This window comes from Candidatus Merdisoma sp. JLR.KK006 (assembly GCF_036941035.1).
Lineage (GTDB): Bacteria > Bacillota > Clostridia > Lachnospirales > Lachnospiraceae > Laedolimicola.
This window is the reverse complement of record NZ_JAYMNS010000028.1, coordinates 1-56,572: the sequence shown is the minus strand read 5'-3', so window position 1 is coordinate 56,572 and position 56,572 is coordinate 1. Positions and strand designations below refer to the sequence as shown.

Here is a 56,572-nt window from a genome sequence, read left to right as displayed (position 1 = left end):
GTATGGCATCTGCCTGCTCTGTGAGCGCAGACGCAACCTCTTGGGGTGTCTCTAAGGAACTTAGGCGCTGTTTTATATCGTCCAGCGAAAAGCCCAGTGATTTTAAGGACAGAATCTGGTGGAGCATAATTAAATCCCTGTCCGTATAAAGCCTGCGCCCGCCCTCGCTCTCTGCGGACGGGGAGAGCAGACCCTCTTTATCGTAGTACTGGAGCGTGCGGACGGTAACGCCCATTTTCTTTGCTATCTCTCCAACTGTCATAAATCCCGGCGGTATTGCCCTGTATTTTACCATAATCCTTTTACCTCCTATCTTAAGTTGCTACGCAGCGGTACTAAAGGTAAAGTCACTTCGGCACACCTGTAATGAGAGAAACTTTCATTCGAAAGGGCACTCATGAAAGCTCCTCTCGTGTGCCTTTGCGACTTTACCGTCCAGCAGAAAATATTTCTTAAAACATTTGACATTTCTTAGCCGGACTACTGATATGGAATTGAAACACTTTGTTTATCCTGTCATAAAGTATTATAAATTATTACGCAGCGTCACGAGCAATACCTTTTTGAAAATAATCTTTTCGTCCTATCCCTCCTTCATAGCTTTCAAATTTATACAATGCCATTAAGTTAAGCTTCAAAAAATGCCCGAAGCCTTCATAAGCCTTTTGGTGCTTAACTTAATGACATTGCCAAATTTACATGTACATTTTCAGCAATCCCATCGATACTTTTTCATATCCACATGGGTATCATCCTTAAATTCCACTTGTTCCTCAAGCAGCAGATTTTTCTGCTCATAAAAATGAGGCGCTATTCTTCCTGCATGATTTACAACACGGTGGCAAGGATACCTGCCGTAATATTCGGACATGCTTAAAACCTTTCCCACAAGCCTTGCATTTTTTTCCCGGCCAATGAGCCTGGCAATCTGTCCGTAGGAGGCAACCTTTCCCTCTGGTATTTCTTCTACGACAGATAGTATCTCGTATATCAAATCTTCTGTGAGAACTGCAGACATTTTATTTTCTCCTTAAACCTGCCATGACATAACATATTCCCGCTGGCCCGTGTCCTCATCTACGCTTTGAGATTGGACAAAGAATCCCTCTCTTTGATAGAACTTTACTGCCCGCTGATTCCTTTCATAGACCTTTAAGGTCAGATTTCCTTTGATTGCCTTCACGTAGTCCAGCAACTGCTTTCCGATTCCCTGTGATCGGGCATTCTCTCTTACAAAAAATCCGGCAATATAGCTGCCGGACAGGCCGATAAAGCCATCAAAAGTGGCTGTATTGTCATTTTCATATACATAGAGCTCTGCTTTTGGCAGCATTTCTTTTACCTCATCAAAATGCTGTTTCCAATATTCCTTCGATATAAAATCATGGGCTTCTGTGTTTCCATGGAGCCACAGATCCATAGCAGCTTCCAGATCGGATGGCTGAAACTTTCTTATCATACATGGTTCCTCTTTCATTTTGTCATTTAAATTTTATCTTTACTGCCCTGTTTTTATTGGATTTTTATCAGCTTTTCCAATGTATTTTCTTCCCAAATTATCCTTTCAATCCTCGTGTCTGCCTGTCCATGTCCTCCACTACGATATCATAGATCTCCCCCAGGGAAGCGCAGTATTCAAGGACTTTCCATGGTTCATTTGTATGGAAATGAATCTTTATCAGCTCTTCATCCCCAACAGCCAGCAGGCAGTCTCCTTTAAAATGACTTACAAAATATTCATTGATTGCGTCCTCGTCCAAATCGGTCCCCTCAATTAGCAGCTGCGTATCATATCGAAATTCCAGCATATTTTTCTTCCACCTTTCCCTTTTTAAGATTGTACATCTCTTTGATTTATAAATCCAGTCTCATGTAGATAGACGAATTCATTGGACTGTCGTTGTAGCTTTCTGTCTCATAAAATCCATATTTCTGATACATATGGATGGCGCTTTTCAGGAATGGAAGCGTGTCAAGAAACATATGGGAATATCCGATTTTTTTTGCGTCCTCTATGATTCTTTGGACCAGTTGATTTCCTATCTTCTTTCCCCGAAACTGCGGCCTTACATACAGGCGTTTCATCTCACAATTCCGGTCGTCTATCTTCCTTAAACCAATGCAGCCTGCCGCTTCTCCTTTTAAGTAAGCCAAATATAATCTGCCGTAAGGAAGTCCGTACTTTTTATCCAGCTCCTTTAATTCATCCTCATAATGCTGAATATCAAGATATTTCTGGAATGAGCTGTCTCCTGCAATCAGCATATTGGTATATTCGGAAAATAAGCCCGCTATCTCCTCCGGGTGATCGTATGCAGGGACTATTTCTATTTCTATCTCCATTGCCGCTTCCTCCTTAACAATAAGATCCCCTTACTGATGGTTTATCAAAAACATCTGAAAGGCATTTTTAAAGCTGATTCTCATGATATCTTCTTTCTCCCGGCTCTCTTCATGGTTGAGAGTAAACCGCATTTTAAATTCTTCCCGGCTGATAAAAAGGGGCGAATAGTTTCCTCCGCCGCACAGTATTTGTCCGCAAGACAGACAATCCAGGCTTCCTTATATCGTGGAAAAATCGGATTGAGAGGAAACATATGTCTGGCTATGATATTTTCCTCCAGCTTATTCAAATGAAAGTCTTTTTTCGCATTTTTCAGTGCGGTGCCTGCATGATATAATCCGTGGAGACGATGGCTTCGATCCTTTTCATGCCAGTCATACAAAAAATAATCATGGAGCAGAGCACCTCGAAGCAGAGACTTTCTATTTACTCTCAAATGCAGCTTTTTGGCAAGCTTAAGGCTCAGACTGGCTACACGTACGCTATGTGCAAAAACAGTCGTTGTCCCATGCTGTATGTAATTCTTTTCCTCTCCAAGACGGCCCTGCTGCTCCAGATGACGAATCATGGACTTCAGCAGCTTCGGGCCCTTAGCTTGGGAGCTTTTTTTCTTTTTCATAGCTTTATCCTTACTTAATCCATACAAAACTTTCGCCACTGATCCTCATTTCCATAAAATACATTCAAATCAATAAACTCCTCTTCCCCCGAAAATCCTTTCATCCTTCCCCGATTGGTATACTGCCAAAATGTCCAGCCCTGTCCCACTCCATCCTCCGAATCGGATTCTAAGACCGGCTCTTTCCAAATATCACGAATCCACAGGGGGTATTCGTCAAATCTTCCTTTGATGTATAATTCCCAGGCTTCCAATGTGGCATAAATCACTGGTTTTCTGTCATAAGCCTGCTCTACCCGCTTAAGGTATTCCAAAAGTTCCGTCTCTACCTTATCCGCATCTGGCGGGTGCTCCTTTTTATCTCCGTAAAATTCCACGTCTACTACTGACGGCAGCATTCCCTCAAAAGCTTCCACCGTACGGATAAAGTGCTCTGCCTGAGAACTTCCCGGACTGTCAAAGCTGAAAAAATGATATGCACCTACTTTTAGTTCTGTTTTTCTGGCCTGTGCATAATTATCAGCAAATGCATCATCCACATAAGAGCTGCCCTCCGTGGCCTTGATATAGGCAAACCGAATATTCTGATCAGACAATACTTTCCAATCAATCTCTCCCTGATAATGAGATACATCAACACCCTTTATGGGATATTTTTCCGACGCTCTTCCATTCACATGAAAATACCCATTGTAAACGGCAAATGCCGTTCCAAGTCCCAGGAGCAGTAAAGCAGATAGCAGCGCCCCTGCTGCAACTCTTTTTTTCATGAAAGGCTCTCCTTTAACTCACTTTAACGCTTCCTAGTACAACGAAAATCAAGTTTTGGATAGTTTGACGCAGAATATTTTTCTGAGAGTGCTGCTTCACAAACGCAGTCGCAGCGGTGGCTACAGCGAGGCTTGGGGAGTAGTGCTATCAGGAAAATAGGCAAGTCAAACTGCCAATAACTTAATATTCGTTGTACTAGTGTCTATGGATGATTCCCCGTCTCATAGCACCATGCTGCAATCTCTCCAATCAATTCCAGGGGAAGCGGCTTGTTATAGGGAAGCTGTATTGTTCCTTTGCTGGTCTTGTACGCTTTCAGCTGTTCGGCAAATTCCAGGACAGCCTCCGATCCCGGATACAGGCCAATGTGCTTTTTAAATCCTGCGAACTGGATAATGTTATGCTTCTTCCAAAAAGTCGGCATACTCCAGGAAATCCGTTCTTCTGCTTCCGGCAATGCGGCATGCAGCACATTTCTTACTTCTTTTAGATACTGCCGTATCTCTTCCGGCTGTGCGGCAATGTATTCATCGATTGTCTCTGGCGCTTTTCCGCAGTAATGACCCTGATTTTGCTTTTTAAAGGTACGCCCGCATTTAGGACATGTCCACATCGTTGTTATTACCATCCTTTTCTGTCAATCCATAAAGTTCATATAGTGAGAGCATATTTTCCTCTTTTACTCCCGTTCCCTGACTGTTACCAATACCGTATCTCCCGGCTGTTTTCCTATTCGGGTGCGGATGTCCTTTCGCATTCCTAAGATATAGCAGATACTTCCGTCTACATTTTTAACTCCCATATTTACAATGCTGCCATCATAGGCTACTCCGTCAAATACGACATGCACTTTCACTCTGCCTCGTCCAAATTCCTTGCGGATATCATAGGGGAAAATAGCATACGCTCCGCCGGTTGCGCCTGCACTATGAATTATGGATTCGTATTCATATATTTTTTTGTTCACTGTCTGCGTCTTCTCTCCTTATATTGATCGGCACCTGCTCGCTCAATCATACCAGAGGCTTTTAATTCTTTGCACTTGCCTTTCTGAAATTTCAAGCTCTAATCATAGAGATAACAGGTCACCGCCTGGTTCTGGCCAATCTTGTGGGTCAAGCGGTCTTTCAGGTCATATTGATAACTGCTTCTAAGCTCTTCTCCCTTTTCTGTTCTTTTTACAGTGACAGACAGAAGGTTTCCTGCTGTATTATAGGTATGGCTGGTCCTCCGGTCAATCCCGTTTTGTTTATCCAGGACCCGTTCTTGTATAAGGCGGTCGTCCCCATCATAATTTCTGAGGATCTCAAAGCCCTTCGGTGTCTTAATCCAGTCCGTCTCCCTGGTAGGCATTTGGAGCATTTTATTTGCTCATGAATAATTCGGGTTTAAGCATTTTTACAGACTTATAAATTTTGAAAGTCTTCTATTACTTCTCTCACCTCCTCATTTTCTGACTGCATACCTAATTGAAAAATTTCTTGTTTTAATTCTGGGACTATAAGTATTGTCAACTCGACTAAGCGCCTATATTCCCATTCATCAGAACAATTAGTGCATGTACTTGCAACCTCAACAAAATACTGCTTCAACCAAGTTCGATCAATTTCCTTAATTTTTCTACGACTGATTTCTATTGGCCCCAAATTTTGTCCTAAACATGCATTTTGGATTAAAATTTTTAAAACTTGCTTGGAAACCTCTAATGGATATTCATCCATCAATTATATATCTTTTTGTATCTATTTTATTTAAGTCGAACAATAACATATCTGAATCAAATAAATTTGTCATAAATATTAACCATTCTTCCTTTAAATCATACCCCAGTTCTTTCATTTCTTCTGTAAAGCGAATCGCTTCTTGAATCGAAAGTAATTGATATCCTGAGTCTTCCTCTGTATTATATAAAATTGCTCCATTAGCCATCAATAAAAAATCCATATACTCTTTTGGCAGTTTTAGATTTTTATCAAAAATTATTTTTTCCAATTCTTCTACTTCTATTGGCATATTCCAATCAAATGTACATTGAATTGTATTTCCAAGAAAATCTGTACACACTAAGGTTTTGCTTTCTTTTGATTTTACATATAATTCTTCTAATGCTTGAGAGTTGAAAGTTTTCAATAAAAGAATAACTCTTTTGTATGTTTTATGGTATCCTTATAGTCACCACAACAAAAGGATAAAAACCACCCAAAAGAGTTATTCGTGTATAAGTTTACCATACCTTTCGGTGGTTGACTATATGATTATGCTAAATTTTATTGAAAATATTTTGTTCCACTTTGAATCCTGTTTTTCCCGCAAAGCTGCCTTCCGTTGGTTTGTGGCCATCAACATAGGGCTTATGCTCCGCTCTGATAAACTTGGTGTCACTTCCATAATACGTGACCTTGCTCTTAACCCGGGCTGTTATGATTCCCTGCTTCATTTTTTTAGGGCCTCATCCTGGTCATTAGAGGATATCCGTAGGCGCTGGTTCTCCGCTGTCAGGCAGTATGCACCTTTATATAAAGAAGAAAGCCTCCATGTCCTTGTAGGTGACAATGCAATTTTATTATCTATATCTGTAGGGCTACCACCAAACTTAACTGAATGCATTTCATGAATTTGAGTCCCCTTCAAATCAGGTCTATTACGATGTATATCTGCATTTGTTTTATTTGCAAAATCTCTAGCTTTATTATATCCATCACCCTCTAACAATCTAAACGGTCCTTCTGGTTTAGGCGCATCCGGATATCCTGTCCAATCATCTATAAAAAATTCGCCTGGAGCAAGTTCTTTCTTATCTAAACTACCAACCTCATCCCCACTGCCATCACCTAATTTTCCCTATGGCGGGCAATCATCTCCCATTTTTTATATCCACTCGGATCATAATACATTATCGGATTATTCCCACAGTATGCATACAGGTTCAGCCCGTCTCCCTGGTAGACATCCTCATGCAGAAATCTTCCCAGTGCCGGGGTATAATACCTTGCCCGCAAGTAATGTAATACTGCTCTATCGCCTGGTCATACTGCTGGCCTGCATAACGGATTCGGTTGGGTAGTTTCTCTGTGTCTTCCAACAGGTTTCCAAATGCATCATAACGATAATGATTTTGGATTTCCCCATTTTGAGCAGTCATAAACGCTGTGTTTAGCTGCTCATCCCTATGGTAATAATGGATGCTCTGATTCCTCTGGACTGCTTCAATTCCTAACCCCAGATGATAGCTGCTTTCTTCCTCATCCCCTCCTTCATATCTCTCATGCAGAAGCTCCCCGTTATGGTACACGAACCTGAAAAGCTTCCCGTTCTCTTTCATTTCATGCCGCAGGCCCTCCCCGTTTTCATCCGCAGCCTTCTCATATACAAGACTTCCAAACACGTTATAGGTACGGGTGACCTGTCTTCCGTCCCGGTCGGTATGCAGGGACAGATTGCCTTCTTCATCATACTGGAAAGTTTCTTTATCTCCCGACTGTTCGATGCGTTCGCATACTTTTTCGAGACTGTTGTAGCGGTATTGAATAGAATTACCCTTCCCATCAACAGCCCTGCTTACCTGCCCGACAGGCATGTATTCGTAGCTTTCCGACACGCCGTCCGGAATATAGGCAAAAGCGGTCCGGTTTCTATAGCCGTCCCTGAATTAACTGATCGTTCTTATCACATTGTGCCTAGTGATAACACCTATGTGAATGTATCTGTTTCCATACTTAGCATCAACTACACTTCTTACCCTTGAAACTGTTTGCCGGTTAGCATTTAAAAAATATATCCCTTTAAAAACTTCCTTATGTGCATTTCATGCTCCTATAAACACTATGTAAAGGGATTCTCAATGTAAATCTTGCTTTTTATATTTTTAGCTGCTATATAAACTCCAGATTCCACAAAATCATCCATATAGATTTTAAATAAAATACTTCCTTCCTCAATTTGATAATTTTTATTGATTTCTGTAAATTCTTTCACGCTTGCTAATTCAATAAATTTTTTTGAACAATCTAAATTCCAATATAACGGACCTTGTATAAAAGTTGGCCGTTCAAAAATCACTGATATGGCATATTCATTTACAGATGAATCTATTCTTCCTGCAACCTCTACTCTAATAAAACTCATTTGACAAATTTCAAAATCCATCCATAAGCATTTCTCTAAATATTCATTAATTCTTGATATTTCTATTTCTATATTTTTATTATTCATAACTCCACTTTACAACTTTTGATTAAAAAGTGCCTTATGAGACACTTTGGTGTATAAAAGCAACTTCTTTTGCTGAGGTAGCATCCATACGATACAGGTCGTAATAATGCCTGGAATACCGCTGTGACATTTCCAAATGTTCCGGCCTGTTGGACTCATGATGCAAAATCGTGGCTTTTTCCCAAAAAGTTCGCTCTGGCGCAACCGTCAGAACATCCGTATCTCTTTCTCATAACCCAAAACACCCCAATCCAAAATCAGATCAATATCTTCTGAAAATCAGTTAATCAAATTGTAGGCTTTGGATAAACTGGTGCCACCCTTAAACGTGACTGAATCTTTCCAGGGCGAACGGTGGAATAAATAATCCAGCGTAAAACAGACCCAGAAATCCTTTTCCACAATGGCATCACTCAGCCCCATCTCGTCCACTGTGTTACGGAACAGTATTTGCTTGTCATTGTCTGATAACCGTGCGGCATTTTTCATTTCTCCTGTACCTCCCCAGCAATCTGTCGTATTATATCGTAAACCCAATCCGTAGACTGTGCCGTCTCTTTTAACATAGCAATTTTATCTCCCTCATCCAGCCGAGATTGCATCATTTGAACTGTTTTGGACGTAACATTTGTCTTTCTCAGTGTTTTCAATGCCTGAATTACAAGAATTGTCATCTAGGAAAGTCCCAACAGGTTCAGAGCCGTATCTCCGCATGGAGCAATCGTCCAGCGATAATTTCGTGCCAATGCCTTAGCAACGGCACGTGGATCTGCTGCCACTACTATTCGTTCTTGAATCTGCCTGGAATATCCGTTTGCCACTTTATTCACCGCCTTTTGTCCCGAATATTATATAGTATTCGGGACATTTTTTTCAATATACTGCAAGGAAATTACTTATATTTTTTCACCTGTTTTCCACACAGCGCAAATTTCATGCAAACATTCTAAAATTCCAATTTTTTATTTGTGCCAAAAAGGACATCCACCCAAATAAAAGATGAAATGTCCTTTGGCATATACACTATTCAATTTTATGTACAAAGCAGTTTGCCGCTGTTACGCCGCTTTCTTCTGGTGTCTCTGTGTTACATTCCTATCAGCAAAAGGATGAATAAACTCAAATTCATAATGAAAAATGCAGGATTTAATCAATGGGTGAAGCTTCGATTCTTTTTAATGACAAATAATTCCTGTATCAAATTCGGAACATAGGACTGGCTGGCCAAACCGCTTGCACAGCCCCTGATCACGCACCTTTGTCTTTTTCAGAAATTTATCAACTCCATCAACAACCTCTTTCAAATCCCGAATTCTGCATACAATTCCGTACTCTGCGGCTTCACTGTAGACTTTTTCCCTTATGCTTTGATTGTGGGGGTCCAAAGTTGATACATAGATACGCCTCTCCTCCCCATGAAATATTTTCTTATTCTGTGAGCATGTATCTTTTCATTTTCGTTGCTCCCGTTGCTAAAACTTCACCTTCAGCAATCAACAGTTTTAACAATGTCTGGGTTCTTGTTCTTCCAACACCCAACCATTCTGCCACTTCTGCTACTTTATATTCATTCCCTGGCTGCATCCTGTCCAAAATCAAAAACATCTGCTCTTTTGTTTTTTCTGCCACTTTTTTTCTGCCACTTTTTTCTGCCACTTTTTTTCTGCCACTTTTTTCTGTCACTTTTTCCGGCTCTTCTGGAACAAAGGACAATTTCAAAATGGTTCTATCCGGAGCATATTCTTCTATCACCTGAGGCTCTACCCATCCCTGGCTCTTCCAGACAGAATAAATATCCGGCACACCGCTGCCTGCACGTTCGCCAATACCAATCATATTGAACATCTTCATAAGAGCCTTATTCCTTGGATCCGAAATACCGCCTTTCAGCATCTGGCTCCTCCCGGTACGGATGTTTCCTGGATTTTCCATAATAATGCCATCCTGTTCTTTTTTAATAACGATGCCTCTTGGCAAATAGAAATCCGTATTCACAAGACAGTTGGCAAGAGCCTCTCTAATTGCTTTATGCACAGGCGTATCATCAATTCTCACAGCACCCTCCAGCTTAAAGGGTATTTTAACATCCTTAACCAGCTTACCATAGACCCGAAAAAAGAAATCAAACAAATTGCCTGTCCAGTCCCCTGAACTGGATTGCAAACGATCCGTCCATCTGATTGTCGGATCCAGCAATTCCCTGAAATCAAGAAAGTACTCCGGATATTCATACAGTATTTTATATTCATCCCCAAACATCAATAAGCCTGCAGCTGTTGGATGCAGCTTATTATCCATACGGAGTACCCTGGCCGCACCAATTCTTTCCAAATATGCTTCATCTCCCAGCTGCTCCCAAACATGTTCCCGGCGATATGCTATATGACGATTACGGTATGCATGTACCGTTTCCATATTGAATACATCCATCTGCATATCTTCCAGAATCTTCATGTCCATCGTATCCTCTGTTTGGTCACGAAGCATAGCCCTAACCTCGCTGGACGTACAGTGGTAATCTCCCTCCCAGTTACGCCGATATGTTCCTTTGAACATATCCTCTCCAATATATACGGGCTTCTGTTCCCTCTTTGCCTTTGGGACATGAATAACCATGATAGAATTATTTTCTATTTGATATATTTGTATATCTTTATCTGATAACAAATTTATATTTACCTTTTGCTGATTGTTGATGGTATTCCAAAAATCTTTCCGCAGCTTATCCGCATCCTGCAATCCGGTCGTCTGCCAGCTTCCATCCTTATCCTCTTTAACACCAAGAATAATCACCCCGCCATAACAGTTTGCAAATGCTGAATATGTGCTCCACAAAGAATCCGGCAAACCGCCTTTGGCTCTCTTAACTTCTCTCCGATTGTCTTCTCTATATTTGTCAAATTGAGATAAATCGAACATTAAATACCTCCAAAATTAACTTTTTTACAATTTATCCAGCTCTCTCCTTTACCATCCGATAATTCGTTAAATATACCCCATTTCTCATAACCTGCTGCTCTTTCACTGCTTTGTACCCTCTGTGCTCAAAAAGTTCTTTGCCGTAATCGAAGCATGTGTAACAAGCTTCTTTCCATCAACAGCCTTCTCTAATGCATCGCAAATGACAGAAGCGATTCCCTGATTTTGAAAATCACTGTGCACATACAGCCGGTCAAGATAACCGGAATTATCAATATCTCCAAATCCGACAATCCTGTCCTGCTCCACCGCAACAACCGTAAAATGCTCCAAAAAAGACTGATTCCATTCCTCCAAATCCACATCCCCGGCTACCCATGCGTCCAACTGCTCTTTGGTATAATCCCCTGCGTTTACCACATGAACCGTCTGGTAAAACAGCTCTGCTATCTCTTCACAGTCAGAGGGATGATATCTTCTGATAATCATTATCGAATTGTCACAAGCTCATACTTACGGCTGCCAAGGCCAATCCGTTCCCCATGAGCCAGACAGGTTTTGTATTCCGCATTCACCGTAGTGTTCTCAAAAGGATCATGATGATCGCAGAAATCCTCCCTTCTCATATTCTCACCCAGCACACTGTTGGGCAAAGGCTCCTGCTGCTGGCAAAGATCCGCACACGCCTGATCAAGTGCAATCGGGTCAAAAGCCGCCAGCATTCCTACATTGGGCAGGATCGGCGCATCATTTTCGCCATGGCAGTCACAGTATGGGGATACATCCACAATCAAAGACACATGGAAATTGGGACGTCCGTCCACCACAGCCTTGGCATACTCCGCCATCCGCTCATTCAGCTCTTTGGTAGCCAAATCATTTGCAAATGCAATGGCATCAAAGTTGCATGCCCCCAGGCAGCGGCCGCATCCCACGCAGTTGTCCGTATTAATCCGCATCTTCCTTGCCGCCTCATCATATACAAGACCCTGATTTGCACACTCACGCATGCATTGCTTACAGCCTCTGCACAGCGCTTTATTGATATTGGGCTTTCCGGTACTGTGCTGCTCCTTTTTTCCTGCCCGGGAGCCGCAGCCCATTCCGATATTTTTGACGGCTCCGCCAAAGCCTGCCATCTCATGGCCTTTAAAGTGGGTCAGGCTGATAAAAACATCCGCATCCATAATGGCCCTCCCGATCTTGGCTTCTTTCACATGCACGCCGCCCTCTACCGGAACCGCAACGTCATCCATTCCTTTCAAGCCGTCACCGATAATCACCGGACATCCCACAGTCATAGGCGTGAAGCCGTTTTCCCAGGCACAGTACATATGCTCAATGGCATTCTTTCTGCTTCCCGGATACAGGGTATTGCAGTCTGTCAAAAAGGGAATTCCTCCCGCCTCCTTAACCAAATCCGCCACTGCCTTTGCATAATTGGGCCGCAGATAGCTGATATTGCCCAGCTCTCCAAAATGCATTTTAATTGCCACAAACTTTCCGTCCATGTCAATACTGCCGATGCCGGCCTCTTTCATCAGACGCTTTAATTTCAGAGGCATTGCCTCCCCGTTACGGGCACGAAAATCCGCAAAATACACCTTTGATTTTTCCATTACCTTTTCTCCTCTCTAACCATTCGTAGTCCATTACATCCGGCTCCCAATCAAGCGTGGTGAAACACTTCATCTTCCGTGCCGGACAATAAGTAAAGTTTAACACTACCAGCCCTCTTCGTGCAAGCCTCATACGGCAAAATCAGTGCATTTCTAAACATACCTTTGTCCCGCATAAGAAAATGGAGCATAGAAAATCTTATGAAAAATCGGGATTATGAAGACAACTCCGGCTAATACTTCACCATTCGAATTGTTTCCATAACCCCGTACATATTTATTGCGTATAAAGATATCTTTGTGATAAATACTATTTTAAATACAATAAGACAGATGCAGAATATACTCCCCACTCTCAATGCCTTTTGTGTTCCTTATTCCAGGTCATGAAATCAATCTGATCCAACAGCTTCTGCAATTTGTGGATTTACTCCAAAAGCTCATCTCTTTGCCTGCGGAGCATCCGGATCTGTACTCCTCCCATATCCGGATCTTTTTCAAGCTCTAAATATCTTTTTGCATCCTCATGCCCAAAACCTGCTTTCAGCAATATACCGATCAGCCCTGTCTGTTCGGCATCATCCTGGTCATAGTCTTCCTGGCCTTCCGGTGTTTTTGTCACCCGAATATAGCGAATACTTATATTCTATATCTATCTATGCTTGACAGTTATATTAGTTCGATGATATACTTTTCCCCAGTCAAGGAGGGACATTTCATGGAACTTAGAGTCTTTCAATATTTTTTGGCAGTCACACGGGAACAGAGCATTTTAGGCGCCGCAGAATCGCTGCGTCTTTCACAGCCCACCCTTTCCATGAAAATCACCTGCCGGATCTCTCTTTCAGCTGTCTCTTTATTTCTTTTTTCAGCACAATGCACTGGTGTAAGCATCATCATCCACCGGCTCCAGCCACTCGTTGGCGCCTTCCTCTGCGGGCACCTCAACTGCCAGATGGGAGAACCAGCTGTCAGGGGCCGCTCCATGCCAGTGCTTTACACCTGACGGAATATTCACCACATGGCCGGGGAACAGTTCCTGAGCCTTTTTCCCCCACTCCTGATAATAGCCCCGGCCGCCGACACAGATCAGAATCTGTCCGCCGCCTCTCTTTGCATGATGGATATGCCAGTTGTTGCGGCAGCCCGGCTCAAAGGTTACGTTAAAGATCCCTACCTGTTCCACAGAAACGGGCGCAAGATAACTCCGACCGATAAAATATTGCGCAAACGCTTCATTGGGCTGTCCTACGGGGAACAGCATGGAGGCTGCATGGGCAGATTTTGCGTCGGATTCGAAAAGTTCCTCTGTCCAGACTTCCTTTGCCATGCGGAAAGCCTCCCATGCCTTGGGCCACCCGGCATAGAACGCTGCATGGGTCAGGATTTCTGCAATCTCCGTCCTGGTGATCCCGTTCTTTTTCGCACTCATCAGATGGAACCGGAAGGAAGAATCCACAAGTCCCTGAGCCATCAGGGAGACGACCGTTACCAGCGAACGGTCCCTCAGAGAGAGTTTATCCTCCCTGCTCCACACTTCTCCAAATAATACATCATCATTCAACTGTGCAAATTTCGGGGCAAATTCGCCCAAAGCATCTCTGCCTGCGGTCTGTTTTACTGCCATTTTCTTTTCCTCCTTGGAATGACCTTTTTATATGGTCTGATACATTTTTTGGATATCATTTATTTTTATTATAGGTCGCATAGATAAATATATCAAATGCTTATATTACATATTGTTCCATAGCTTAAGAGCATCATTCATTTATGGCATTGAACCCAATCCACAGCAGTCCGAAAAATTTCGGATAAAATGCATAAAAGCCAGGTACTCGCCCTGGCTTTTGCGCTGCATTCCTCTTATTTTTCTCTGATTTCAGTATTAGTCTGTTTCAAACATTTACTCAGTCACCGCCGACTCTGTTTCAACCGAGTTGCATTAGCATTCACCTTTTTCCTTCTAATTCAATGTCTTTCGCAGTTCCTTTATTCCAGCTTCTCAATTCCCGCCTGCCGCAGCCAACCCTGCAGCCTTTTGACGGGAAATCCGGTAACGGTAAACTTTTCTCCCATCCTGCTATGTATCGTTACTTTGGTGAAAAACAAATGCCTCCCCACGGTAAAGCCTTTGATTTTTGGCAATTTAAGCTCAAATTCCATATGGATGGTCATAGAAATGCGAAAGCATACCCTTTGGTTTGTGACAAAGATTGTGCCACGCCATACATCACATGCGTTTCCCAACACAGGTTCCCAGTAAGCCATCATTCCCTGTCCAATCAAGGTTTCACCCGTTTCAAGTTTGATTTCTGCCATAAGCAATACCTCCCATCATCATACCGCAGGGTATAAAATCAAAGAATATAGCCTCATAGAAAGGAGGTCGTCAAGACATCAGAAAAGCCGCCTTATTTCCCGATTTCCCTTAAGCCCCTTTTACGTCTGCCTCTAATATTTATGCGGACAAGCTCAAAGCTCCTCCAACATTTTCTGGGGATCTTCCGCTGCTTTCACCTTGTCATTTGCCTTTATGATAATCCCATCCTCATCAATCAGATAAGTGGTGCGTACTACTCCCATTGACACCTTTCCATAATTCTTCTTTTCTTTCCACACATCATAAGCCTCAATGACCTTGCGTTCCGGATCGGAAAGAATCGTAAACCCGAGATTCTGTTTTTCCTCAAAACGCTTGTGGGACGCCACCGTATCCTTGCTGACACCGAGAACCACCGCACCTTTCTCCTGAAACTTAAGATACCTCTCGGAATATCCGCATGCCTGCTTTGTACAGCCTGGTGTATTATCCTTGGGATAGAAATACAGAATAACTTTCTTCCCTTTATACTCGTTCAATGTGTGCATCTTTCCATTTTGATCCGGCAATTGAAAATCCGGCGCCTTGGTTCCTATTTCCAGCATTTCCCATCCTCCTGTACTATCGTTTTTTTAGTTGCTGCGCAACGGTACTAAAAAGTAAAGTTACTTCAGCGCACACCTATGAGAGAAACTTTCATTGGAAAGTGCACTCATGAAAGTTCCTCTCGTGCGCTTTCGTAACTTTACCGTCCAGCAGAAAATATTTCTAATAAACACTTGACATTTCTTAGCCGGACTTTTATACTTTGTGTCTGCATTTGTGTTTTCTATTATAGCCAATTGTCCCGCTTAATACAATATTAGACACAAAAAAGACGCATGGTTTACATTATTGTCCATACGCCTTTATACTGTTATATTCATATTAAATTGTTCTGATAATTATGCTAACTGCATAATCCCCCGTCAAAGCGCCCTGCCAACCAACAGCAAAATAAGCCGGCAGACTTAGTCTATATCCTCCTAGTTCTGAATCGTCTCCCCCTGCAGCCGATCCATCTCCTCCAAACACTCCTCCACCGAAGCCCCATCAAGCATCTCCCTCACCACCAAACACGTATTCCCCCACTGCTCCAACTTCATCCCGGCATTCGATCCCAACACAAAAATTCCCTCATTTACCAACTCATTCACCGGCTTCAACGCATCAATGCAATCCACCTCCACATTCTTCGAGGGCGAGATCACCCGATTCGTCTCCGTATAAACCTGAAGCGCCTCATCCGAAAGCATAATATCCAGCACAGCAAGAGTATCCTCCAAATGCTCCGCATTCACGCAAACCCCATATCCCGACATAGACGCCACCGGCATCTGCCCCCGGTGGGTAGGAAAGCCAATCACCTTAAGATTAAAATCCGGCTTCCCATAAGCCGTCTCCGCATTGGCCGCCCCCCAGTAAGCCATAACAATAGGCGTCTTCTGAGCCATAAAATCCGGCCCCTCTCCCTCAATGGCCTCATACGTAAAGGCTTTCTCGGCATCCACATACCCCAAATCAATCAGTGTTTTCACAAACTCAAAGCCCTCACGCATATAATCACTGTACTTGGCCTCCCCGCTGTTAAGAGCCGCAATCTCCGCTTCCGTATTACCCCCATTATACAGATCCGCATAAGCCAAAGCAAACACAAAATTCTCCAGCCACCAGCGGTTGGCCCCTACCGGCGTCTCAACTCCATTTTCCTTAAAAACCCGGCAACACTCCAAAAACTCCTCCGGCGTATTGGGAAGCTCAAGCTCATATTGATCAAACATATCCTGATTCACAAAAAGCCCGTAAACCACAACCTCCTGGGGAATCGCCACCAGCTTTCCGTCTACCGTATTGGACACCTTCACCACCTCACGCAGATTGGCAGCACTCTCAAGGCAGGACAGATCCACAAGCTTCCCCTCCCCGCCGAGAATCTGAATCGTATCCGGATTCAGAAGATACATATCATCCATATCACTGCGGGCCCGGGCAAGGGTCACATCATCATAGGTCTTATCCTGGTAATTCTCCGCCGTATAAGTCCGGTACTCCACCGTAAGCCCCAGCTCCTCCTCCGCCATCATCACCGTCAGATCATGGGCGCTTCTGGCAATATTGTCCGCATCCGGATTGGACTTTTCCATGGGACCAAAAAGGTTCACCACCTTTTTATCCTCTTCCGCATTCTCAGCCAGATTCACCATATCATTCCCTTTGCTTTTGCAGGACGTTCCCCCCGCAAGGAGAGCTCCTGCCATGAAAATGACGAAACCCTTTTTTAAATACCCTCTCATAACACTAGCCTCTTCTCTTCAACTCTTTGATTGTTCTCTTTAACACTTCCATATCCACCGGCTTCGCCACATGAGCGTTCATACCGGCAGTCATAGCCTCTTTTACATCCTCCGCAAAAGCATTGGCAGTCATGGCAATAATGGAAATCGTCGCCGCATCCTCCCGGTCAAGAGCACGGATGCGCCGTGTAGCCTCATAGCCATTCATCACCGGCATCTGCACATCCATAAGAATGGCATCAAACTCACCGGGCTTCGCCCTGGCAAACCGCTCCACCACAAGCTCCCCATTTTCCATAATCTCACAGTCAGCTCCCTCAATGTCCAGAAGCTCTTCTAAGATCTCCGCATTGATCTCATTGTCCTCCGCTACCAGGAAATGCGCTCCCTCCAGGCCGGAAGCCGCATCCTCCGCCTGGATCCTCTGTGCTTCTCTTGCCGTAAACTCCAGAATCTTTTCCTTAAGAGCAGACACAAAGAACGGTTTGGGAAGAAATCCGTCAACTCCCGCCTCCTGTGCCTCCGTCTCAATCTCATCCCAGTCATAGGCAGTCAACAACAATATAGGAATATCCTCCCGGACCTCCTTTCGAATCCGTCTGGCCGTCTCAATCCCGTTGATACCCGGCATCTTCCAGTCCAGAAGAATCATATGGTAGGGCTTCTGTTCCTCACAGGATCTCCTGACAATCTCCGCAGCCGCCTCGCCGTTCTCCAGAACATCCGTCCTGACACCTGTATCCTCCATAAGCACCTGAATGCTTTCACGCACATCCCCGTCATCATCCACCACCAGAATCCGGGTTACTCCATGGTTCTCCCAGAACAGGGGATCATCCTCCTGCTCTGCAATGCGAAGCTCAAGCTCCACCGTAAAGATGGTCCCCTTATCCACCTCACTGGTTACCTCAATGGTTCCGCCCATAAGCTCCACAATATTCTTCGTAATGGCCATTCCAAGACCCGTACCCTGAACCTTGTTGGTCGTACTGTTTTCCGCCCTGGTAAATGCGTCAAAAAGTATCTGCAGATACTCCTGGGTCATGCCGTAGCCATTATCTTCCACCTCAATGCGGATATGCTCATACTGATTGGAACGCTGCTCCAGGCCGATAATGCGGAACCAGATGCTGCCGCCCTCCTGAGTATACTTCACCGCATTGGAAAGGAGATTAATCAGGATTTGATTCAGCCTTGTCTCATCGCCTGCCAGGTATTCATGGCGTATTCCCGTTACCTGAATGTCAAAGCTCTGACCTTTGTTCTTTGCGGCCGGCCGGATAATGGCATCCACAGAGGAAATCACATCATTTAACCTGAACTCTCCGATGGTGAGCACTGCCTTTCCGCTCTCAATCTTGGACACGTCAAGAACATCATTAATTAAGCTCAAAAGATGCTGTCCCGAGGCCGTCAGCTTCCTGGTATACTCCCGTACCTTGACCGGATTGTCCGCATCCTTGGCAAGCAGGGTGGTAAAGCCTAAAATGGCATTCATAGGCGTACGGATATCGTGGGACATATTGGAGAGAAATGTCGTTTTGGAGTTGTTGGCTGCCTGAGCCGCCTGAAGCGCCTGCCCCATCTGCTGATTGTGAAGCTCTCTCTCCTCCTCCCGCTCCCTGCGGAACTTATTCTGCTGCCGTTCATAGAGGAAAAATACAATACAGCAGGTGAAAAAGGTTGCCAGCATAAATATAACCACCATCAGAATATTCTGATTTACGGCATCGCCCTCTCTCTGAATGGCCTCCACCGGAACATAGCCGATAAGGTACACGGAGCCGCCGTTTACGGCCCACATGTAAATCAGGGAATCCTTGTTCCGGATTTTGTGGTAGAACATCATATTGCCGTTATTGGCTATGCTCTCGGCCACATTTTGCTGAATGCTCTCTTCCAGGATATCATTGGCCCGGTAAAAATCCTGCAGATTCAGATGGCCCGCATCACGCTCTCCCACGCCCTTTGGCTTTAAAAGAAACCGTTCGGTCTGCCGGTCCATAATATAGAGGGTAGCGCTCCCGTTGTACAGCCGGTCCGGGAGAGCCTCTTCAAAAGAATCATAGATATATTCCACATAGAGATCGGCAATCTCCCGGTCATCCCTGATGACCGGACATTTCATGGTATAAGCCCAGGTTCCCATATCATTGATATAGGAGACGGAAACAGGCAGATCCTCTATGGTCTCCTGGTTGGAAAAATCCAGTTCCTCCGGATAAAAGACCTCTCCAGTATTGGAAATGCCCTCTGTTTCTCCACGAAATACAACGGACATCTTGACCAGGGTACTGTTCCGATCATAGGATTGGATAAATTCTTCCGGATCTTCCATAATGGAAAGCTCCTTTGCCATCAGCTTCTGATACTGGGCCTCTCTCTGAAACAGCACTTCAATGGTGCCCTTTAAAAGCTCAAGGCTCTCACTTAAGTTCCCGATGGCGGACTGGGACATTTCCTGTGATATTCTTGCAGCTATAAAAAATACAAAGCTGCCCGGAATTATAAATATTGTCAAAATCAGGGCTATTAAAACTTTCCTGCCGATTTTTTTCTCTTTATTCTCTTTTTTATCCATATTTTATCATTGACCTTTATTCAAAACTTTATTTTGAAACCTTGAAACGAGTAATGTCCTTTCCTTGCAACAGTTTGCTTTTACTCTGAAAGATCCTTTTCTGCGCAGCAGAAAACTAAGTTCAGGGATGCACCATGCACCACTACCGACTTTCATTTATGGTGGTGTGCCATTTCAATTTTGATTTATGGTGTGTACCAATGGTGTCCATGAGGGTTTGCTATGGAAAGAACTGTTATTACTATTATAGCAGTCTTATAGAGTTAGGTCAAAATGTTTATTTGCAAAGAGAGTTTGAGAATATATTTATAAAACCAACAGGAATGCCGCAAAAAGGGGCTGTCGCAAATCTCCATCACTAGCAGACCGTATTTGAAGTTCCTGTGCAATCGGAAAAATAGACCGAAATATTTGCACAAGAGTTTTCGATACGGATTATTACCATGACACATATCTCAATTTATAAGTCCGTCTTTTGCGCCTTTCTTTCCCGCCTTATGCTCCGAAAGGAATAATCCTGCCAAAGTCAGAATTGTTCCTGTTCCTGTAAGGAGAGTCAGCGGTTCACTTAAAATCAACGCAGACGTAAGGACTGTTATCACAGGAACCATATAAATATATGCGCTCGTCTTTACCGGCCCCAATTCCTTTACCGCAAAATTCCATGTAACAAAGCAAAGTGCGGATGCCCCCAATCCCAGATAGAAAATATTAAACAGATACGTCATATTGGCAAACCGTGAGAAATCCGGCCGAAAATCAAAGAAAAATAAGGCGGGTATCATAAACAGAATTCCGTAAAAGAATGTCCTGCGGGTGGCGGGAATCACGGGATAGCCAAAGCTGCTGATTTTCTTTGTCAATATGGAATAGCAGGCCCACACAAGAGCAGCGGCAGCGGCAAGTAGATCTCCCCCAGGGTTAAGCTCCAATTTGGAACCGTTAAAGCTGATTAAGCTTATTCCGGCCATTGCAACGGCAAATCCAACAAAGAACTGCACCCCCAGTTTTTCTTCCGGCTTCATAAACAGACGGACCAATACGGCCGTAAAGAACGGGGCAACGGATATAATCACGCCCACATTGGAGGCCAGGGTAAAGGTCAAAGCAATATTTTCCAGCAGGTAATACAGGCATATTCCGCACAGCCCTGCAGCAGCAAAGGTCAGCTCCTGCCCGGAATCCTTGGTCTTTAATTTTTTCGGACACGCCATAAGCAGGGTCAGAAATCCCATCACAAAACGGTAAAACAAAATTTCCACAGGCTGAAAATCCGCTAACAGGATTTTGGTGGAGATAAATGTGGTTCCCCATATCACAATCGTTAATACCGCCGCCAAACGCCCAATAAAGCGGGGCGCACCATGTCCTGCTGTCTGTTTTTGTTCCACGGCACCCTTCGCCGCACCTGATTCTTTCTTCATGTATCTTTGCTCCTATTATTAAGCTGCTACCGGGCAGTACTAAAGAGTAAAGTCACTTCAGCGCACACCTATGAGAGAAACTTTCATTCAAAAGTGCACTCATGAAAGTTCCTCTCGTGCGCTTTCGTAACTTTACCGTCCAGCAGAAAATATTTCGAATAAACGCCTGACATTTCTTAGCCGGACTTTTTACACTCATTGTACTGCCGAAGCAGGGGAAAGTCTTGTAAAATATCTTCATTTTTTTCGATGGTTCTTTTCGCAAATGTCGGCACGGACAGAAAAATACAACAAACATTAACAAACACGGCTTTTTTCCGATATGCATATAAACATAATAAAAAGCGGGCTGACAGCATGGAAAAAGAAACTGCTCCCAGTCAGAGCGAGTGGCTGATTATGGAAGGTGTCCCATTAAACCGTTTGTGGCAAAAAGGCGTATTCTCCATTACAGCAGAATCACGCCTTTTTCAAATTCCATTTGTTCTTAGAGGCTTTTATTTGAACACTCCCATTTTATAGGACTATTCGCTCTCCACTTCCCGCATCAGCCACCGCATCCCATAAGCCGGAAGCACCACATTCCGGGCCTCCATCCGCTCTCCGGTCAGAAGCTCCGCATACATCCCCTCCTCCTGAATCCAGGCAGTACGTTCCTCTCCGCTGAAATTAAAGAGCGCCGTCAGCTTCTCGTCCTCAAAGGCCCTGTTCACGCAAAGCACCGCCGAATCATGGGTATCCACGGTCCAGACTGCCGCCTGATTCAAAAATACCCGATGGGCCGCCCGCAAGTCCTCCATCTTCCGAATGCAGTCAAAAATCTCTTTTTGGTAGCTTCCCTCCACTTTCCGAAGTCCTGCTTTCTCCCAGGAAAAGCTTCCTCGGTGAAGATAACGGGAATCCTCCGCTTTCTTTGGATCCTTATGGTATTCATTGTCATTAAACTGCCCAATCTCATCCCCGCTGTAAATCACAGGAATTCCCGACTGCACCAGCATATACCCATGAAGCATCTCAATAAAACACAAGGCATTTTCTCTATCCTTCTCATCTCCATCCTCAACGGCTTTCTCCAGGCCGCACAGAGAAGCCGTAGTTCCGCAGAGACGTGCGTCTCCGGAGGTGGGATCATCATTATAAAGCTCGCCCTTAGCCATGGATCCCGGCCATTTTCCCGTTAGATAATCATTGAGGTACTTCTTATGGGGAACCTCCTCCATTTCCTTCGCTTCTTTCAGCCAGTCATAATCCAGCCCCCAGCCAATATCATCATGACACCGGAGATAATTCAGGAACACATATTCCTTGGGCAGAGTGTTCACAATATCCATCTGCCGCTTTAAGAGAGCCACATCCCCCGTAGCCACCGTATGCCAGGTGGTTGCCATGGTCGTCACATTGTAGAGCATATGACACTCCGGCTTCTCCACCGTACCGAAATAGGGTACCACTTTCACCGGCTCCATAACCACCTCGCCCAGAAGCAGCACGCTCGGGCAGACAATCTCGCAGATCATCCGCAGCATCCGCACAATATTATGCACCTGGGGAAGATTCCGGCAGGTAGTTCCAAGCTCTTTCCAGATGTAAGGAACCGCATCAATCCGGATAATGTCCACTCCCTGATTGGTCAGATTTAAAAGGCAGTCCGTCATATCATGAAATACAACGGGATTTCTGTAATTCAAATCCCACTGGTAAGGATAAAATGTGGTCATCACGTACTTCTTCGCATCCTCAAGCCAGGTAAAATTCCCCGGCGCCGTTGTGGGAAATACCTGGGGGCAGGTCTTTTCGTACTGTCCCGGAATCTCAAAGCTGTCAAAGAAGAAATACCGATCCTGATATTCCTGCTCTCCTGCCCTGGCCCGCTTTGCCCACTCATGCTCCTCCGAGGTATGGTTCATAACAAAATCAAGGCATACGCTTAAGCCTTTCTTATGGCAGGTGTCCGTAAGCTTTGCCAGATCCTCCATAGTTCCCAAATCCGGACGCACCTTTGCAAAATCTGACACCGCATAGCCGCCGTCGCTCTTTCCCTCCGGAGAATCCAGAAGCGGCATCAGATGAAGATAATTCACTCCGCATTCCTGGATATATGGCAGCTTCTTTTTCACGCCTTTCAGATCTCCCGCAAAGGCATCCGTATACATCATCATTCCTGCCATATCGTTGCGTTTATACCAGTCCGGATCTGCTTCACGAACCCGATCCAGCTTTTTTAGAGCATCCTTGCGTTCTTTATAACGCTCTTCCAATCTGCTGCATAAATATGAGAATCCGTCCTCCGGGTACAACTCACAGTACAGCCATTTCAATTCTTCATAATGCCGTTCTTTCCGCTTCTGAAATTCCACCATATCTTTCATTGTCGTTCTCCTACTTCCCATTCAAATAAATTTCAGTTTTATTTAACAATAAATCTTTCCATGTGTCAATCCTGTTGAAACGAACAAGGCAGGTGACCACAGCCGCTCTGCCTGAAGCCGAACGCTGCACCATGGCCGCCTGCCTTTGGAGCAATCATTCTTTATGCTAAATCGCCCTCTCGCACCTCATATGGAACAACTGTTGAACGTGCTATTTCGTGTGCCTAATTTTTCATTTTTGTTGTTCCGGTAAAATTCTTAATGAGCAATCGCTTTCTCTGTCTCTTTGTCAAATACGTGAATCTTATCCGTATCCAGAACAAAGTCAACTACATCATTCTCTCTTGCTGTTGTGCTGGAATTTACTCTTGCAGTCATCTGGGTTCCGCACATATCAAAATACAGATAAACCTCTGCTCCAAGGAGTTCATATACATTTACTGTTCCCTTTACCACCGCCTGGTTCTTTGCTCTTGTGGATGCCGGATCGCTTACGTCCTCCGGACGGATGCCCATAATCACTTCTTTTCCCTTATAACCGCCGTCAATCAGCTTCTTGCCCTTTTCCGGAGAAAGGGGAACACGGTAGTCGCCGGCCTTTAAGTATACATCCTGTCCCTCTGCCTCGCAAACCGCATCAACAAAGTTCATCTGAGGAGATCCGATAAATCCTGCCACAAACAGATTATCCGGCTCGTTATACAGGGTCTGAGGGCTTGCAATCTGCTGAACCACGCCGTCTTTCATAACAACGATTCTCGTTCCCAGAGTCATGGCTTCCGTCTGGTCATGGGTTACATAGATAATGGTTGCACCCAGTCTCTGATGCAGCTTGGAGATCTCCGTACGCATCTGCACGCGCAGCTTGGCATCCAGATTGGAAAGAGGCTCATCCATCAGGAATACCTTGGGATTGCGCACAATGGCGCGGCCCATGGCAACACGCTGGCGCTGTCCGCCGGAAAGAGCTCTGGGCTTCCGGTCAAGAAGCTTCTCCAGATCCAGAATCTTAGCCGCCTCCCGGACTTTCTTGTCAATCTCATCCTTGGGTGTCTTCTTGATCTTCAGTCCAAATGCCATGTTGTCATACACTGTCATATGGGGATACAGTGCGTAGCTCTGGAATACCATTGCAATGTCTCTGTCTTTCGGCTCCACATCATTCATAAGCTGGCCGTCAATCTTAAACTCACCATCTGAAATGCTCTCCAGACCTGCAACCATACGCAGAGTGGTAGACTTTCCGCATCCGGACGGGCCTACGAAAATAATAAACTCCTTATCCTCAATCTCCAGATTAAAATCCTTTACTGCCTCATATCCGTTGGGATATCTCTTCCAGATATTTTTAAGTGATAAACTTGCCATCAGTCTCTCCTCCTATTTTGAGTTCCGCAAAATTCGCTCCAGCACCCTTTGTCTAGAACAATTCCCAGCCACAAAATGACGTGTCTGTAAATTGTTCTGGTGCTGTCGGAATTTTGCTGTTTTTGAGTTCCGCAAAATTCGCTCCAGCACCCTTTGTCTAGAACAATTCCCAGCCACAAAATGATGTGTCTGTAAATTGTTCTGGTGCTGTCGGAATTTTGCTGTTTTTAAGTTTAGCAAAATTCCATAATTATATCTTTACATATCTTACTCTAGTTTTTCTCTAATCCCACACAAGATCCTGTTTCACAGTGCTTTCACTGCAATTTTCGGTGAAGCCTCATTTCCTCCAGGAATTCTTCGTTAGGCTCCATGTAAATCAGGTCATTTCCCACTTTCATGGTATAGACCCGGCCCTTTTCCCATCCGGAGGTAAAATCACGAACCTTACAGCCGGCCACATTTTTCCGTCCCTCTGCCACATACTCCATGTCCTTGCGGTCGCAGCGGTAAAGATCCTTTCGCTTCTCCTTGCGGATGATTTTCGATACTTCAAAATCTCCATTTACGTACACATACTCATATTCATATCGCCAGCTTCGAAGCAGCAGAATGCCTATGACCACAAAGGCCAGCACCGGCAGAAACAGCACCGGATATATAATTGTGTCCACTACAAGCACCACCATAGCTGCCATAAGCACTGCTTTCAGCAGGCGCTTTCCTTTCGGCATTACATAGGGGATAAACCATTCCAGTACAACATCTTTCATTTTGCCGCCTCCTATTTTAGTTCCGCACCCTTTTCCAGTACACTCTTACCTAGAAGCATTTCCGGCCGCAAAAGCATGTGTCCGTAATTGCTTCTGTGTACTGTTCAAAGGCTGCTGTTTTTATATCGCTCGAATATGATATTGAATTGCCTCATACTGCAAAAGGCCGTTTGGAACGGGAAGACCGGCACTCATGAGAACCTGGCCGGAAAAATGCCCCTCCATCTCCTCCACCTGGTAATACATTCCGGGATTCAGGCCCTTTGCCTTTACGCACCGCTGCGCATCGTTGGCCTCCTTTTCCATAATTACCAGGGATATCAAGGCTTCTTTCTGATCCCGGGATACATGCTCCCAGGCCACATACTCCATAAAGGTATAAGGATTGGTAAGCCTGAAATAATCGCCCTCTGCAATCAATGCATAATCCTTTTTATAGCTCTGTATCTGCTCCCTGCAGATCTGTTTCTCTTCCTGTATCATTTTGGTGGAATCCAGCTCATAGCCCAGAATTCCGTCCATAGCCGTTACCCCTCTTGTCTTTATGGGCACCGTCCGCCCTGTCTGATGGTTGGGGCAGACCGACACGTGGGATTCCATGGCGGAAACCGGATATACGAACGTGGTCCCGTATTGAATCTTTAAGCGGCACACCGCATCCGTGTTGTCACTGCACCAAATCTGGGGCTGGTAGTAAAGCATTCCCGGGTCAAAGCGTCCGCCCCCTCCGCTGCACCCGCAGAACAGAACCTCCGGATGCGTCAGGATAATGCGGTTCATAATGTCGTACAGACCCAGGATATAACGGTGATAAATCTCGCCCTGTTTCTCTTTCTCGGCAATGGCTGACCAGGCATCCGTGATAAACCGGTTCATATCCCATTTTACATACTCAATCCTGGCACTGCCCAGCACGCCGTTGATGGATGTGACAATATAGTCCCGCACATCCTCTCTGGACAGGTCAAGCACAAGCTGATATCTTCCTCTGGAGGGCTGACGTCTCGGCATCTGCAGGCACCAGTCCGGATGTTTCCGGTAAAGCTCGCTGTCCTCGGACACCATCTCCGGCTCAATCCAAATGCCGAACTTTAAGCCCATGGCATGGATTTCATCCGAAAGCCCCTTTAAGCCGCGGGGCAGCTTTGCCGTGTTCACATCCCAGTCTCCCAATGCCGCATTGTCATTATTCCGGTTGCCGAACCAGCCGTCATCCAGAACAAAAAGCTCAACCCCCATGTCCACGGCATCACCTGCAATCTTTAAAAGCTTTTCCTCGTCGAAGTCAAAATACGCCGCCTCCCAACTGTTTATCAGGATAGGCCGTTCTTTCTTTGCATAAGGGCTTTTACACAGGTTTTCACGGTATACATTGTGATACAAATGGGTCAGATGGGTAAGTCCCTGCCCTGAGTAAGCCAGCACCACCTCCGGTGCCGTAAAGCTCTCCCCCGGCTTCATCTGCCAGGAAAAATGCTTGGGATGGATGCCCATGACAATCCGTGTCTGATCATACTGGTCCTTTTCCACCTTGCACATAAAGTTGCCGCTGTATACAAAGGAAAATCCATAGCAGCGTCCGTAATCCTCATTTGCGGCGCTCTCGCAGAGAACCGCAAAGGGATTGTGCTGATGACTTGAGGCCCCCCGAAAGCTTCCTACGGTCTGAATCCCGCAGGCAAGGGGGTTCCTGCTCCATTCCCGCTCCATGGTGTGGCGTCCGTCAAAATGAATGAAATCATAATCGGAATCCATAAAATCCATGGTCATTGACATAATGCGGTTTAAATAAATGGTATCCTCACTCTGGTTGATGACCCGAACAGACCGGGTAATAATATCCTTTTCTTCCAATACACAATAGCAGAGCACCACCGTAAGCTGTGTCACGGCATCCGTAAGCCAAATCTCCAGGGTGTCCGCCGTGTCTTTTTCTGTTGTCCAAAGGGAGGGAAGACCTGCCAAATGGTACTTGCCGGAATAAATCTGATGCTTTGCCACCTTTCCCACAAAGGCATAGCTTCCGTCCCCGTTTTTTATTTCAATACTGCTTAATCGATAATCAGAGCTTCCGTCACTTGAGAACTCCTGCGGTAGGAAGTCTAAAGAAAATGTACGGTCATTTCCCGCCTCATAGGGGTTGGGAGAAAAGCCACGGTCCTGCAGCTGTATCAAATAACTCAAATCCTCGTCTTCCAGCCGTTCTCCATAATATAAATGCAAAAGATATCCATAATCACTTATCTTCATCTGATAAGTGCTGCTCTTTGTCTGTAACAGAAATGTTTTTTTGCTTTCTATATATCTGACTGACATCTATGTAGCCCTCCAACGTAGGTAAAGTGATAGAACTATTTTATTACTTGCCGCCCGTCATTGCAACACCCTCGATGAACTGCTTCTGGAAGAACAGATACAGAACCACCATGGGGATCATAGCTAAGAGGGAACCGGCCATCATAACCGGGAAGTTGGTGTTAAACTGACCCCGGAGGGTTGCAAGACCGGAGGACAGCGTCATCATCTTCAAATCTGTGTTGGCAATCAGGGGCCACATCAGGTCTCCGTAAGCGAACACTGCGGTAAATACGGCCAGTGCCGCCATGGACGAGGTGGTCAATGGAACCATTACCTTAACAAAGGTTTGCCACTGGTTACAACCGTCCAGATAGGCCGCTTCGGAAATCTCATCGGGGATTCCCATGTAAGCCTGCCGTAAGAAGAATGTACCGAAAGCACTTACAAGACCCGGAAATACCAGGGCAAAAATCGTATTGGTCAGTCCCAGCTTCGCCAGCATCTGATACTGGGGCGTGATGAAGATCTGGGAGGGAAGCATCATCTGTACCAGAACCAGGGAGAAGAGGAGATTCTTTCCCTTAAAGTTCAGCTTTGCAAATGCATAACCCGCCATGGAACTGAATGCCACCGCACAAACCACACGCCAGAAAATCAACAGGATGGTATTCTTGTAAAGGGCCCCAAAGGGAAGACTTGCCATAGCGTCCTTAAAGTTATCAATAATCCACTGTGCCGGGAAGAAATCCGGTGGAATCTGCATACTCTCGGCTACCGTCTTAAAGCTGGTCAGAAGCATCCAGATAAAGGGGAAGATCATAATGATGGACCCAATGATGAAAAACAAATACGTGCCTGCTGTCCGAAGCTTTTGATTTCTCTCTAATGAATTGGATTTCATACTTCTTCACCTCCTATACTTCGTAATTCACCCATTTCTTCTGTCCCCAGAACTGGAATGCCGTTACAATACCGATAAGAAGAACGGTCCAGATTACCACTGCGGATCCATAGCCTTTATTGCCGGCCACGAAAGACTCACGGTAGAACAGGAACATCAGAGACTGGGCACTTGTCAATGCCGGGTTTGATTCCTCTACAATCATGTAAATCAGGTCATATACTTTCAAAGAGGACATCAGACGCATAATCATAACTACAAACAAGGTTGGAGAAACCATAGGCAGCGTAATGTGAAAAAACTGCTGAATCTTAGTCGCTCCGTCAAGGCTTGCCGCCTCATAGTAGGACTTGGAGATATTCTGAAGTCCTGACAGAAGAAGCACCGCATCGTAACCGATGGCACTCCAGATTGCCACGATGGCACAGGTCACCATAACCACGTTAGGATTGGTAATCCAGTTTACGTTATGTCCCAGGAGGGTATTGATGATACCATACTCGGTGTTGAACATCCACTTCCACACCATGGCAACCGCTGCCGGAGCTACAACCATAGGCAGAAAGAAGATGGCACGGAAAGCCGTTCTTCCCTTAATCTTTGTGTTCAGCATAACCGCAACCACCAATGCCAGGAAAATACCAAGGGGCACGGTCAGGAGACAGAAATAAATGGTATTTAAGTTCGCTCTCCAGAAGTCTGCGTTGGTGAACATGTTGATATAGTTGGTCAAACCGTTAAATTCATAAAAGCCAAAGGGCTTTGTCTTTGTAAAGCTCAATTTTAAGGTGTCAATAAACGGGTAAAGATTCAGCACAATCAAGCCGATGATGGTGGGTGCCACCATGATATAGCCCCACATACCCTCGGTCTTGGCGAACTTGCCCGCCTTGCTGTTATTTGCCATGTATAAGCCTCCCCTCTACTCTGCTTCCGCCGTATCGATGTAGCTCTGAATATTATTAAGTCCATCCTCTAATGTAGATTTGCCGGAGTAAATACGAAGAAGCTCATCAGAAACTTTTGGCTTCCATACGGAACGGGAAGCATTGTTCACGCTCTGCACACCGTAATCAAACATATCTACACATTTCTGGACATCCAATTTATAGTCAAACTGGTCAAATACCCCAACCCAGGTATCCTCAAGGCCGATGTAAGCCGGGATCGCTGCTCCGGACTCACCCTGGATACGCTGTCCCTCCTCGGAACCGAAGAACTTGAGCACATCCTTTACAATCTCCAGGTTCTTGCCCTTTGCCGCAGTTGCATAACACAGACCATTGGAAATGGTGGCTCTTCCGTCACCCTCCGCAGGATTCGGACACTTGGGAAGCACTGCCACGTCCCATTTTCCCTGCATCTCCGGATAATTCTGCATGGATGCAAGAAGATTCCAGTTTCCCTCCAGATACATGGAGCCCTGCTCTGAGAAGAACGCCGTTCCGGGAGAAGTCTCCGCAAAATAATTTTGATCCGGGCACCAGTCCTCTTTCTGAAGATTGATGTAAAACTCCATAGCTTCCCGGGTAGCCGGATTGTCAAAGCCGCCTTTTGACTTATCCTCAGTTAATATGTAGCCGCCGTTCTGGTATACGAAGTTCCAGTATCCAAGCTGATCGTCTCCGTAGGCCATGTAGCCGTATTTGCCGGTGGCATCATACACCTTTTGGGATACTTCCGTCAGGTCGTCCCAGGTCCAGGTATCATCGGGATAATCTACCTTTGCAGCATCAAACATCTCCTTGTTGTAAACCAGACAGACCGTATCCTTATCCTTGGGGATGCCGTAATATCTGCCGTCGCTTCCCTGGATATTTGCCAGAGAGATTTCTGAAAAATGATTCTTGTAATAGTCGGGATCTTCGTCATTATAAAGATCCGTCAGATCTGCAATCATGCCGTAATCCGCATACTTTAAGATCTCATTGGTATGCATCCAGAACACATCTGGCATCTGATTGCTGATTGCCGCTGCCTCCAGCTTGGTCCAGTACTCGCTCCAGCTCGTAACCTGAACCTCAATTACCACATCCGGGTTCTTTGCGGTGTAGGCATCACACATTTCCTGCATACCATCTCTCTGGTTCACATCCCAGATCTGGAATGTCAGATGGGTCTTGCCGTCGGAAGCCTTTCCGCACGCAGCTAATCCAAAAGCCAAAACCACGACCAGAAGAGCTGCAAGTAATTTCTTCATGTTCTTCACAAGTTTCCCTCCTTAATATGGACATATTCAACCGAATTTGTGGATTTTTTCTATACAAATCACACAATATCCGGTTTAGAAATAGTGAATAAAACAATTCCACCCTGGCCAGGTGTTGGAACAAAATTGGGTATATTAGATAATTACACCCTAAATATCGTAAAAATTATAACATTTCCACGGAAGTATGGTAAATATACTGTCTGCAATTTCTATATGCCAAAATGCTAGATCTATACAAAAAATGTATAATCCATTAAAATTTTGATATATATGAAGAAAGCGGAGTTAAGCCGTAAAAAGGAAAGACAGGGGATTATGCCCTGCATAATCCTCTGTCTTTCTTCTATAAATATTCCATATCAAAGGGTTTCTTAATTATGTAACAAATATACTCTTAAGCATTCTTATCCTTTATTGTAGAGAAAATAACCGCAAGTACAATAATGGCACCTTTCAACATCATCTGAGGATAAGAAGAAACATTCAACAGATCCAACAGATTATTAATAATCCCCAGAATAAACACACCAATAATAACACCACTGATATTTCCCTTGCCGCCTGTAAAGCTTGCTCCGCCAATTACAACAGCAGCGATACAGTCATTTGCCAGCTCCTCCCCATTCGTAGGCGCTCCAAGTCCCAGCCTTGCCGTCATTAGCACTCCGCCGATGGCACAGCAAAATCCAGAAAAAATATAAGGGAACATTTTCCATGCAAGGGTATTAATCCCCGAGAGCTTTACCGCTTCTTCATTTCCGCCGATGGCATAGGTAATACGCCCAATAATTGTTTCACGCATAATAAACATTGTCCCAAGAATCATAACAATCATAATGATTGTCAGCATGGGAATTCCTGCGATTTTACCTTTTCCGATAAAAGTCATTACCGCCGCGCCATTTGCCTGCTTCCAAGATACTGGTGAGGAACCAGTATACCAATAGGCGATACCTCTGGCAAATTCCATCATGCCAAGGGTAACAATGAAAGGCGCAATTTGCAATGCAGAAACAATAAATCCATTCACAAGTCCGATTACCATACATATCAAAAGTGTTCCCAAAAGGGCAGTTCCAAAATTACTATGATTCAAAAATGAAGCCATGAACACACTTGCAACAGCCAAATTAGAACCCACACTCAGATCAATACCGCCTGAAAGAATGCAGGTGAACATCCCCAGGCTAACAACCATAACTGATGCCTGCTGAATCAATAAATTCTGCATATTGATTTTTGTAAAAAACACATCAGAAAGAACGGATGCAATCAAAATCATCAATGCAAGTACTCCAATAGGAATTGCCTGTGTCTTAAAATACCCCTTTACTTTTGCACTCATATTCATATCTGTTTCTCCTTATACATACACTGCAGAATTAATTCCGTACACTCCAGTTCCTCTTTTCCTACTTCTCCCACCACATAGCCGCCGCGCATAACAATGGTCCGATCACACACTCCCTGTATCTCTTCAATCTCTGAGGAAATCACAAGAATAGATTTTCCCTGTTTCCTGAGTCTTTCCAAAAGATTGTAAATCTCCGCCTTTGCCCCTACATCAATTCCCTGGGTAGGTTCATCAAAAATCAAAATATCCGGATCTGCGGTAAATGCCTTTGCAATCACTATTTTCTGCTGATTACCTCCGCTCAGTTCCTGTACCGGGCTTTCTATGGAAGCCATTTTCACCTTCAAATCTCTGCATAATTGCTGTATCCTTGTAAACTCTTTCTTTTTATCACAGATTCCATGTGCAGCAATGGAGTCAAGTCGTGAAAGGGATATATTTTCCCGAATAGGCCGACACAAAACCATAGCCTGCTTTTTTCGATCCTCCGGTGCAAGAAAAATTCCTGCTTTTGCCGCATCAGCCGGAAATCGAAACCTTACCTCTTTACCTTTCACACGCATTTTTCCGCTTTTTATTTTATCCACACCCAAAACAGCCATTGCTGTCTCTGTTCTTCCGCTTCCCACCAGGCCGGCAATTCCAAGGATTTCTCCTTCCTTCAAAGAAAAACTTACATCATGAATCTTATGGGTTGATACCTGCTCCAGTTCCAGCACTGCCTTGTCACTAAGAGGATGCCCCTTTTCCTGACAATACATAGCTCCAAGATTCTTTCCCAACATATGTGCAATCAAATCGTCCTTTGTAAGATCTGTATTTTCAAGAACAGCTACTAAGCTGCCATCTCTCATAATTGATATGCGATCACTTAACTGGAACACTTCTTCCAACCTGTGGGAAATGTAAATCATCGTAATCTGTTCTTTTTTCAAAGACTCAATAATTTCAAAAAGAATCGTTACTTCACTGTCTGACAAAACCGCTGTAGGCTCATCAAAAATAATGAGCTTCGGCTTCCGAAACAATACCTTCGCAATAGCCACAAACTGTTTCATGGCACTGCTCAATTCCTTTACCGGTGTGACAGCATGAATCGGCATATGATAATGTTCCAGTAATTCCTCTACCGCCTTATACATCTGTTTCCAGGGTACTAGTCCTTTTGGCGCATGGGCTTTCTCACCAAGGCAGATATTCTCCGCAACAGTCAGTTCCTCTACCAGCTCCGCCTGCTGATACACCTGTGCAATCCCATGCTTTTTAGCAGCTGCCGTTGTATTTTTCTTAATCTCCTCACCATCCAGAATAATTTTTCCTGTATCCCTTTGATATGCGCCAGTCAGAATCTTCATCAGGGTACTTTTCCCTGCTCCATTCTCTCCAACCAGCGCCATGGTCTCCCCTTTTTGCACCTCCAAAGTCACACCCTTGAGAGCATGTACGACACCAAACGACTTATTGATATCTTTCATTTCAAGCATGGTCTGCATGCACATACCTCCCTGTCTCTTTTACAAGCTATTGATATACGAGGGGCTGTCTCGGACAGCCCCTCTCACAGTTGTTCCAATACCTATTCTTTTTTCACTTCTACCAAGCTGCTTCTGGATCGTAGTAATCATCTACAATATCCGGTGTAACCAGAGTGGGCTCCATCTGAAGGGTTTTTGTAGGAGGAAGTGTTCCATCGTTCAAATAACCCAGAATGGTTCTTGCCGCCGCTTCACCTACCTGATAAGGACTGTTCAGACCAAGGGCAACAATGGGACCTCCATCCTTCATAATTTCAAGGGCGCCTTTGGAACCGTCTACTGCTCCCATAATCAGATTGTCTGCCAGATCCAGCTGCTCTGCAGCGCTGGTTGCACCTACAATATGTGCATCACAGGTACCAATAATGCACTTTAGATTCTGATTTGCTGATAACATATTCTGCGCCGTCTCCAGTCCAGACTCTTCAGAATATGCCCCTGCATAAAGGAATACAGCCTCCACAATCCGTCCCTCTGTATCTACTGCCGCAATTGCGTCTCTGGCACCCTGATTTCTCAGTGCTGCGATGGAGTTGCCGTCTGTACCGCCGATCAGACCATACTCAATCTCTCCTTCTGGATACATCTCCAGTAATCTCGCTGCCAGTTCTTCTCCAACCATATAGCCAAGCTGATAAGCATCTGTTACGCAGGCCGTTAAGTATGCTGCGCCTTCTTCTGGAGGAACGTCAACCGCAACCACCGGAATTCCTGCCTCACAGGTATCCTCCAGCACAGAAGTCACCGTTTCTTGTGGATTGGCCGGATTGATAATAATCGCATCTACCTTCTGAGCAATAAAGTTCTCAACCTGATTTACCTGCTCATTTGCATCGTCATTGCACTCCACAAGCAGTACGTTAATCCCTGCTTCATCCAATAATATTTTCAGATTGTCATAAAGACCCTTAAACCATCCTGTAGATACATTTGTCATGGCACATCCAATGGTATATTTACCATCTGCTTTTAATTCTGGAAGCGTATCTAATTCGATATGCTCCGGATCCGTAGGAATCGAATCATACAAGGCCAGAAGTTCATTGCTCGCAGCATCCTCCTGAGGCTGTTCGCTGTCCTATTGAACGTTTTCATCCGCAGCTGGTGCCGGATTCTGCTCTTCCTGCCCGGACGAGCAAGCTCCAAATAAGGATATCATCATCACTGCTGACATCACAACGGCCAGTTTCTTCCATAGTTTCTTTCTCATACCTTCATCCTCCTTAAATTTATATTTCTCACATTACTCTACTCAATAATTGCAATCGGACGAATAGGTGAACCCGATCCATGTTTAATCCTGAGAGGTAATGCCATGAAATAGCTTCTTGTTGGCAGTTCACTTAAGTTCATTAACATTTCCATAATAAAAATCTGATTAGGCAGCCAGGAATTTCTGTGTCCATAGGAATGCAGCTCTTCCCCGTCAATGACTGGTGTATCACAGGCTACCGTATCCGAACCAACTGCCTTAACACCTCTGTCAGCAAAGAGCTGACAGGCTTCCTCTGACAGGCCCGGCTCATTTAATGCGTAATACTTCCAAGAAGCATCCGTCTTCCAATACTTCTGCCACCCGAAATCCATCAGAACAATATCTCCCTTCTCTGCCTGATCGCCCATTTCCTTTTCCAAGGCCAGAATCTGCTCCTTTGTAATCCGATCCCCCGGCTTTGCCTTCAGCTTATACACCTCATACTTGATGGCTGGACCGAATATCATGTTTGCCGGATACGTATCAACAGTACAGTCCATCATAGCTTCTATAATATGTGCCGGACAGTCTACATGAGCACCTGTATGCTCTCCCATAACCAGACTCTGACAGTAATAGCCGTCATGTGCATGTGTAATTGTAGGATCCACAACAATCTGAGGATGTGTGGGCCATTTCGGCATTCCTTTTTCAATTACCGGGGACAGATCCACAACTTTGGCATTCCTTAAAATCTGATCCAGGCTTTCCCATATACTCATTTTCTTTTCCCCTTTCTATTGTTATTTTATTGTTATGAATTTACCACAAATTTCACAATTTATCAAGATAAATTTGTTGAAATATTATTAACTTTATATTATTTTATTGTTTATACACAAAGTTAATTTATTACTTTTTACAATTCAAACAACTTCGCATACTGATTCCTCCGAAATTTCTTTCAGGTTTTTTCCCTTCCGGAGTTCTTCTAATATTCCGCAGATACATTGGATTTCTCTCTCATTTGTCTGAGGATTCAGCACCCGGAACAGACTGATTGCATCTGGATACTCCTTATTCTGATACTTCAAATCCTCGTTTCTTTCCAGATAGAGCAAAGCTGCGGCCGCAACCAGACGCAATACAAAGGTGTCCTCGCCCTCCTGCTCCATCAATCTCATTGGTCCCATAATCCGTTCTGTAGGCGCAAGCTTTCTCACTGCTGATCGCGCATTTTTCTGAATCGTATCTGAAATATTGGGATTGGAAAATTTCTTCAAAGCCCTTTTGGAAAATTCCGTCTGCTCTTTGGGCTCCACATCCATATATCTGCACAGCGTACGATTCAAGCCTGTCAAAAGCAGCGTGCAATACTGACGGATCAACCCATCATTGGCCGCATCCGAATAAATATCATATTTTAAATATGCACCCAGATAGGAAATACATGCGCTAAGACAGTTATATGTATAAATTTTCCGCTGCAACAGTCTGTCCAGACGAGGTGTTGCCGGGAAATGAGCAAAAGGCAAACGGAACAGCTCCTCATCAATATCATAGGGCAGTTCGGGGTAATCTTCGGAAATAATATCAAGGCTCCCTTCCTTCTCCGGAATACTGGTACAGAAAATCACTCCCTGCGTAATCATGCTGTCCTGTGCTTTACTTCCTTCCAATGCTCTGCGAAATACTACCTTCGGCGCAATTCCATTTTCGCATGCCACAATCCGTACAGGCTCCCCCTTTTTTACAGTTACCTTCTCTAAAAAAGGCATCAGCTCCTTTAAATGCTCCTCCCCCACTGCAGTAAAAATCCAGTCTGCCTGTGCCGCTCTTGTCACTGCTTTCTCATCATCAGGAACAAACGCCTCGTAATTGCGAATCACTGTCTTCGAAGCTTTTGCACCCACCCGGATACCATACTGTCCCCTCTTATTCAATGCTTCCACCAGCTCCACATTCTGATCTACAAAACAAAGCTTTACATTCTCCTCCTGAAGCAGTCTGGCAATAAATCCCCGTCCGCTGCCGCCGGCACCTATAATCACCACATGTTCAGCCATCTAACCACTCCTTTTCTCTAAGGAATTTCACCTGCCGCTTCACCAGTTCTGCTATCGGCTCCCGGGGCGATATCCCACAGATCTTTTCAAGAATCGCATCTATCCCCTGCTCTTTTCGCAGCTTCTCAAGCTGCAGGGCCGTCGGGTCTTCCCGATTCACAACCGGATAATGCAGTGCTGCGGCCAGTGTAATTGCCAGGGCATCACAGGGAATCCCATACTTTTCCACAAGGCGCAAAGTACCTACAATCCGATCAGAGGGACCTAATTTCCGGATTGGATCACGCCCATGCCGTTCTGTAAAATCTGTTACACTCATATCCTGATATTTTTTCAATGCTTTCTGTGCAAAGGCACACTGTTCAGCAAGAGGAATCCCCATCTCCTTTGCAATCGCAGGATTGATCTCTTCATGTACTCTATGTACGATCTCCGCAATCTCCGGATCATTTGCTGCATCTGACAAAAGCTGCATTCCACGCAGACATCCAAGATAAGCGATAGTTGCGTTTGTAGTATTAAAAGTAAAGAGCTTCTGCTGCAGAAAGCCTGCAAAATTTTCTTTGTAAATCACCCCTTCAAAGGGAAGCAATCTCCCTTTCATCCCGGCCTTATCAATAGGCAGCTCCCAGAAATCAGTAACTGATACAGCATTGTTATCTATCTGCTTTACTTCTTCTGTTGCCTCCACACCCGAACGCATAATTACCGCCTCCGAAATACCTATCCGGGCTTCAAACGCTTCTCTTCGATTCGAACCCTCAAGGGCTTTTAGAATGCTGCTTTTCAGCTGCCTTCCCGGCTCCTTCCAGTTCTCACAGGTGACAATCGTGAATTCATGCTGCAAAGCTTCCTCATCCATAAACTGATAGGCCTTTCCAATAATTCCTGCCAGATCATTCAGATTTTTTCCTCCTACAGAAGTAAATGCAATGTCTGCCTTCTCAAGAGCCCCGGCAATTCCCGCAATATCCTGAAGCCAAATGCAGGTAAAATCTGTTACCCACTGGCTCTTTTGCGGATTTCCCATAACATTTACATAATATCTGCCTTCCTCATTCAATGCTTTCACCAGATCCTCATTCACTTCTACAAAGGTAATATGAAAACCGCTCCGGCTCAAAAGATGGGCAATAAAACCGCGGGCAATCTTTCCTCCTCCAAAAATAACTGCATTCATTACAACTCCTCCTCATTATGGCATTGCTGTTTTCCAAACAACGGCTCCAGATTGTGATAGAGCCTCAAAAAACTTTGATACTTCTTTTCATAAATTAGATGTCTTTTTTGATCCGGCCAATAGACCTTTGCAGGACGGAAAAGTCCACCTGCAAGCTCTTCCACTGTTTTTTTCGGGTGAAGCGCTGCAATCGCCAAAATAGCAGCCCCAGTACAACCAGCTTCTGAAGTTTCCAAGCGAACAAAGGGTACATTCATCACATCTGCCTTCATCTGGTTCCATACTTCATTAAAGCTGGCGCCGCCTGAGATCACCACCTTTTCCGGAAGCTGAGGAAGCCTGTCATAAATAGTTCTCAAAGCGAAGCAGACACCTTCCAGTACAGATAGGGCCAGCTCCGGCTGTCTGTGACTGCGATTTAAACCAAAAAATACGCCCCGTGCATCCCGGTTATTCCAAGGATTGCGTTCTCCTTCCAGATAAGGAAGAAAAATCGGTCCCTGCTCCTCTGCCAAAGGCAGTCCCTTTGGCCGCTCAAACAAACGTTCAAAATAGGCTTTTACATCCGGCTCTCCAAGCATATCCTTCACAAACCATTCCACCGCCTGTCCGCCAGAAGAGGTTACACCATAGAAAACCTCCCGCCCATCCAAAAACGGTACACGGTTCAATCCCTCATAAGCCTTTTGTTCTATTCTTTTTCGCAGAGTTACGCATCCCAGATGTTCTGACGTCCCTGTCAAATCCATTCCAATACAGCTTCCCGTTAAGGCACCCATGCCCAGAAAGGCCGCATTCATATCATTCCAACCAACAATTACAGGAATCCCCGCAGGTAACTGTTCAAAGCCCCTTACTCCCTTTTTCAGATATCCTGCAATTTCATATGGCTTTTTCACCTTTGGAAGAAGCTCTGGCGATTCCCCAATAAACGTCATGATCTCCGGCACAGCCTTCCCGGTTTCTGCATGCACCAGTCCTTTTAAGCTTGCAGCATCAGAAACCCAGCAGCCAGTCAGATGATAAATTACATAATCCTTAATCTGTACAAATCGGGCCGCCATCTCCAACAGACCTCTTTCATGGTTGTGAAGCCACCGAAGCTTTGCAATGCTATAGGCGGGTGTCACTACCATATCCACTCCTGTCAGGTATTCTGTTTCCTCCTTGGAAAACTTCTGTGTAAATTCCAGCGCCTCATCCCATGCACGCATATCCATCCAGGAAATCAGATTAGTAACCGCCTTTCCTCTGGAATCAACCAAACACTGAGCTGCGATCTGAGCACTAAAGGAAATCGCCTGAATCTCAGAAAGCTCTATTCCCTGCCTTTCCAGATGGCACACTGCCTCACACACTCCCTGATAAATCTCATCCGGCTTCTGTTCTGCATACCCTTCCTTGGGAAACAAAAGCGAGTACCTTCCTTTTCCCAAAGCAAGCATATCTCCCTTTAAAGAAAAAACTGCCGCTTTACAGGAGGATGTCCCAATATCTATTGCCAAAATACCCGGAATCATAACAATACCTCACATAAAAATAACAAAGAACTATTAACATGCCACTTATTAATTATGATAATAGCATGCTTATAGTTCTTTGTCAATAATTTATTGTTATTTTATTGTGATTTTGTTGTTAATTTAGCGTTTTATAGTTGTTATTTAAATGTTTCATTAGAAGAAGTGACAAGACGAACCTGCATCATTTCTGCCAAATATTCTGCCTTTTTTGTTGACTCATCACTTATCCAGATCTGAAACGCACTAAGATGTGCAAAATTTATCACTGCTGGATGTCCTATCTTTTCTGCTTCGGCCATAAGGAACCGCTCCTGGGCATTTTCTATAATGGTTGCTTTAATCTTTCCATCAATCTGAGAGGCCAATGACAGATCTCCCTTATCAGAAATTCCCCTTGTCCCCAAAAATGCTTTCTGAATATTAAAGGAGCTCAGACTCTCAATCGTTTCATAACTGGCAAAGGAATTCAGCCATCGGTCTACCTTCCCTGGCAGCGCATAGATATTGTAATTTGTTTTCTGGAAGCAGCGGTTAATCACAGGCAGGCTGTTTGTTATAATTGTCAGATGCTCCGGAAGCAGCGTTGGCTCACAGAACAGCATGGAAGCCGTTGTTCCCGAATCCACATATATAACATCCTCCTCTTCCAGAAAGGAAGCTGCCAAAGCGCCTATCCGGCGCTTTGACTCTACGCTCATAACCTCTCGCTCTTCATAAGAGGTAGGAACCGGATAGGATTTACAGGATATCCCTCCATACTTTTTCTCTACTATCCCTTTTCCTGCCAGCTCATTGATATCTGAGCGTACCGTATTCTTATGAATTGAAAATTTTTCGCTCAATTCCTCTACCGTTACAAACTCCCGTTTGGAAATATATTCCTCCATTTGCTTCAGCCGCTCTGCTTTCATCCTCGTTCTCATACCGTACAATTTTCCTTCCTGTGTTCCATCTGTATTTCTCTTGAAATTCACAATTATATTGTAATATAACAATATACTAACACAATTTTACAATAATGTAACTATTATTTTGGAATATTTTTATAAATACAGAATTTATGAAAAACTGCTTCCTCTTGACAATAGACTATGAATATTGTACAAAAAATGTATACCATTCAGGTTGGACAGACTTTGATCAGCAGAGTCTAATAAGAAAATGACATGCGAGCAAGACAGACAGCCTCCAGAAAGGAGATGCACTATGAGTAATCACTTGTTTAACATCTTCCCTAACGAACGCTACATGGATCTAACGCTTTACCAATATGGCTGGGAACAGTGTCTTCCTGCCCATTCTTATGGTCCTGCTTCACGGAACCATTACCTGTTTCACTACATAATCAAAGGCAAAGGTGTCCTGCATCATACAGACAGCCTTGGCCAGACTCACATCTATAACCTAAAGCACCACCAGGGCTTTCTTATTACTCCACAGCAGGTAAATACCTACATTGCAGATAAAGAAGACCCCTGGGAATATGCCTGGGTTGAATTTGACGGACTCCGGGTAAAGGAATTTCTGGAAACTGCAGGGCTTACGGAGCATTCTCCCATCTACCGGAGCTCTAACCGGGAGCTGCGGGGCAGTATGAAAGAAGAGCTTCTCTCCATTATTCAAGGTAAGGAGCATTCCTCCCTTTATCTGATCGGCCACCTTTACCTGTTTTTAGATCTGCTGATTCAATCTTCCTTTAACCGTAAGGAATTTTCTGCCGGAAGGCTGAAGGACTTCTATATCCGGGAAGCCATCAGCTTTATTGAGCAGAATTACAGTCATCCCATTACCGTAGAAGATATTGCCATCTTCTGCAACCTGAATCGGAGCTATCTGGGCAAGATCTTCCGGGATGAATTAAATAAGACGCCCCAACAGTTTCTCATCTACTACCGGATGAACCGGGCGGCGGAGCTTTTAAAATTCTCCGAGACAACCGTGGGGGAGATCGGCAAGCTGGTAGGCTACCCCAACCAGCTTCATTTCTCCAGAGCCTTTAAAAATGTGTTCGGGATTCCTCCTACGGAATGGCGGAGGGAGAATCGGCTTTATCAGCCTGTGAAAGAAGCCTAAAAGCGAGCCGCAGTATTTGGCAGATAATCACCTTATACTGCGGCTCTAAAAGAGATTTATAATATCATCACTCTTATTACTCACCGAGATCAGCACTGTCTCTGTCCTGCATCAACAGTTTTGTAAGTTCCGTCAGCTTTACAAGCTCCGAAACCTCCGTATATTCCTGGCAGGAATGCACCAATTCCATAGCGCTTGAAAGAACCAGCCCCGGAATGCCATGGTGGTACAGATTGCTCTGGTCGCTTCCGCCAAAGGTTTTTACCAGTGTGCACGGCAGTCCCAGCTTTTCGCAAGCCCTCCGAAACCGCCTGACGCAAATGTGTTCCTTTGGTGTACGGTAGGCACGGATCCGAATCTGATAATCCATCCTGCTGCTTCCTCCGGCTTTCTCTGCCTCTTCCCTAAAAAGCTCATCTATCTTCCGGGTCTGCTCCATGGCCTGCTCATGAGAATAACTCCGCACTTCTCCCACCAGCTGACAAAGCTCCGGAACAATATTGCTGCTGTTTTCCCCTCCATGAATTGCTCCGATATTTACGGTCATGTCTTCACCCACACGGCCTAGCTCCATCCGGGCCACGGCCTTTGCTGCTATGGCAATGGCATGGATTCCCGTCTCCGGAGAAAGGCCCGCATGGGCAGCCCTGCCTTTGACTTCAATCCGGAACTGAATCAGCGTAGGTGCCTGAAAGGCTGCAGTCCCCACCGGTCCTGTCAGATCCAGTATGTAAGATTCCTTCGACTTCACCCTGGTATAGTCAAAAACTTCACTTCCCCGAAGATGCTTTTCCTCTCCGATGAAAAAGATAACCTCCAGATCCCTGCATTCACCGCCCTCTTCCTCAATCTCCTGCAATGCCTCCAGAATAGCCGCTGTACCGGACATACAGTCTGCACCGAGAACGGTTGTGCCGTCACTGGTAATCCGGCCGTCCGTTCCAAGGAGCGCCTTCTTTCCCCTTGCAGGCTCTACCGTATCCATATGGGTGGAAAATAAAATGGGCGGCCCTGCAAGAGTTCCTTTGCGAAAGCCATACACATTTCCGGCTGTTCCCCCGTAAAGACTTCCCGCTTTGTCCTCCTCCACGGCAAATCCCAGCCGGGTAAGCCTCTCTTTCAGAGCATCTGCCATCTGACGCTCCTGAAAGCTGGGGGCATCAATTGCTGCCAGTTGCTGAAATGTTTCTGTCAATCGTTCCCTGTTAATCTGCTTTCCTCTCTCTTCCATATTTATACAAGCCTCTTTTCTTATCATTTTAATCTGTTCATAAAATCTCATTTACCGTTTTTATCATGTGATAATTTTATTGTGTTCGCTTTTGAGCCAAATGTCAATACCTCAGCAGATAAGAAACCGCCTGAACCGTTACAAAATAATTCTTAATTTTCTCCAATTTCCTTGACATTCTCTTTCTTTTGTGCTATTTTTCAATTAGATATTTAGAAGCTTATCTAAATATCTAATTTAGAAGGGAGGAAAATCAATGGAATGAATAACGCATTTAAAGCCCTGTCCGATCCCACCCGGCGCAGAATCTTAAAGCTTCTCTCCGACCGGGACATGACAGCCGGAGAAATCGCAGAATGCTTTGATATTTCCAAGCCTTCTATCAGCCACCACCTGAATACTTTGAAGACGGCCGGGCTGGTATTGGACGAACGAAAAGGGCAGAATATTATTTACAGCTTGAATATGACTGTTTTTCAGGATCTGATCAAATGGTTTTTTGACTTTCAGCAATAGCTGCTTTAATACTATTGTGCAATTATAAAGGAGGTAGCATATCATGAAAAAACAAACCATCTTTTTATTTATACTCTGTGCCCTGTCATTTATCGGCCATCTGTTTGTTCTTCCCTTACTGCCTGATAAGATACCCATTCATTGGAATATCTATGGGGAAGCGGATAACTGGACAGGTAAATTTTCCGCCTTATTTTTAGCTCTGCTGCCTGCTCTGATGCTGATTTTATTCCATGTGATTCCCCGTCTGGATCCCAGAGGGAAGAACTATGAGAAGCACCAAAAGGCTTATGAGGTTTTTATCACGGTTATGATTGTCTTTCTCAATATCATACCCTGGATCACCATCACTGCCGCCTTAGGCTATCCGGTTCCCGTAGAGCGTCTGGTTCCCATAGGCTGCGGTATTATCCTGATCGCCGTTGGGAACTATATGCCTCAGCTCCGCACCAACTATACCATGGGAATCAAGAACCCCTGGACGCTGGAAAGTGAATGGGTATGGAAAAAAACCCACGCCATGGGCGGTATTGTCTTTTGCGTTATGGGCTTTGTCATGATATTAAACGGCTTCCTTTCTACCCGGTGGATGGCCTATATTTCCCTTGCCGTCATTCTTCTGGGCGTATTGGGACTGGAAATCTACTCCTACCTAATGTTCCGCAAATGGAAAGCGAACATGTAGAACGCCTGCTTTGCTTCTATTATGACATTACCAGGTGACTGCTGCTATGAATATCGGAAGGTTGAATGGACATGTAAGCATCTCCGCCCGGCTCGCCGCCTGCAGGAATAAAGCTCCCGGTGGTTTTGGATAACAAAACCCATGGGAGCTGTTTTGACGCAATGTAATAATTAACAAAGGTAAATTCCCCTTTCAAAACGGGTTCATAAACTATATAGGATGTTTATGGACAAATATCATATTTTATTATATATTATTACATGAGGGCCTCTATGATAAAGCCACACAAAACATTCTACTTTAAGGGGGAACAATATGTTAGAGACACTAAGAAAAAAGGCACGAAAATCAAACATTTGGCGGATTGCTTTATCCATTGTGGGTGTTGCGATACTGCTGGCTATTACAAAATTCGCCATCTTTGATGTCATTACGGGACCCACTCGTATGGACATCACCGAAGACCCGGCAACCTACGAGGGCAAATACGTAACCATTGATGCAGACTTTTTCCTGTACGATTACATAGAGCACACCACTACCACCAAAAAGAAATACGGCGGCAGCAGCACTTCCACAGACGGCTACAGCTACATAGCCTTCCAATGGGTAGATGATTATGAAAACAATTCTTCCGTCTGGTATTTTTACAGCATTTTCCTGAAAACTGACAGACAGCAGGAAATGAGTTCCAAAATCGATCAGACTTTTGATTATCTCATTGACGAGACAGGAAGCACGGCTCCTCCAGAGCCGGTTACGGTCACCGGTGTCTGGAATAAGATGGATTCCCAGACAGAACGGTATTTCCGGGATTCCCTGGCTGAATTAGATATTACGGAAACAGATTACGATGTGTTCTATTTCTATGAACTGGATACGAAAAACATCGGCGGCGTGAATGCCCTGTTATTCTGGGTTATGATGGCGGGTGCCGTCTTACTCATTGTATTTGCCGTTCTCAGCGCCGTTGGCCTTTTCAATGATTCCTATTCCAGGTCCATCCAGCAGTATCTCCAGAGAGACAGTTCCGTCTCCATGGCTACCATCGAGGAGGACTTTAACCAGGCACGGCTGATTGGGTCAGATGTATGGGTCGGAAAAAGATGGACCATCTACATGCAGGGCAACAAGGCTAAGATTCTGGCCAATAAGGATCTGGTCTGGGGATATTACTTTAGGCGTACCGGAAGGAACAGCGTAAGCGAAATGCGTCTCTTTACCAGAGAAAAAAATATGTTCGGCATCAGCTTGTCTGAGGGAAACACCCAGGAAGCTTTAAAGATCTACTCGGCCGAACAGCCTCACATGGTGATTGGATACAGTAAGGATCTGGAAAAGATGTATAACAAAGATTTCAATGCATTTTTGGGATTACAGTACAATTCCGCTCCAAGAGACACCGAATTCTAAAAAAGGGACGGAGCGGGCCATATACCGGCCTGCTCTGTCCCTTTTTTTCAAAAGCTGTAACTGTTCCGTACCAAAAGCTTTGCAGCTGCCTTAGTATTCAATTATTTCATTCACGCACCCGTCTGCGCCATAAGAAAAGTGTATAATCTGGCTTTCCCTGTATTCCTCTGCCAGTTCTTCATATTCCTCTTCGCTTGAATCCATTTCCTTTCCGTCCGTTACAGAAGTATAATGCTCATTTCCATCCTCATCATACGCCACATATGCAGCTTTTTTCAGATAGAGCTGATTATCCCTTTCAGAAATGGCATATTTCTCTATGCCGTGTCCGGATGCCGCAAAAATGCCGTCCCCTGAAAAGGAGATAGGATAAGCCGTTCCATCGCTCATAATGGTTCCAAGGTTTACGGCCCCATCCTTTCCGTAATAATAGACCGTACAATAAATAGCCCCCTGACTTTCCGTCCCTGTATCATACAATCCGTCTGAGGTTACCATAACATAATTTTTATAATCCATATCAAGAAATGCGTAGGCATCCTCATCACCCAATTTTTCAACTACAGGACCATAAGGGTTCTCTTTTTGCTTATGAGCACATGCCGCCAAACACATTGCCATTATCAAAAGGCCTGCGATTGCTGTTTTCGTTTTATTTTTAAGATTCATTTCCCTTTTTCTCCCTCCATCTTTCTATTACATAAGCCACGCTCAATATAACTCCGATTGCAATCAGCAAAATTGCAGGAGCCATAAGCCTCCCGTAGTTGACCGGCGCACTTGTATACTGGCCAACCGCTATGTACCGGTACAGCATGTATTTGATACTGTCGGCGGCATTTTCAAGCGCCACGATAAATAATGATGCTAACGCTCCAATCATAAGAAAAAACAAACCGCTGAGCAATAAAATTGTAAGCTTCTGATTCCGCCGGTTTATTTTTATCATATCCTGCAGTGATATTTTTTCTTCTTTCACAGATCGCCCTCCTTTCAGAAAATCGTCCAAAGAAATCTCGAATAGTTCACATAAAATAATTGCGCTTTCCAAATCCGGAGATGAAATTTCTTTTTCCCATTTTGAAATGGTTTGTCTTGACACATTCATTTTTTCGGCAAGCTCCTCCTGTGTCATTCCTGCCATTTTTCTGATTGTCTTAATTTTTTCGCCTACATTCATCAAAAAACCTCCTTGGGTTCACCTTACAAAAAACCATTGTTATTTTCAAGCAATTGCTTTTAACATTTATGATAAAAAGCTTAACATGGGGTATTTTCCTGCCCCCAACATCATGGCATCGGCACCGAATAATTGACGAGCTTTCTTAATAAGAAATGCGTCCATAAAATTCCATGGACGCAAAAGGTATTTCAGTAATTATAATAGCCGCTCCCCCGTATACTCACTTTCATTCGTTCCCAATCTTTCCTCCTTCATGGGCCCTTCTTATATTCCAATCCCGGTTCCCGTCAAGGGATCCTCTTCTTCTCTTACATCCCTCTTAAGCAGACTGATTCCAAAGAAAAATGCCCCAATGCCAATAAACAGGCAGCTAACATTGAAAACTAAGGAATTCATTGCTTCCAGCTTCTCAAGAATAACGGTTCCAAAGGTGGAATAAGCGTTAAAGCACAGATGAAAAAGCATAGATGCCATAAGGGTCTTATATTTCAATGCAAGATATCCGCAAATCAGCCCCACCAGAAATGCATAAACTCCCTGAACCAGATTCAGATGCATAATCCCGAAAAGCACGGCCTGCACCACATTGATCACCCAGAAGCCTGCACCGGCCCGTTTCAGACACTCCACCGTAAGGCCCCGGCACACAAGCTCTTCCCCAAGAGGCGCCATAATTACCGTTGCAATGGCGCTAAATATGGTCAGCTCACCGATTCCGGCCGTCTCCATCAAATCATTATAGGATTCAATCTGCTCGGGGCTTATATACTGCCATGCCACAAGAAGCAGTCCGATTAAGCACTGAGCGCCGATTGCAAGGCAAAGGATAATCCCGGCAGACCGCAGGGAAAAGCGGGGCTTCCTCTCCTTTTCCCTTTGCTTTCTCCCCCGGACAATCCATAAATAGTACCAGAGGGCCGAAATCAAAAGCGTCAGCACTTGCGTGACAACCGTAATGCCCATAATATTATCAAAAACCATCTGTGCTCCTGCCGTCACACCGTAACGTATCATATACCATGCCGTAATTACAATACTTGCAATAAATTGAACTCCGATCATCATAAGTACCGGCAGGATACTCATCAGATACCATCCTACTTTTTTCATCATGCTCCTCCAAAATAATTCCCGTTTTTTGAATTTCTTCTTATATCTTATCAGATTTTACTCCAAATCACTACCCCATTTTTACGGACCTTTCCCTCTCCCTGAATACCTTAAAGCCGCCTTGCTATATTACCCCGAAAATTTTAGAGGATAATTAGATAAATCCGTGTTATATTTTCCCGGAAAGGACATGAAACATGAAGCTGATGATACATTTTAGGAGAATACTGGCTATCCGCCTGGCAAAGCTTGCCGCTATCCTTATTCGTTTTTTCCATCTGGGAAATGGAGCCTCGTTTCCCGGATACCTTGCCCGGACCATTGACCCGGAGATTCTGCCTGCCCTGTCTTCTATGGTTCGTAAAAAAATCATAGCCGTCATGGGAACCAATGGAAAAACCACCACAAACAGCATTTTGTACCATGCCCTAAAGGGAGAGGGAAAAAGGGTTATCAGCAACCGGACCGGAGCAAATATGCTGGACGGCATTGTCTCTGCCTTTGTCCTTGGGACAGACAGATACGGAAAGCTTGACGCCGACTATGCCTGTTTAGAGGTTGATGAAAATGCTTCTCTCTATATTCTTCCCAAGCTGCGCCCTGACTGCGTGCTTCTCACCAACATTTCCAGGGACCAGCTGGATCGCTTCGGAGAAATCGATCTGACACGCAAGCGAATCCGGACCGCTCTCTCAAAGCTGCCAAAGGCCAGACTTGTGATTAACTGTGATGATGTCCTGTCCGCTTCCCTTATGGCCTCCTGCCCCAATCCGGCAGTTACCTACGGCATCAACGAGCCGATTTTTGACGACTGTTCCCGTTCCGGGATTCGGGAAAGTATTTTCTGCTGCTCCTGCGGGCAGAAGCTTTCCTATGAATTCTTTCATTATGGACAGCTTGGCATCTACCGATGCCCCGGCTGCGGACAGAAGCGCCCGGAACCGGACTATACCATCTCCCCTGCGGCAGTTCAAAATGGCGCCTATTCCTTTGCTCTTGGCTCCTCCCGCCTGTTCTGCAAAGTGCAGGCTCCCTATAACATTTACAATACTCTTGCTGCTTATGCCGCCTTGTGTGCCTTGAATGCTCCAATGGAACATTTTGAAAAAACCATGACACATTTTGATTTCGGCAATCATCGGGAGCTCACTTTTTTTATTCATGGGGCCAGGGTACAGCTTCATCTGGCCAAAAATCCTGTCAGCTTCCAGCAGAAGATCTCGCTTATCCGAAAGGACCCCAGCCCAAAGGATTTGATTATTCAAATTCATGACAATGCCCCGGACGGAAAGGATGTCTCTTATCTGTGGGATGTGGATTTTCAATATTTGGCAGATTCCAATTGCTCTACCATTACGACTACAGGCAGACGCCGTCATGATATGGAACTTCGGCTGAAATATGAAGACATTCCCTGCAGGACTGACGGGCATATAGGGCGTCTTATCCGAGACCTTACCAGACACGGAACGGGGAATCTGTATATTCTCGTCAACTATTCCGGATTATATCGGATGAAACGCCTTTTACAGAGAATGGAGAAGTAATGTGTAAATTAGTGAAAGGAGCATATGTCATATGAAATTAACAATCGGCCATCTATATCCGGATTTACTGAATCTATACGGAGATCAAGGCAACATCCGCTGTCTTCAAAAACGCCTCCAATGGAGAGGTATAGAAGCACAGGTACAATCTCTTACCTCTGACAGCGCCATTGATTTTACAAAGCTTGATCTGGTACTCTTAGGCGGCGGCTCTGACCGTGAGCAGGAGCTTGCCTGCCGCTTTCTGTCCGGACAAAAGGAAGCTTTTCGTGACTATGCGGAGCACGGCGGCACCGTTCTGGCTGTCTGCGGCGGCTATCAGCTTCTTGGAAATTATTATCAGACCGGAGATATGCTTCTTGAGGGACTTGGAATTTTAGATATTTACACCAAATGGGAATCAAAACGTTTGGTCGGAAATATTATTTTGAACAGCTCCCTGACTTTTTCTTCCCGCCCTGTTGTGGGTTTTGAAAATCATGGAGGACGCACCTATATCGGAAATCACACGCCTTTTGGGCAGGTTATTTCCGGCTGCGGCAATACGGAAGCCTCCGGCTATGAGGGCGTCGTCTGCAAAAATATCATCGGCACCTACCTCCACGGCCCTCTCCTGCCAAAAAATCCGGAAATCTGTGACTATCTCTTAGAACGATCCTTAAAACAGAAATATGGCGCTTCCCAAACCCTCGGAACCCTCCCCGACCGGCTGGAGCATCTTGCCAACAGCGATATCGTTAAACGCTTTACCCCACGGAAATTTTTCTTCTTTCCATCCTTATCAAAAAGTAAAAGGGAAAAATCTTAAAGCGATAAATCATTCAGACTAATAATCCTACTTCCTTTACTTTCATAATAGCGCAGCATTTCATCAATTTTCTTTTTATCATAACTGGTTATGCAATCTGATAATACATGAACTCCATAATTTGCTTTACACAGGTTGTAACAGGTAGATTTAACACAAGCAGCTGCGTCCGCTCCGCTTATGTAAAACTCACTTATTTCATTCTGCCGAATAAATTCCATAAATGCTTCACTGGTTAATGCGTTTCCCTTGTATTTTGTAAAAATGTTTTCTGACACTATTTTCAAATCGGAAGCAAATTCAGATCCGGGTGTATTGGGCTTAAATGTTCTTGTGCCAGCCGACAAATTTTCATGTCTGATATAAACAACATGAATCTCCTTATTAACGGCCCAATCAATGGCTTTGTTGATATTGCCAATAATATCTTTGTAATTCTTTGTTATGTCTTTTTGAATATCTATTACTACTAAGGCTTTTTTCTGCATACTGTTTCCTCCTAACGGGCTGGACTGATTTAGTTACTGTGAACAGTAACCTGATTTATTTTGACTTCATTTATTATAACCCGCAATTATTGACAGCTATATGGCAACAATCTATAATTAGAAAAAGAAATTTTGAAAGGCAAATGTCAAATGAAAATAGACAGACTTGTCAGCATTATTATGATTCTCCTTGATAAAAAGCGGATAGGCGCACAAGAATTAGCAGATATGTTTGAAGTCTCCCCCCGTACAATTTACCGTGACATAGACGTTATCAATATGGCTGGCATTCCGATTCGTTCAACGCCAGGTGTGGGCGGCGGCTTTGAAATTATGCAAGAGTACAAGATTGATAATAAGTTCTTCTCTGCGGATGACCTTTCTGCGCTTTTAATGGGGCTTTCCAGTCTTTCAAGTATGGTACGGGGTGATGAAATAGTACATGCGCTTGCAAAAGTCAAGAGCTTTATTCCCGCCGAAAGAGCAAAGGATATTGAATCAAAAGCAAATCAAATAAACATAGATTTGAGCCACTGGACAGGAAGCAGTAACATACGGACATATTTGGAAATAATCAAATCCGCTTTACAGAAAAACCGGCTGCTTTTGTTTGAATATGTGGCTCACTATGGAAATAAAACAGTACGGACAGCAGAGCCGTATCAGCTTGTATTAAAAGGCAGTCACTGGTATTTGCAAGGATATTGCTATATAAGAAATGATTTCCGTCTATTCCGAATATCCCGTATGTCAAATCTAAAAATACTGAATGAGAATTTCACACCGCGAAAATATCAAAAGCCAATTTTAGACTTCTCGGAAATTTTGGAAACCATGCAAATAAAAATCAAACTCCGTATTCATAAATCCATAGTGGACAGGGTGCTTGATTATTGTACCTATGAGAATTTTTTGCCAGACGGCGACGAGTATTATATTGTAGATTTTCCTTTCGTAGAAAACGACTATTACTACGATATTCTTCTGGGTTTTGGGAATAAATGTGAATGTTTGGAGCCGCCCCATATCCGCCAAAATATGAAGGGTAAAATACATGATATTGCTGTCATATATGAAAAGTAACCCTTAACTGCGCAATGTCATTAAGTTAAGCTCTGGAAAATGACCGGCGTAGGGGAGGAGGGCCGCCCCGCTAAGGGGTGGCGGTTCTTGCCCGAAGCCTTCACAAGCTTTTAGAGCTTAACTTAATGACATTGCTTAACTGCACCGTTTCCGAAAATGTTTCTAATACTGTCTTATGAGTGCATCCTAATGCAAAGAGCTCTATTTTATTCCCAGAATTCCGGCCTGCATATAGGAACACCAGAAAATTTCCGCATGCTCAAATCCACATTTGTGCAATATATGGATCTGTTCCCGGATAGTGATTGGGAAATACTCCCTGTTGTATCGAAGCACATGATTTTCACATTCCTCCCGGCTCCTCCCGTTCTTATACTGATAGTCTTTCCATCGCTCCAGATACAGAGTTTTCATTCTGTCATTATTCGGTGCAAAATTTTCTATCGTAAAAAACAGGCCATCCTTTGCTTTTTACTCAAACTCATTTAAATAATTCCGAAGCTTTTCGGCAAGCTTTCCGATATGAATACCGTCAGCAAATGAATGATGCACTTGCACGGAGAAGGGCATCCATATCCTTTCGCCCTTTTCGTAAAATTTTCCCCAGTCAAACAACGGCACCGCATTGTCTTTTTCCCGGAATCCGTATGGGAAATATGGGTATATGACACCCAGGGGAAAGGCGAAAACTGGTAAATGTCGTTTGCCATAGGCCCAGTAAAATACGCTGTCTGATTTTCCTCTGTTCTTTTGGCTAACGCAACATAATCTTCTATTTTTTTCCTGCATGGGAACATTCACTGCCTTAAAAAACTCTGTTTCTTTGTTTAGATATGTAAATGATGTATTGATTGTATCAAAAATCGCAGGCTTCCCCTCTACAAAGCGGAAGCGGAACTCCTCAATCTCATTTGCGCATTTCGTTACCGCATAAACAAAGGAGAATGTAAAAGAATAGTTTTTCTTTTTTATCTGTGAAAGAAAGTTTGTAACGTCTACATCAAAGGTTACACGGTACTGTGGCTGAGCGCTGTTTCGGAATACCTCACATCACTCTTCCAAGCAGTATCCCCGAAATCACCGCACATCCATAGAGAAGAACCAGAATCTTTACATTCTCCGCCAATGGATGATTCGATCGAAACAGTACCGCTGCGCCCACACCTGCCCCGGCGCACAGTCCGGCGATGGCAGAGCCAAAGCTTAATCCCCCGGATAGATAGAGCTCCGTAATCAGTACCGAGGAAGCACAGTTGGGAATCAGCCCCAGAAGTGCCGCCAGAAATGGCTGAAACAGAGTATCTTTTCCTAAAATCCTGGAAAGCTGCTCTATCCCCACAAGCTCCAGAACAAGATTCAGGCAAAAGGTAAATACCAGAAGATATGCCCCCAGCCGCACCGTATGGAGAATTGCCGGACGAAAGATCCCGCTGGTATCGCTGCATCCGCAGTTTTTGCACATTTCCTCTATGTGCTTTTCCTCTTTCCGCTTCCGAAACAGCGCATCCATAAGGCAGCCCATTCCAATCCCGATAACCACTTTCCAGATCAACAGAGAGCCAATCACCTTACCGCTCCCCGGGTGGGCCAGAAGAATCAGAACCGCTTCATCGGAGGTGGAAAGAAACACCGCAAGAAGCGTCCCCAGGGTAATCAGCCCTCCTGAGTAGAGATTGGCCGCCGCCACCGAAAAACCGCACTGGGGGATACATCCGAGAACCGCCCCCAGAAAAGGCCCGGCCTTTCCCACCCTCGCCAGCACCTTGCTGCTGTATTGATTGGAATAATGCTCCATGGCCTCAATGACCAAAAAAGCCGCAAATAAAAAGGGCAGGGTCCTCAAGGTATCAAGGACCGCATCCAGAAAAGCATCCGAAATCATAATTCTACCTCATATTCTCAAAAAGCCCGTTCCCAATACAGTCTTACATGGTCAGGCACACAATACTTCGATATTTATGCAATATTGTATCCCTGCACTAACATTCTTCCCAGCTTTGGAACGGACATCTGCACATATCATCCTGTCTCAACGCCTTGCAATCATTCTTAAGGTATACCATTTTTCCGGAAAATTGGCAAGTTCTATTTCTTACAAGCAGGAGTAAAAGCCGGAATCCAAAAGAGCTGATAGTGTACAAATCTTCGAATTACACTTATCAGCTCTTTTAACTTTCCTTATATTTTTATTCATACGCTAACCCGCATATAAAAACCGCAGTTATTTTTTATCCCTGCAAGTCACCAATCGTCTTGGCCTCCTGTACACTCTCCCAGTCTGAGCGGAAATCATCAATGGCTTTCTGAACGGAAGCCATCTGGAAAGTGGAATGGAGAAGCTGCGGCGGAACGGTCACCGTATGGGCGCCTGCCAGAAGCGCTTTATTTACCTGGGCAATGTTCTTGAAGCTGGCTGCCAGGATCTTGCAGTTTGCATGGTTCTCCTCGATTCCATTGCGAAATGCCGAGATTGCCTCCGCAAAATTCACATCCAAGTTCTCCATCCGGTTCCGGTAAGGCGCTATGTAGTCCGCTCCTGCCATGATTGCCATAAAGCCCTGGATCTTAGAATAAATGGCGGTAGCCGTTACGCCCACGCCCTGGCTTTTCAGCTTCATAATGGCCTGCAGGCCCGCCTCTGTGGTAGGAATCTTAATAAAAACACGGGAATCCACATTTTTCAGAATAGCGTCCGCATCTCTTAAAATACCGTCCAAATCCTCCGCAATGGTCTGAATGTGGAGGGTTTTCTCCATTCCAATGATGGAACGAATCTCACGCATATGGGCGAAGAATTCAATCTTTCCCTCTGCCTTCAAAATGCTGGGGTTGGATGTAACGCCCGTAAAGGGGTAAATCTGGCTGTATTTTTGAATACTCTCCAAATTGGCAGTGTCAAATAAAATTTCCATAGGTAACCTCCTATTCTAAGTTCCGCAGCATTTCTCACAGTACACCCTGCTCTAATTCAATTTCCAGTCACCGATACATGTGCCTGTAAATTGATTTGTGCTCTGTGGGATTGCTGCTGTTTTAAGTTCCATGCCATTTTCTTGTGAAATGTTTGAGCTGAATTTCTGTTTACAGGCTATCAAATTCTCTAACTATTGTCAATAAAATTCCTGGTTTTACAAGCAATACATCCGGTAATCACAAATATTCACTCCCTATTCCCAATCCTCTGACCTTATGCCGCCAAAACTTTGTTAAAAAATTATCTTTTCCTATTGCATTTCCGTAAATACCTGTTATAATGGGTTTCATAAATAATAGCGAAGTAGGATTCTATGCGTCAAGTGTTCGATGGATGGGGAGTCGCCTCGAAACGAAAAGTGAGCGTATGTATACGTTCGTCTTACGATATATTATCCGCACCCGTTGCTACAGATGAGTACATCTCATGTGTGAAGGGACTATTATTTACTTTAGCAATGAGCAGGGCGTGTCAGAAAATTTGAATCTGGAATGGGGTGTTTGCACACCAGGCCAGATTCAGATTTTCTGACACATGCGGCGAATGCCGCATAGGTGTGAAAATGCAAGCATTTTCACACCTACGCCCGTACCGTTACCATTCATTTAACCTACCACACAACAGGAGGTGTATTTTTTATGCAATTATGTTCCAAACATGCGTTCCGTTTCAGGGAACAGCTAAAAAACATCCACAGCGTACAGGGCATATGCTTAGGCGGACTCTTTGTGTCCCTCTACGTTGTATTGTCACTCTTCAACATCCGGTTTTCCGAAATTCTGGAATTCCGCCTTGCATTTCTGGCTCTGGCAGCGGCGGCTTTTTACGGCGGCCCCCTTATGGGTATGACCGTGGGAATCGCCGGTGATGTAATAAGCTTCTTTGTTACTCCCCAGTCTGCACCATTTTTTCCGGGCTTTACACTGACCTATGCCCTTATGGGTTTTCTCTTCGGCATGTTCCTCTACCGTACCAGGATCACACCGGGGCGGGCTCTTCTGGGCGGCCTTACGGAATTTGTTATTTCCTGTACCCTGTCAACCTTTTGGCTTCATCTGATGTACGGGATGGAGTGGCAGTATCTTCTGACGATACGTCTGGTGAAGAATACCATTGCTCTGGGAGTTTATACGGTTTTGCTTTATGTATTTTTGAATGCGTTTTCCAGGATTCTGGGCGTTGCCGGGACTGCTGCGAAGCCGGTGCGTTCTTAGATTTTTTGTAAATAGTATCTTGAGGGAAATTTCCGTTTTATTCTTTGAATTATAAAATAAATAAAAAAGTTCTGTAGATTTTATTTTCTACAGAGCTTTTTTATTTTGTCGTTAAATGCCTTGTCCCAGGCTTCTTCCATATATCCCCTATCTCTCCAAAAAACCAATAAAATTAAGGCTTCCAAGGCATGGTTTCAAATGGAAAATTCACATCCAGCCCTCTTGCTTGATTAATTCTTTAGGCCCGTTGCTCCTTCTCCAACTGTGCAATTCGAAAGAGCGCCCGTTTTAACTCTTCTTTGCTTTGTGTTAATTCCTCTTTGCTTTGTGC

General features: G+C 44.5%; 62 protein-coding genes, 5 pseudogenes and 1 riboswitch (1 of these 68 cut by a window edge). Of the genes and pseudogenes, 11 read left to right on the top strand and 56 right to left on the bottom strand.

All coding sequences use genetic code 11. From position 1 onward, the window contains the following. From VSQ61_RS17860 to VSQ61_RS17805, 12 genes are all read right to left on the bottom strand, one after another. Positions 1–295, bottom strand: the start of a protein-coding gene (locus VSQ61_RS17860) for a MerR family transcriptional regulator (protein WP_334345740.1). Its footprint begins 506 nt before the window's first position; only the first 295 of its 801 coding nucleotides appear in the window; its start codon is at positions 293–295; the stop codon falls past the left edge of the window. A gap of 414 nt (positions 296–709) precedes the next feature. Continuing rightward, entirely contained in the window at positions 710–1,018 is a 309-nt protein-coding gene (locus tag VSQ61_RS17855; protein WP_334345739.1) for an MGMT family protein, read from the bottom strand. Between the two features lie 12 nt (positions 1,019–1,030). Continuing rightward, positions 1,031–1,459, bottom strand: coding sequence for an N-acetyltransferase (locus VSQ61_RS17850; RefSeq protein ID WP_334345738.1), 429 nt, complete (start codon positions 1,457–1,459; stop codon positions 1,031–1,033). 97 nt (positions 1,460–1,556) lie between these two features. Continuing rightward, complete coding sequence (locus VSQ61_RS17845) at positions 1,557–1,808, bottom strand: fatty acid kinase subunit FakA-related protein (protein ID WP_334345737.1); 252 nt, start codon at positions 1,806–1,808, stop codon at positions 1,557–1,559. Between the two features lie 46 nt (positions 1,809–1,854). Continuing rightward, positions 1,855–2,343, bottom strand: coding sequence for a GNAT family N-acetyltransferase (locus VSQ61_RS17840; protein WP_334345736.1), 489 nt, complete (start codon positions 2,341–2,343; stop codon positions 1,855–1,857). Positions 2,344–2,423: 80 nt separating this feature from the next. Then, entirely contained in the window at positions 2,424–2,963 is a 540-nt protein-coding gene (locus VSQ61_RS17835; protein WP_334345735.1) for an HD domain-containing protein, read from the bottom strand. Positions 2,964–2,977: 14 nt separating this feature from the next. Continuing rightward, a complete protein-coding gene (locus VSQ61_RS17830) occupies positions 2,978–3,733 on the bottom strand; it encodes a GH25 family lysozyme (RefSeq protein WP_334345734.1) in 756 nt (251 codons plus the stop codon). A gap of 203 nt (positions 3,734–3,936) precedes the next feature. Then, positions 3,937–4,347 carry an iron chaperone gene (locus VSQ61_RS17825; RefSeq protein ID WP_334345733.1) on the bottom strand — a complete coding sequence of 137 codons (411 nt, stop codon included), beginning with the start codon at positions 4,345–4,347 and terminating at the stop codon, positions 3,937–3,939. Positions 4,348–4,413: 66 nt separating this feature from the next. Next, entirely contained in the window at positions 4,414–4,701 is a 288-nt protein-coding gene (locus VSQ61_RS17820; protein WP_334345732.1) for a DUF1905 domain-containing protein, read from the bottom strand. 98 nt (positions 4,702–4,799) lie between these two features. Next, positions 4,800–5,096 (bottom strand): hypothetical protein, encoded by a 297-nt coding sequence (locus VSQ61_RS17815; protein ID WP_334345731.1) that lies wholly within the window; start codon positions 5,094–5,096, stop codon positions 4,800–4,802. A 44-nt stretch (positions 5,097–5,140) separates the two neighbouring features. After that, positions 5,141–5,455 (bottom strand): hypothetical protein, encoded by a 315-nt coding sequence (locus VSQ61_RS17810; RefSeq protein WP_334345730.1) that lies wholly within the window; start codon positions 5,453–5,455, stop codon positions 5,141–5,143. Then, complete coding sequence (locus VSQ61_RS17805) at positions 5,448–5,864, bottom strand: SMI1/KNR4 family protein (RefSeq protein WP_334345729.1); 417 nt, start codon at positions 5,862–5,864, stop codon at positions 5,448–5,450. The genes VSQ61_RS17810 and VSQ61_RS17805 overlap by 8 nt, the downstream gene beginning before the upstream one ends. 88 nt (positions 5,865–5,952) lie before the next feature. Here VSQ61_RS17805 and VSQ61_RS17800 point away from each other — a divergent pair. After that, a pseudogene (locus tag VSQ61_RS17800) lies at positions 5,953–6,285 on the top strand (transposase); the annotation flags it as partial. Here the strand turns inward: VSQ61_RS17800 and VSQ61_RS17795 are convergent. From VSQ61_RS17795 to VSQ61_RS17740, 13 genes and pseudogenes are all read right to left on the bottom strand, one after another. Next, a complete protein-coding gene (locus VSQ61_RS17795) occupies positions 6,168–6,446 on the bottom strand; it encodes a hypothetical protein (protein WP_334345747.1) in 279 nt (92 codons plus the stop codon). The pseudogene VSQ61_RS17800 and the gene VSQ61_RS17795 overlap by 118 nt on opposite strands. Before the next feature lie 119 nt (positions 6,447–6,565). Beyond that, complete coding sequence (locus VSQ61_RS17790; RefSeq protein WP_334345728.1) at positions 6,566–6,733, bottom strand: RHS repeat-associated core domain-containing protein; 168 nt, start codon at positions 6,731–6,733, stop codon at positions 6,566–6,568. Then, positions 6,661–7,311: an RHS repeat domain-containing protein gene (locus VSQ61_RS17785; protein WP_334345727.1), complete on the bottom strand. Its 651-nt coding sequence runs from the start codon at positions 7,309–7,311 to the stop codon at positions 6,661–6,663. The genes VSQ61_RS17790 and VSQ61_RS17785 overlap by 73 nt, the downstream gene beginning before the upstream one ends. A 245-nt stretch (positions 7,312–7,556) precedes the next feature. After that, complete coding sequence (locus VSQ61_RS17780) at positions 7,557–7,946, bottom strand: hypothetical protein (protein ID WP_334345726.1); 390 nt, start codon at positions 7,944–7,946, stop codon at positions 7,557–7,559. 34 nt (positions 7,947–7,980) lie between these two features. Next, complete coding sequence (locus VSQ61_RS22990; protein ID WP_502877056.1) at positions 7,981–8,112, bottom strand: hypothetical protein; 132 nt, start codon at positions 8,110–8,112, stop codon at positions 7,981–7,983. 113 nt (positions 8,113–8,225) lie between these two features. Continuing rightward, entirely contained in the window at positions 8,226–8,435 is a 210-nt protein-coding gene (locus VSQ61_RS22985) for a nucleotidyl transferase AbiEii/AbiGii toxin family protein (protein ID WP_502877055.1), read from the bottom strand. Continuing rightward, positions 8,432–8,620 carry a hypothetical protein gene (locus VSQ61_RS17770; protein WP_334345725.1) on the bottom strand — a complete coding sequence of 63 codons (189 nt, stop codon included), beginning with the start codon at positions 8,618–8,620 and terminating at the stop codon, positions 8,432–8,434. The genes VSQ61_RS22985 and VSQ61_RS17770 overlap by 4 nt, the downstream gene beginning before the upstream one ends. Beyond that, a complete protein-coding gene (locus VSQ61_RS17765) occupies positions 8,621–8,767 on the bottom strand; it encodes a hypothetical protein (protein ID WP_334345724.1) in 147 nt (48 codons plus the stop codon). It lies immediately after the preceding gene. Between the two features lie 270 nt (positions 8,768–9,037). Beyond that, a pseudogene (locus tag VSQ61_RS22980) lies at positions 9,038–9,159 on the bottom strand (Fic family protein); the annotation flags it as partial. A gap of 215 nt (positions 9,160–9,374) precedes the next feature. Next, a complete protein-coding gene (locus tag VSQ61_RS17755; RefSeq protein WP_334345721.1) occupies positions 9,375–10,865 on the bottom strand; it encodes an RNA/DNA-binding domain-containing protein in 1,491 nt (496 codons plus the stop codon). A gap of 31 nt (positions 10,866–10,896) precedes the next feature. Then, a pseudogene (locus VSQ61_RS17750) lies at positions 10,897–11,354 on the bottom strand (GNAT family N-acetyltransferase). Then, a complete protein-coding gene (locus VSQ61_RS17745; RefSeq protein WP_334345720.1) occupies positions 11,354–12,484 on the bottom strand; it encodes a DUF362 domain-containing protein in 1,131 nt (376 codons plus the stop codon). The pseudogene VSQ61_RS17750 and the gene VSQ61_RS17745 overlap by 1 nt, the downstream one beginning before the upstream one ends. Before the next feature lie 427 nt (positions 12,485–12,911). After that, positions 12,912–13,106: a hypothetical protein gene (locus VSQ61_RS17740; protein ID WP_334345719.1), complete on the bottom strand. Its 195-nt coding sequence runs from the start codon at positions 13,104–13,106 to the stop codon at positions 12,912–12,914. 96 nt (positions 13,107–13,202) lie between these two features. On the opposite strand from VSQ61_RS17740, the pseudogene VSQ61_RS17735 reads away from it, so the two are divergent. Beyond that, a pseudogene (locus tag VSQ61_RS17735) lies at positions 13,203–13,310 on the top strand (LysR family transcriptional regulator); the annotation flags it as partial. Positions 13,311–13,352: 42 nt separating this feature from the next. Here VSQ61_RS17735 and VSQ61_RS17730 read toward each other — a convergent pair. The 6 genes from VSQ61_RS17730 to VSQ61_RS17705 all read right to left on the bottom strand — a co-directional run bounded on the left by VSQ61_RS17730 (position 13,353) and on the right by VSQ61_RS17705 (position 21,142). Then, positions 13,353–14,111: a carboxymuconolactone decarboxylase family protein gene (locus VSQ61_RS17730; RefSeq protein WP_334345718.1), complete on the bottom strand. Its 759-nt coding sequence runs from the start codon at positions 14,109–14,111 to the stop codon at positions 13,353–13,355. A 362-nt stretch (positions 14,112–14,473) separates the two neighbouring features. Continuing rightward, positions 14,474–14,803 carry a hypothetical protein gene (locus VSQ61_RS17725; protein WP_334345717.1) on the bottom strand — a complete coding sequence of 110 codons (330 nt, stop codon included), beginning with the start codon at positions 14,801–14,803 and terminating at the stop codon, positions 14,474–14,476. Between the two features lie 153 nt (positions 14,804–14,956). After that, a complete protein-coding gene (gene bcp, locus VSQ61_RS17720) occupies positions 14,957–15,409 on the bottom strand; it encodes a thioredoxin-dependent thiol peroxidase (RefSeq protein WP_334345716.1) in 453 nt (150 codons plus the stop codon). Positions 15,410–15,829: 420 nt separating this feature from the next. Continuing rightward, positions 15,830–17,137, bottom strand: coding sequence for an ABC transporter substrate-binding protein (locus VSQ61_RS17715; protein ID WP_334345715.1), 1,308 nt, complete (start codon positions 17,135–17,137; stop codon positions 15,830–15,832). A gap of 4 nt (positions 17,138–17,141) precedes the next feature. Beyond that, positions 17,142–19,718 (bottom strand): hybrid sensor histidine kinase/response regulator, encoded by a 2,577-nt coding sequence (locus tag VSQ61_RS17710; RefSeq protein WP_334345714.1) that lies wholly within the window; start codon positions 19,716–19,718, stop codon positions 17,142–17,144. 455 nt (positions 19,719–20,173) lie between these two features. Continuing rightward, a complete protein-coding gene (locus VSQ61_RS17705) occupies positions 20,174–21,142 on the bottom strand; it encodes a DMT family transporter (protein WP_334345713.1) in 969 nt (322 codons plus the stop codon). Positions 21,143–21,499: 357 nt separating this feature from the next. Here VSQ61_RS17705 and VSQ61_RS17700 point away from each other — a divergent pair, with 357 nt between their 5' ends. Then, complete coding sequence (locus VSQ61_RS17700; RefSeq protein ID WP_334345712.1) at positions 21,500–21,664, top strand: hypothetical protein; 165 nt, start codon at positions 21,500–21,502, stop codon at positions 21,662–21,664. A 2-nt stretch (positions 21,665–21,666) separates the two neighbouring features. Here the strand turns inward: VSQ61_RS17700 and VSQ61_RS17695 are convergent, their stop codons facing one another. The 16 genes from VSQ61_RS17695 to VSQ61_RS17620 all read right to left on the bottom strand — a co-directional run bounded on the left by VSQ61_RS17695 (position 21,667) and on the right by VSQ61_RS17620 (position 40,839). Further along, positions 21,667–23,511, bottom strand: coding sequence for an amylosucrase (locus tag VSQ61_RS17695; RefSeq protein WP_334345711.1), 1,845 nt, complete (start codon positions 23,509–23,511; stop codon positions 21,667–21,669). Between the two features lie 258 nt (positions 23,512–23,769). Beyond that, positions 23,770–24,879, bottom strand: coding sequence for an ABC transporter ATP-binding protein (locus VSQ61_RS17690; RefSeq protein WP_334345710.1), 1,110 nt, complete (start codon positions 24,877–24,879; stop codon positions 23,770–23,772). Between the two features lie 317 nt (positions 24,880–25,196). Then, positions 25,197–25,652, bottom strand: a complete 456-nt coding sequence (locus VSQ61_RS17685) for a DUF6106 family protein (protein ID WP_334345709.1) — start codon at positions 25,650–25,652, stop codon at positions 25,197–25,199. Between the two features lie 120 nt (positions 25,653–25,772). Next, positions 25,773–27,968 carry an alpha-galactosidase gene (locus VSQ61_RS17680; protein ID WP_334345708.1) on the bottom strand — a complete coding sequence of 732 codons (2,196 nt, stop codon included), beginning with the start codon at positions 27,966–27,968 and terminating at the stop codon, positions 25,773–25,775. A gap of 43 nt (positions 27,969–28,011) precedes the next feature. Next, the gene (locus VSQ61_RS17675) at positions 28,012–28,851 is read right to left on the bottom strand and encodes a carbohydrate ABC transporter permease (RefSeq protein ID WP_160563237.1); all 840 of its coding nucleotides are present in this window, start codon (positions 28,849–28,851) and stop codon (positions 28,012–28,014) included. Between the two features lie 13 nt (positions 28,852–28,864). Further along, positions 28,865–29,758 (bottom strand): carbohydrate ABC transporter permease, encoded by an 894-nt coding sequence (locus tag VSQ61_RS17670; RefSeq protein ID WP_334345707.1) that lies wholly within the window; start codon positions 29,756–29,758, stop codon positions 28,865–28,867. A 15-nt stretch (positions 29,759–29,773) separates the two neighbouring features. Then, on the bottom strand, positions 29,774–31,051 hold the full coding sequence (locus VSQ61_RS17665) for an ABC transporter substrate-binding protein (protein WP_160563406.1): 1,278 nt from the start codon (positions 31,049–31,051) through the stop codon (positions 29,774–29,776). Between the two features lie 406 nt (positions 31,052–31,457). Beyond that, entirely contained in the window at positions 31,458–32,414 is a 957-nt protein-coding gene (locus VSQ61_RS17660; protein WP_334345705.1) for an ABC transporter permease, read from the bottom strand. Further along, a complete protein-coding gene (locus tag VSQ61_RS17655) occupies positions 32,411–33,910 on the bottom strand; it encodes a sugar ABC transporter ATP-binding protein (RefSeq protein ID WP_334345704.1) in 1,500 nt (499 codons plus the stop codon). Before VSQ61_RS17655 ends, VSQ61_RS17660 begins: the two co-directional genes overlap by 4 nt. 100 nt (positions 33,911–34,010) lie before the next feature. Next, entirely contained in the window at positions 34,011–34,982 is a 972-nt protein-coding gene (locus VSQ61_RS17650; RefSeq protein WP_334345703.1) for a sugar ABC transporter substrate-binding protein, read from the bottom strand. Positions 34,983–35,030: 48 nt separating this feature from the next. Further along, positions 35,031–35,162, bottom strand: coding sequence for a hypothetical protein (locus tag VSQ61_RS17645; protein ID WP_334345702.1), 132 nt, complete (start codon positions 35,160–35,162; stop codon positions 35,031–35,033). A gap of 38 nt (positions 35,163–35,200) precedes the next feature. Beyond that, positions 35,201–35,929 carry a cyclase family protein gene (locus VSQ61_RS17640; protein WP_334345701.1) on the bottom strand — a complete coding sequence of 243 codons (729 nt, stop codon included), beginning with the start codon at positions 35,927–35,929 and terminating at the stop codon, positions 35,201–35,203. Between the two features lie 144 nt (positions 35,930–36,073). Then, complete coding sequence (locus VSQ61_RS17635; protein ID WP_334345700.1) at positions 36,074–37,213, bottom strand: mannitol dehydrogenase family protein; 1,140 nt, start codon at positions 37,211–37,213, stop codon at positions 36,074–36,076. Then, positions 37,206–38,393, bottom strand: a complete 1,188-nt coding sequence (locus VSQ61_RS17630; RefSeq protein ID WP_334345699.1) for a mannitol dehydrogenase family protein — start codon at positions 38,391–38,393, stop codon at positions 37,206–37,208. Before VSQ61_RS17630 ends, VSQ61_RS17635 begins: the two co-directional genes overlap by 8 nt. Continuing rightward, a complete protein-coding gene (locus VSQ61_RS17625) occupies positions 38,393–39,913 on the bottom strand; it encodes a xylulokinase (RefSeq protein WP_334345698.1) in 1,521 nt (506 codons plus the stop codon). Before VSQ61_RS17625 ends, VSQ61_RS17630 begins: the two co-directional genes overlap by 1 nt. Before the next feature lie 140 nt (positions 39,914–40,053). After that, positions 40,054–40,839, bottom strand: a complete 786-nt coding sequence (locus VSQ61_RS17620; RefSeq protein ID WP_334345697.1) for a DeoR/GlpR family DNA-binding transcription regulator — start codon at positions 40,837–40,839, stop codon at positions 40,054–40,056. Between the two features lie 283 nt (positions 40,840–41,122). Here VSQ61_RS17620 and VSQ61_RS17615 point away from each other — a divergent pair, with 283 nt between their 5' ends. Continuing rightward, on the top strand, positions 41,123–41,989 hold the full coding sequence (locus VSQ61_RS17615) for an AraC family transcriptional regulator (RefSeq protein WP_334345696.1): 867 nt from the start codon (positions 41,123–41,125) through the stop codon (positions 41,987–41,989). 76 nt (positions 41,990–42,065) lie between these two features. Here VSQ61_RS17615 and VSQ61_RS17610 read toward each other — a convergent pair whose 3' ends face one another. Then, positions 42,066–43,220 carry a M20/M25/M40 family metallo-hydrolase gene (locus VSQ61_RS17610; RefSeq protein ID WP_334345695.1) on the bottom strand — a complete coding sequence of 385 codons (1,155 nt, stop codon included), beginning with the start codon at positions 43,218–43,220 and terminating at the stop codon, positions 42,066–42,068. A 261-nt stretch (positions 43,221–43,481) separates the two neighbouring features. On the opposite strand from VSQ61_RS17610, the gene VSQ61_RS17605 reads away from it, so the two are divergent. From VSQ61_RS17605 to VSQ61_RS17595, 3 genes are all read left to right on the top strand, one after another. Then, the gene (locus VSQ61_RS17605; RefSeq protein ID WP_334345694.1) at positions 43,482–43,736 is read left to right on the top strand and encodes an autorepressor SdpR family transcription factor; all 255 of its coding nucleotides are present in this window, start codon (positions 43,482–43,484) and stop codon (positions 43,734–43,736) included. Positions 43,737–43,779: 43 nt separating this feature from the next. Further along, entirely contained in the window at positions 43,780–44,421 is a 642-nt protein-coding gene (locus VSQ61_RS17600) for an SdpI family protein (protein WP_334345693.1), read from the top strand. A gap of 315 nt (positions 44,422–44,736) precedes the next feature. Then, positions 44,737–45,834 (top strand): DUF6709 family protein, encoded by a 1,098-nt coding sequence (locus VSQ61_RS17595; RefSeq protein ID WP_334345692.1) that lies wholly within the window; start codon positions 44,737–44,739, stop codon positions 45,832–45,834. Positions 45,835–45,924: 90 nt separating this feature from the next. Here VSQ61_RS17595 and VSQ61_RS17590 read toward each other — a convergent pair whose 3' ends face one another. From VSQ61_RS17590 to VSQ61_RS17580, 3 genes are all read right to left on the bottom strand, one after another. Beyond that, complete coding sequence (locus VSQ61_RS17590) at positions 45,925–46,503, bottom strand: hypothetical protein (RefSeq protein WP_334345691.1); 579 nt, start codon at positions 46,501–46,503, stop codon at positions 45,925–45,927. Continuing rightward, positions 46,493–47,014 (bottom strand): helix-turn-helix domain-containing protein, encoded by a 522-nt coding sequence (locus VSQ61_RS17585; protein ID WP_334345690.1) that lies wholly within the window; start codon positions 47,012–47,014, stop codon positions 46,493–46,495. The genes VSQ61_RS17590 and VSQ61_RS17585 overlap by 11 nt, the downstream gene beginning before the upstream one ends. A gap of 267 nt (positions 47,015–47,281) precedes the next feature. Beyond that, a complete protein-coding gene (locus VSQ61_RS17580; RefSeq protein WP_334345689.1) occupies positions 47,282–48,130 on the bottom strand; it encodes a CPBP family intramembrane glutamic endopeptidase in 849 nt (282 codons plus the stop codon). A gap of 194 nt (positions 48,131–48,324) precedes the next feature. Between VSQ61_RS17580 and VSQ61_RS17575 the strand changes: the two genes are divergently transcribed. Next, a complete protein-coding gene (locus VSQ61_RS17575) occupies positions 48,325–49,674 on the top strand; it encodes a Mur ligase family protein (protein ID WP_334345688.1) in 1,350 nt (449 codons plus the stop codon). Positions 49,675–49,705: 31 nt separating this feature from the next. After that, positions 49,706–50,482, top strand: coding sequence for a type 1 glutamine amidotransferase (locus tag VSQ61_RS17570; protein WP_334345687.1), 777 nt, complete (start codon positions 49,706–49,708; stop codon positions 50,480–50,482). Here VSQ61_RS17570 and VSQ61_RS17565 read toward each other — a convergent pair. Beyond that, a complete protein-coding gene (locus tag VSQ61_RS17565; protein ID WP_334345686.1) occupies positions 50,479–50,970 on the bottom strand; it encodes a cysteine hydrolase family protein in 492 nt (163 codons plus the stop codon). The genes VSQ61_RS17570 and VSQ61_RS17565 overlap by 4 nt on opposite strands. A gap of 150 nt (positions 50,971–51,120) precedes the next feature. Here VSQ61_RS17565 and VSQ61_RS17560 point away from each other — a divergent pair, with 150 nt between their 5' ends. Continuing rightward, positions 51,121–52,053: a helix-turn-helix transcriptional regulator gene (locus VSQ61_RS17560; RefSeq protein WP_334345685.1), complete on the top strand. Its 933-nt coding sequence runs from the start codon at positions 51,121–51,123 to the stop codon at positions 52,051–52,053. Between the two features lie 201 nt (positions 52,054–52,254). Here the strand turns inward: VSQ61_RS17560 and VSQ61_RS17555 are convergent, their stop codons facing one another. From VSQ61_RS17555 to VSQ61_RS17540, 4 genes and pseudogenes are all read right to left on the bottom strand, one after another. After that, the gene (locus tag VSQ61_RS17555; RefSeq protein ID WP_334345684.1) at positions 52,255–52,467 is read right to left on the bottom strand and encodes a hypothetical protein; all 213 of its coding nucleotides are present in this window, start codon (positions 52,465–52,467) and stop codon (positions 52,255–52,257) included. A 57-nt stretch (positions 52,468–52,524) separates the two neighbouring features. Further along, positions 52,525–53,088 (bottom strand): annotated as a pseudogene (locus VSQ61_RS17550) (CatA-like O-acetyltransferase); the annotation flags it as partial. Positions 53,089–53,098: 10 nt separating this feature from the next. Continuing rightward, positions 53,099–53,935 (bottom strand): putative manganese transporter, encoded by an 837-nt coding sequence (locus VSQ61_RS17545; protein ID WP_334345683.1) that lies wholly within the window; start codon positions 53,933–53,935, stop codon positions 53,099–53,101. A gap of 346 nt (positions 53,936–54,281) precedes the next feature. Then, a complete protein-coding gene (locus VSQ61_RS17540; RefSeq protein ID WP_334345682.1) occupies positions 54,282–54,965 on the bottom strand; it encodes a fructose-6-phosphate aldolase in 684 nt (227 codons plus the stop codon). 359 nt (positions 54,966–55,324) lie between these two features. Next, positions 55,325–55,436: riboswitch (THF riboswitch) on the top strand. A 229-nt stretch (positions 55,437–55,665) separates the two neighbouring features. On the opposite strand from VSQ61_RS17540, the gene VSQ61_RS17535 reads away from it, so the two are divergent. Beyond that, positions 55,666–56,241, top strand: coding sequence for a folate family ECF transporter S component (locus tag VSQ61_RS17535; protein ID WP_334345681.1), 576 nt, complete (start codon positions 55,666–55,668; stop codon positions 56,239–56,241). Positions 56,242–56,572 lie beyond the last annotated feature (331 nt).

Bases quoted from the DNA above. Each gene is read 5' to 3' on its own strand.
- VSQ61_RS17645 (WP_334345702.1), bottom strand. From the start codon at position 35,162: ATGAGAAAGAAACTATGGAAGAAACTGGCCGTTGTGATGTCAGCAGTG.
- VSQ61_RS17785 (WP_334345727.1), bottom strand. From the start codon at position 7,311: ATGCCTGTCGGGCAGGTAAGCAGGGCTGTTGATGGGAAGGGTAATTCT.
- bcp (WP_334345716.1), bottom strand. From the start codon at position 15,409: ATGCTGGAAATAGGAACCAAGGCGCCGGATTTTCAATTGCCGGATCAA.
- VSQ61_RS17660 (WP_334345705.1), bottom strand. From the start codon at position 32,414: ATGAATATGAGTGCAAAAGTAAAGGGGTATTTTAAGACACAGGCAATT.
- VSQ61_RS17545 (WP_334345683.1), bottom strand. From the start codon at position 53,935: ATGATTTCGGATGCTTTTCTGGATGCGGTCCTTGATACCTTGAGGACC.
- VSQ61_RS17615 (WP_334345696.1), top strand. From the start codon at position 41,123: ATGAGTAATCACTTGTTTAACATCTTCCCTAACGAACGCTACATGGAT.
- VSQ61_RS17575 (WP_334345688.1), top strand. From the start codon at position 48,325: ATGAAGCTGATGATACATTTTAGGAGAATACTGGCTATCCGCCTGGCA.
- VSQ61_RS17625 (WP_334345698.1), bottom strand. From the start codon at position 39,913: ATGATTCCGGGTATTTTGGCAATAGATATTGGGACATCCTCCTGTAAA.
- VSQ61_RS17755 (WP_334345721.1), bottom strand. From the start codon at position 10,865: ATGTTCGATTTATCTCAATTTGACAAATATAGAGAAGACAATCGGAGA.
- VSQ61_RS17670 (WP_334345707.1), bottom strand. From the start codon at position 29,758: ATGGCAAATAACAGCAAGGCGGGCAAGTTCGCCAAGACCGAGGGTATG.
- VSQ61_RS17565 (WP_334345686.1), bottom strand. From the start codon at position 50,970: ATGCAGAAAAAAGCCTTAGTAGTAATAGATATTCAAAAAGACATAACA.
- VSQ61_RS22985 (WP_502877055.1), bottom strand. From the start codon at position 8,435: ATGAAAAATGCCGCACGGTTATCAGACAATGACAAGCAAATACTGTTC.
- VSQ61_RS17855 (WP_334345739.1), bottom strand. From the start codon at position 1,018: ATGTCTGCAGTTCTCACAGAAGATTTGATATACGAGATACTATCTGTC.
- VSQ61_RS17830 (WP_334345734.1), bottom strand. From the start codon at position 3,733: ATGAAAAAAAGAGTTGCAGCAGGGGCGCTGCTATCTGCTTTACTGCTC.
- VSQ61_RS17715 (WP_334345715.1), bottom strand. From the start codon at position 17,137: ATGAGAGGGTATTTAAAAAAGGGTTTCGTCATTTTCATGGCAGGAGCT.
- VSQ61_RS17655 (WP_334345704.1), bottom strand. From the start codon at position 33,910: ATGCAGACCATGCTTGAAATGAAAGATATCAATAAGTCGTTTGGTGTC.
- VSQ61_RS17630 (WP_334345699.1), bottom strand. From the start codon at position 38,393: ATGAATGCAGTTATTTTTGGAGGAGGAAAGATTGCCCGCGGTTTTATT.
- VSQ61_RS17555 (WP_334345684.1), bottom strand. From the start codon at position 52,467: ATGAAAACTCTGTATCTGGAGCGATGGAAAGACTATCAGTATAAGAAC.
- VSQ61_RS17745 (WP_334345720.1), bottom strand. From the start codon at position 12,484: ATGGAAAAATCAAAGGTGTATTTTGCGGATTTTCGTGCCCGTAACGGG.
- VSQ61_RS17570 (WP_334345687.1), top strand. From the start codon at position 49,706: ATGAAATTAACAATCGGCCATCTATATCCGGATTTACTGAATCTATAC.
- VSQ61_RS17780 (WP_334345726.1), bottom strand. From the start codon at position 7,946: ATGAATAATAAAAATATAGAAATAGAAATATCAAGAATTAATGAATAT.
- VSQ61_RS17730 (WP_334345718.1), bottom strand. From the start codon at position 14,111: ATGGCAGTAAAACAGACCGCAGGCAGAGATGCTTTGGGCGAATTTGCC.
- VSQ61_RS17580 (WP_334345689.1), bottom strand. From the start codon at position 48,130: ATGATGAAAAAAGTAGGATGGTATCTGATGAGTATCCTGCCGGTACTT.
- VSQ61_RS17620 (WP_334345697.1), bottom strand. From the start codon at position 40,839: ATGAGAACGAGGATGAAAGCAGAGCGGCTGAAGCAAATGGAGGAATAT.
- VSQ61_RS17595 (WP_334345692.1), top strand. From the start codon at position 44,737: ATGTTAGAGACACTAAGAAAAAAGGCACGAAAATCAAACATTTGGCGG.
- VSQ61_RS17680 (WP_334345708.1), bottom strand. From the start codon at position 27,968: ATGTCAGTCAGATATATAGAAAGCAAAAAAACATTTCTGTTACAGACA.
- VSQ61_RS17635 (WP_334345700.1), bottom strand. From the start codon at position 37,213: ATGGCTGAACATGTGGTGATTATAGGTGCCGGCGGCAGCGGACGGGGA.
- VSQ61_RS17685 (WP_334345709.1), bottom strand. From the start codon at position 25,652: ATGAAAGATGTTGTACTGGAATGGTTTATCCCCTATGTAATGCCGAAA.
- VSQ61_RS17535 (WP_334345681.1), top strand. From the start codon at position 55,666: ATGCAATTATGTTCCAAACATGCGTTCCGTTTCAGGGAACAGCTAAAA.
- VSQ61_RS17725 (WP_334345717.1), bottom strand. From the start codon at position 14,803: ATGGCAGAAATCAAACTTGAAACGGGTGAAACCTTGATTGGACAGGGA.
- VSQ61_RS17590 (WP_334345691.1), bottom strand. From the start codon at position 46,503: ATGAATCTTAAAAATAAAACGAAAACAGCAATCGCAGGCCTTTTGATA.
- VSQ61_RS17770 (WP_334345725.1), bottom strand. From the start codon at position 8,620: ATGACAATTCTTGTAATTCAGGCATTGAAAACACTGAGAAAGACAAAT.
- VSQ61_RS17665 (WP_160563406.1), bottom strand. From the start codon at position 31,051: ATGAAGAAATTACTTGCAGCTCTTCTGGTCGTGGTTTTGGCTTTTGGA.
- VSQ61_RS17690 (WP_334345710.1), bottom strand. From the start codon at position 24,879: ATGGCAAGTTTATCACTTAAAAATATCTGGAAGAGATATCCCAACGGA.
- VSQ61_RS17675 (WP_160563237.1), bottom strand. From the start codon at position 28,851: ATGAAATCCAATTCATTAGAGAGAAATCAAAAGCTTCGGACAGCAGGC.
- VSQ61_RS17605 (WP_334345694.1), top strand. From the start codon at position 43,482: ATGAATAACGCATTTAAAGCCCTGTCCGATCCCACCCGGCGCAGAATC.
- VSQ61_RS17845 (WP_334345737.1), bottom strand. From the start codon at position 1,808: ATGCTGGAATTTCGATATGATACGCAGCTGCTAATTGAGGGGACCGAT.
- VSQ61_RS17610 (WP_334345695.1), bottom strand. From the start codon at position 43,220: ATGGAAGAGAGAGGAAAGCAGATTAACAGGGAACGATTGACAGAAACA.
- VSQ61_RS17815 (WP_334345731.1), bottom strand. From the start codon at position 5,096: ATGCTCCAAATGCCTACCAGGGAGACGGACTGGATTAAGACACCGAAG.
- VSQ61_RS17710 (WP_334345714.1), bottom strand. From the start codon at position 19,718: ATGGATAAAAAAGAGAATAAAGAGAAAAAAATCGGCAGGAAAGTTTTA.
- VSQ61_RS17810 (WP_334345730.1), bottom strand. From the start codon at position 5,455: ATGGATGAATATCCATTAGAGGTTTCCAAGCAAGTTTTAAAAATTTTA.
- VSQ61_RS17560 (WP_334345685.1), top strand. From the start codon at position 51,121: ATGAAAATAGACAGACTTGTCAGCATTATTATGATTCTCCTTGATAAA.
- VSQ61_RS17705 (WP_334345713.1), bottom strand. From the start codon at position 21,142: ATGAAGAAAGAATCAGGTGCGGCGAAGGGTGCCGTGGAACAAAAACAG.
- VSQ61_RS17835 (WP_334345735.1), bottom strand. From the start codon at position 2,963: ATGAAAAAGAAAAAAAGCTCCCAAGCTAAGGGCCCGAAGCTGCTGAAG.
- VSQ61_RS17850 (WP_334345738.1), bottom strand. From the start codon at position 1,459: ATGATAAGAAAGTTTCAGCCATCCGATCTGGAAGCTGCTATGGATCTG.
- VSQ61_RS17825 (WP_334345733.1), bottom strand. From the start codon at position 4,347: ATGTGGACATGTCCTAAATGCGGGCGTACCTTTAAAAAGCAAAATCAG.
- VSQ61_RS17695 (WP_334345711.1), bottom strand. From the start codon at position 23,511: ATGAAAGATATGGTGGAATTTCAGAAGCGGAAAGAACGGCATTATGAA.
- VSQ61_RS17840 (WP_334345736.1), bottom strand. From the start codon at position 2,343: ATGGAGATAGAAATAGAAATAGTCCCTGCATACGATCACCCGGAGGAG.
- VSQ61_RS17600 (WP_334345693.1), top strand. From the start codon at position 43,780: ATGAAAAAACAAACCATCTTTTTATTTATACTCTGTGCCCTGTCATTT.
- VSQ61_RS17540 (WP_334345682.1), bottom strand. From the start codon at position 54,965: ATGGAAATTTTATTTGACACTGCCAATTTGGAGAGTATTCAAAAATAC.
- VSQ61_RS17640 (WP_334345701.1), bottom strand. From the start codon at position 35,929: ATGAGTATATGGGAAAGCCTGGATCAGATTTTAAGGAATGCCAAAGTT.
- VSQ61_RS17585 (WP_334345690.1), bottom strand. From the start codon at position 47,014: ATGAATGTAGGCGAAAAAATTAAGACAATCAGAAAAATGGCAGGAATG.
- VSQ61_RS17700 (WP_334345712.1), top strand. From the start codon at position 21,500: ATGGAAAAAGAAACTGCTCCCAGTCAGAGCGAGTGGCTGATTATGGAA.